53 protein-coding genes and 1 pseudogene (1 of these 54 only partly in view) are annotated in these 56,166 nt (G+C 70.1%); 31 read left to right on the top strand and 23 right to left on the bottom strand.

Features of this window, described 5'->3' with window-relative positions; translation table 11 throughout:
• From FXO23_RS39505 to FXO23_RS39495, 3 genes are all read left to right on the top strand, one after another.
• Positions 1-642: the 3' portion of a sensor histidine kinase gene (locus FXO23_RS39505; protein ID WP_246258294.1), read on the top strand. It extends 630 nt beyond the left edge of the window; the window shows 642 of its 1,272 coding nt (coding positions 631-1,272); the start codon falls outside the window, past its left edge; the stop codon is at positions 640-642.
• Positions 643-651: 9 nt separating this feature from the next.
• Complete coding sequence (locus tag FXO23_RS39500; RefSeq protein WP_158892026.1) at positions 652-1,185, top strand: GNAT family N-acetyltransferase; 534 nt, start codon at positions 652-654, stop codon at positions 1,183-1,185.
• A gap of 103 nt (positions 1,186-1,288) precedes the next feature.
• Positions 1,289-2,797, top strand: a complete 1,509-nt coding sequence (locus FXO23_RS39495; protein WP_179957008.1) for an AMP-binding protein — start codon at positions 1,289-1,291, stop codon at positions 2,795-2,797.
• Between the two features lie 79 nt (positions 2,798-2,876).
• On the opposite strand, the gene FXO23_RS39490 is transcribed toward FXO23_RS39495, so the two are convergent.
• Complete coding sequence (locus FXO23_RS39490; protein ID WP_425484950.1) at positions 2,877-4,661, bottom strand: glycerol-3-phosphate dehydrogenase/oxidase; 1,785 nt, start codon at positions 4,659-4,661, stop codon at positions 2,877-2,879.
• A 207-nt stretch (positions 4,662-4,868) separates the two neighbouring features.
• Here FXO23_RS39490 and FXO23_RS39485 point away from each other — a divergent pair, with 207 nt between their 5' ends.
• Positions 4,869-5,615, top strand: a complete 747-nt coding sequence (locus tag FXO23_RS39485) for an MIP/aquaporin family protein (RefSeq protein ID WP_158892072.1) — start codon at positions 4,869-4,871, stop codon at positions 5,613-5,615.
• A 22-nt stretch (positions 5,616-5,637) separates the two neighbouring features.
• Positions 5,638-7,164, top strand: coding sequence for a glycerol kinase GlpK (glpK, locus tag FXO23_RS39480; protein WP_158892022.1), 1,527 nt, complete (start codon positions 5,638-5,640; stop codon positions 7,162-7,164).
• Between the two features lie 29 nt (positions 7,165-7,193).
• Here the strand turns inward: glpK and FXO23_RS39475 are convergent, their stop codons facing one another.
• The 3 genes from FXO23_RS39475 to FXO23_RS39465 form a co-directional block, all read right to left on the bottom strand.
• The gene (locus FXO23_RS39475) at positions 7,194-7,751 is read right to left on the bottom strand and encodes a hypothetical protein (RefSeq protein ID WP_158892020.1); all 558 of its coding nucleotides are present in this window, start codon (positions 7,749-7,751) and stop codon (positions 7,194-7,196) included.
• Between the two features lie 92 nt (positions 7,752-7,843).
• Positions 7,844-8,452 carry a class F sortase gene (locus FXO23_RS39470; RefSeq protein WP_158892018.1) on the bottom strand — a complete coding sequence of 203 codons (609 nt, stop codon included), beginning with the start codon at positions 8,450-8,452 and terminating at the stop codon, positions 7,844-7,846.
• 105 nt (positions 8,453-8,557) lie between these two features.
• On the bottom strand, positions 8,558-9,961 hold the full coding sequence (locus FXO23_RS39465) for an NAD(P)H-quinone dehydrogenase (RefSeq protein WP_158892017.1): 1,404 nt from the start codon (positions 9,959-9,961) through the stop codon (positions 8,558-8,560).
• A gap of 137 nt (positions 9,962-10,098) precedes the next feature.
• Here FXO23_RS39465 and FXO23_RS39460 point away from each other — a divergent pair, with 137 nt between their 5' ends.
• Positions 10,099-10,551, top strand: a complete 453-nt coding sequence (locus tag FXO23_RS39460) for a gamma-glutamylcyclotransferase family protein (protein WP_179957007.1) — start codon at positions 10,099-10,101, stop codon at positions 10,549-10,551.
• 97 nt (positions 10,552-10,648) lie between these two features.
• Here FXO23_RS39460 and FXO23_RS39455 read toward each other — a convergent pair whose 3' ends face one another.
• The 6 genes from FXO23_RS39455 to FXO23_RS39430 form a co-directional block, all read right to left on the bottom strand.
• The gene (locus FXO23_RS39455; RefSeq protein WP_246258293.1) at positions 10,649-11,548 is read right to left on the bottom strand and encodes a DUF559 domain-containing protein; all 900 of its coding nucleotides are present in this window, start codon (positions 11,546-11,548) and stop codon (positions 10,649-10,651) included.
• A 218-nt stretch (positions 11,549-11,766) separates the two neighbouring features.
• Positions 11,767-13,062: an amidohydrolase gene (locus FXO23_RS39450; protein ID WP_158892016.1), complete on the bottom strand. Its 1,296-nt coding sequence runs from the start codon at positions 13,060-13,062 to the stop codon at positions 11,767-11,769.
• A 201-nt stretch (positions 13,063-13,263) separates the two neighbouring features.
• A complete protein-coding gene (locus tag FXO23_RS39445) occupies positions 13,264-13,581 on the bottom strand; it encodes a hypothetical protein (RefSeq protein WP_158892015.1) in 318 nt (105 codons plus the stop codon).
• A gap of 56 nt (positions 13,582-13,637) precedes the next feature.
• A complete protein-coding gene (gene meaB / locus FXO23_RS39440) occupies positions 13,638-14,645 on the bottom strand; it encodes a methylmalonyl Co-A mutase-associated GTPase MeaB (protein WP_158892014.1) in 1,008 nt (335 codons plus the stop codon).
• Positions 14,646-14,652: 7 nt separating this feature from the next.
• Positions 14,653-16,821, bottom strand: a complete 2,169-nt coding sequence (gene scpA / locus FXO23_RS39435) for a methylmalonyl-CoA mutase (protein ID WP_158892013.1) — start codon at positions 16,819-16,821, stop codon at positions 14,653-14,655.
• Complete coding sequence (locus FXO23_RS39430) at positions 16,822-18,723, bottom strand: methylmalonyl-CoA mutase family protein (protein ID WP_158892012.1); 1,902 nt, start codon at positions 18,721-18,723, stop codon at positions 16,822-16,824.
• A gap of 108 nt (positions 18,724-18,831) precedes the next feature.
• Between FXO23_RS39430 and FXO23_RS39425 the strand changes: the two genes are divergently transcribed.
• A complete protein-coding gene (locus tag FXO23_RS39425; RefSeq protein WP_158892011.1) occupies positions 18,832-20,541 on the top strand; it encodes a serine/threonine-protein kinase in 1,710 nt (569 codons plus the stop codon).
• A 10-nt stretch (positions 20,542-20,551) separates the two neighbouring features.
• Positions 20,552-21,358 (top strand): purine-nucleoside phosphorylase, encoded by an 807-nt coding sequence (locus tag FXO23_RS39420; RefSeq protein WP_158892010.1) that lies wholly within the window; start codon positions 20,552-20,554, stop codon positions 21,356-21,358.
• Between the two features lie 550 nt (positions 21,359-21,908).
• Here FXO23_RS39420 and FXO23_RS39415 read toward each other — a convergent pair.
• The gene (locus FXO23_RS39415) at positions 21,909-23,057 is read right to left on the bottom strand and encodes a glycosyltransferase (RefSeq protein WP_158892009.1); all 1,149 of its coding nucleotides are present in this window, start codon (positions 23,055-23,057) and stop codon (positions 21,909-21,911) included.
• Between the two features lie 62 nt (positions 23,058-23,119).
• Between FXO23_RS39415 and FXO23_RS39410 the strand changes: the two genes are divergently transcribed.
• Positions 23,120-24,766, top strand: coding sequence for a phospho-sugar mutase (locus tag FXO23_RS39410; RefSeq protein ID WP_246258292.1), 1,647 nt, complete (start codon positions 23,120-23,122; stop codon positions 24,764-24,766).
• On the opposite strand, the gene FXO23_RS39405 is transcribed toward FXO23_RS39410, so the two are convergent.
• Positions 24,755-25,672 (bottom strand): oxygenase MpaB family protein, encoded by a 918-nt coding sequence (locus FXO23_RS39405; RefSeq protein ID WP_158892008.1) that lies wholly within the window; start codon positions 25,670-25,672, stop codon positions 24,755-24,757. The genes FXO23_RS39410 and FXO23_RS39405 overlap by 12 nt on opposite strands.
• Before the next feature lie 205 nt (positions 25,673-25,877).
• Between FXO23_RS39405 and FXO23_RS39400 the strand changes: the two genes are divergently transcribed.
• The 6 genes from FXO23_RS39400 (at position 25,878) to hisS (ending at position 30,302) form a co-directional block, all read left to right on the top strand.
• The gene (locus FXO23_RS39400; protein ID WP_158892007.1) at positions 25,878-26,738 is read left to right on the top strand and encodes a hypothetical protein; all 861 of its coding nucleotides are present in this window, start codon (positions 25,878-25,880) and stop codon (positions 26,736-26,738) included.
• A 211-nt stretch (positions 26,739-26,949) separates the two neighbouring features.
• The gene (locus tag FXO23_RS39395; RefSeq protein ID WP_158892006.1) at positions 26,950-27,126 is read left to right on the top strand and encodes a hypothetical protein; all 177 of its coding nucleotides are present in this window, start codon (positions 26,950-26,952) and stop codon (positions 27,124-27,126) included.
• Between the two features lie 94 nt (positions 27,127-27,220).
• Entirely contained in the window at positions 27,221-27,676 is a 456-nt protein-coding gene (locus FXO23_RS39390) for a flavodoxin family protein (protein ID WP_158892005.1), read from the top strand.
• A 92-nt stretch (positions 27,677-27,768) separates the two neighbouring features.
• The gene (locus FXO23_RS39385; RefSeq protein WP_158892004.1) at positions 27,769-28,509 is read left to right on the top strand and encodes a D-Ala-D-Ala carboxypeptidase family metallohydrolase; all 741 of its coding nucleotides are present in this window, start codon (positions 27,769-27,771) and stop codon (positions 28,507-28,509) included.
• Between the two features lie 74 nt (positions 28,510-28,583).
• Complete coding sequence (locus FXO23_RS39380) at positions 28,584-28,982, top strand: hypothetical protein (RefSeq protein ID WP_158892002.1); 399 nt, start codon at positions 28,584-28,586, stop codon at positions 28,980-28,982.
• 24 nt (positions 28,983-29,006) lie between these two features.
• Positions 29,007-30,302 carry a histidine--tRNA ligase gene (hisS, locus tag FXO23_RS39375; protein ID WP_158892000.1) on the top strand — a complete coding sequence of 432 codons (1,296 nt, stop codon included), beginning with the start codon at positions 29,007-29,009 and terminating at the stop codon, positions 30,300-30,302.
• On the opposite strand, the gene FXO23_RS39370 is transcribed toward hisS, so the two are convergent.
• The 5 genes from FXO23_RS39370 to FXO23_RS39350 form a co-directional block, all read right to left on the bottom strand.
• Positions 30,299-30,496: a DUF397 domain-containing protein gene (locus FXO23_RS39370; RefSeq protein WP_158891998.1), complete on the bottom strand. Its 198-nt coding sequence runs from the start codon at positions 30,494-30,496 to the stop codon at positions 30,299-30,301. The two genes, hisS and FXO23_RS39370, sit on opposite strands and share 4 nt — an antisense overlap.
• Before the next feature lie 19 nt (positions 30,497-30,515).
• Positions 30,516-31,397 carry a helix-turn-helix domain-containing protein gene (locus tag FXO23_RS39365; RefSeq protein WP_281356707.1) on the bottom strand — a complete coding sequence of 294 codons (882 nt, stop codon included), beginning with the start codon at positions 31,395-31,397 and terminating at the stop codon, positions 30,516-30,518.
• A gap of 81 nt (positions 31,398-31,478) precedes the next feature.
• Complete coding sequence (locus tag FXO23_RS39360; protein ID WP_158891994.1) at positions 31,479-32,480, bottom strand: aldo/keto reductase; 1,002 nt, start codon at positions 32,478-32,480, stop codon at positions 31,479-31,481.
• A gap of 32 nt (positions 32,481-32,512) precedes the next feature.
• Positions 32,513-33,493: an aldo/keto reductase gene (locus FXO23_RS39355; protein ID WP_179957006.1), complete on the bottom strand. Its 981-nt coding sequence runs from the start codon at positions 33,491-33,493 to the stop codon at positions 32,513-32,515.
• A complete protein-coding gene (locus FXO23_RS39350; RefSeq protein WP_158892063.1) occupies positions 33,490-33,888 on the bottom strand; it encodes a MerR family transcriptional regulator in 399 nt (132 codons plus the stop codon). Before FXO23_RS39350 ends, FXO23_RS39355 begins: the two co-directional genes overlap by 4 nt.
• Positions 33,889-33,983: 95 nt before the next feature.
• Here FXO23_RS39350 and FXO23_RS39345 point away from each other — a divergent pair, with 95 nt between their 5' ends.
• The 3 genes from FXO23_RS39345 to FXO23_RS39335 all read left to right on the top strand — a co-directional run bounded on the left by FXO23_RS39345 (position 33,984) and on the right by FXO23_RS39335 (position 36,635).
• Positions 33,984-34,574: a TetR/AcrR family transcriptional regulator gene (locus tag FXO23_RS39345; protein WP_158891992.1), complete on the top strand. Its 591-nt coding sequence runs from the start codon at positions 33,984-33,986 to the stop codon at positions 34,572-34,574.
• Between the two features lie 22 nt (positions 34,575-34,596).
• Positions 34,597-35,550: a hypothetical protein gene (locus FXO23_RS39340; protein WP_158891990.1), complete on the top strand. Its 954-nt coding sequence runs from the start codon at positions 34,597-34,599 to the stop codon at positions 35,548-35,550.
• Positions 35,551-35,639: 89 nt separating this feature from the next.
• Entirely contained in the window at positions 35,640-36,635 is a 996-nt protein-coding gene (locus tag FXO23_RS39335; RefSeq protein WP_246258290.1) for a hypothetical protein, read from the top strand.
• Positions 36,636-36,701: 66 nt separating this feature from the next.
• Here FXO23_RS39335 and upp read toward each other — a convergent pair whose 3' ends face one another.
• Positions 36,702-37,325, bottom strand: a complete 624-nt coding sequence (gene upp / locus FXO23_RS39330; RefSeq protein WP_158891988.1) for a uracil phosphoribosyltransferase — start codon at positions 37,323-37,325, stop codon at positions 36,702-36,704.
• Positions 37,326-37,403: 78 nt separating this feature from the next.
• Between upp and FXO23_RS39325 the strand changes: the two genes are divergently transcribed.
• From FXO23_RS39325 to FXO23_RS39310, 4 genes are read left to right on the top strand one after another with little or no spacing between them, the layout of a single operon-like run.
• A complete protein-coding gene (locus FXO23_RS39325) occupies positions 37,404-38,012 on the top strand; it encodes a DUF1707 SHOCT-like domain-containing protein (protein WP_158892059.1) in 609 nt (202 codons plus the stop codon).
• 27 nt (positions 38,013-38,039) lie between these two features.
• Entirely contained in the window at positions 38,040-39,017 is a 978-nt protein-coding gene (gene deoC / locus FXO23_RS39320) for a deoxyribose-phosphate aldolase (RefSeq protein WP_158891986.1), read from the top strand.
• On the top strand, positions 39,018-40,451 hold the full coding sequence (locus FXO23_RS39315; RefSeq protein WP_158891984.1) for an aldehyde dehydrogenase family protein: 1,434 nt from the start codon (positions 39,018-39,020) through the stop codon (positions 40,449-40,451).
• The gene (locus FXO23_RS39310) at positions 40,444-41,316 is read left to right on the top strand and encodes an aldehyde dehydrogenase family protein (RefSeq protein ID WP_158891982.1); all 873 of its coding nucleotides are present in this window, start codon (positions 40,444-40,446) and stop codon (positions 41,314-41,316) included. Before FXO23_RS39315 ends, FXO23_RS39310 begins: the two co-directional genes overlap by 8 nt.
• A gap of 70 nt (positions 41,317-41,386) precedes the next feature.
• On the opposite strand, the gene FXO23_RS39305 is transcribed toward FXO23_RS39310, so the two are convergent.
• Positions 41,387-42,055: a TetR/AcrR family transcriptional regulator gene (locus FXO23_RS39305; protein WP_158891980.1), complete on the bottom strand. Its 669-nt coding sequence runs from the start codon at positions 42,053-42,055 to the stop codon at positions 41,387-41,389.
• A gap of 206 nt (positions 42,056-42,261) precedes the next feature.
• Here FXO23_RS39305 and FXO23_RS39300 point away from each other — a divergent pair, with 206 nt between their 5' ends.
• The 3 genes from FXO23_RS39300 to FXO23_RS39290 are packed head-to-tail and all read left to right on the top strand — an operon-like array spanning position 42,262 to position 44,311.
• A complete protein-coding gene (locus FXO23_RS39300) occupies positions 42,262-43,431 on the top strand; it encodes a cytochrome P450 (protein WP_158892057.1) in 1,170 nt (389 codons plus the stop codon).
• Positions 43,432-43,440: 9 nt separating this feature from the next.
• Positions 43,441-43,638 carry a ferredoxin gene (locus FXO23_RS39295; RefSeq protein ID WP_158891978.1) on the top strand — a complete coding sequence of 66 codons (198 nt, stop codon included), beginning with the start codon at positions 43,441-43,443 and terminating at the stop codon, positions 43,636-43,638.
• A 58-nt stretch (positions 43,639-43,696) separates the two neighbouring features.
• Positions 43,697-44,311 carry an RDD family protein gene (locus FXO23_RS39290; protein WP_158891976.1) on the top strand — a complete coding sequence of 205 codons (615 nt, stop codon included), beginning with the start codon at positions 43,697-43,699 and terminating at the stop codon, positions 44,309-44,311.
• A gap of 3 nt (positions 44,312-44,314) precedes the next feature.
• Here FXO23_RS39290 and FXO23_RS39285 read toward each other — a convergent pair whose 3' ends face one another.
• The gene (locus tag FXO23_RS39285; protein WP_158891974.1) at positions 44,315-45,589 is read right to left on the bottom strand and encodes a cytochrome P450; all 1,275 of its coding nucleotides are present in this window, start codon (positions 45,587-45,589) and stop codon (positions 44,315-44,317) included.
• A 285-nt stretch (positions 45,590-45,874) separates the two neighbouring features.
• On the opposite strand from FXO23_RS39285, the pseudogene rho reads away from it, so the two are divergent.
• From rho to FXO23_RS39270, 3 genes and pseudogenes are all read left to right on the top strand, one after another.
• A pseudogene (rho, locus tag FXO23_RS39280) lies at positions 45,875-46,978 on the top strand (transcription termination factor Rho); the annotation flags it as partial.
• A gap of 99 nt (positions 46,979-47,077) precedes the next feature.
• On the top strand, positions 47,078-47,284 hold the full coding sequence (locus FXO23_RS39275) for a hypothetical protein (protein WP_158891970.1): 207 nt from the start codon (positions 47,078-47,080) through the stop codon (positions 47,282-47,284).
• A gap of 2 nt (positions 47,285-47,286) precedes the next feature.
• Positions 47,287-47,706 carry a type II toxin-antitoxin system VapC family toxin gene (locus FXO23_RS39270; protein ID WP_158891968.1) on the top strand — a complete coding sequence of 140 codons (420 nt, stop codon included), beginning with the start codon at positions 47,287-47,289 and terminating at the stop codon, positions 47,704-47,706.
• Between the two features lie 48 nt (positions 47,707-47,754).
• Here the strand turns inward: FXO23_RS39270 and FXO23_RS39265 are convergent, their stop codons facing one another.
• Positions 47,755-50,271 (bottom strand): DEAD/DEAH box helicase, encoded by a 2,517-nt coding sequence (locus FXO23_RS39265; RefSeq protein ID WP_158891966.1) that lies wholly within the window; start codon positions 50,269-50,271, stop codon positions 47,755-47,757.
• Positions 50,272-50,432: 161 nt separating this feature from the next.
• On the opposite strand from FXO23_RS39265, the gene FXO23_RS51180 reads away from it, so the two are divergent.
• A complete protein-coding gene (locus FXO23_RS51180; RefSeq protein WP_218952289.1) occupies positions 50,433-51,701 on the top strand; it encodes a primosomal protein in 1,269 nt (422 codons plus the stop codon).
• A 1-nt stretch (position 51,702) separates the two neighbouring features.
• On the top strand, positions 51,703-52,242 hold the full coding sequence (locus FXO23_RS51175; RefSeq protein WP_218952288.1) for a GNAT family N-acetyltransferase: 540 nt from the start codon (positions 51,703-51,705) through the stop codon (positions 52,240-52,242).
• On the opposite strand, the gene FXO23_RS39255 is transcribed toward FXO23_RS51175, so the two are convergent.
• Complete coding sequence (locus FXO23_RS39255; protein ID WP_425484949.1) at positions 52,208-53,443, bottom strand: MFS transporter; 1,236 nt, start codon at positions 53,441-53,443, stop codon at positions 52,208-52,210. The genes FXO23_RS51175 and FXO23_RS39255 overlap by 35 nt on opposite strands.
• Before the next feature lie 134 nt (positions 53,444-53,577).
• A complete protein-coding gene (locus FXO23_RS39250) occupies positions 53,578-54,669 on the bottom strand; it encodes an adenosine deaminase (protein WP_158891962.1) in 1,092 nt (363 codons plus the stop codon).
• 219 nt (positions 54,670-54,888) lie between these two features.
• On the opposite strand from FXO23_RS39250, the gene FXO23_RS39245 reads away from it, so the two are divergent.
• Positions 54,889-55,965: a coiled-coil domain-containing protein gene (locus FXO23_RS39245; protein ID WP_158891960.1), complete on the top strand. Its 1,077-nt coding sequence runs from the start codon at positions 54,889-54,891 to the stop codon at positions 55,963-55,965.
• Positions 55,966-56,166 lie beyond the last annotated feature (201 nt).

The following is a 56,166-nucleotide window of genomic DNA, read 5'->3' as shown; positions in this document are numbered from 1 at the left end:
GTGCTCGACGAACGGCAGCGGATGGCCCGCGAGATCCACGACACCCTGGCCCAGGGGCTGACCGGGATCGTCACCCAGCTCGAAGCCGCCGGGCAGGTCAGCGGGGATCCGGCGCAGCAGCGCCGCCTGGACCAGGTCCGGACGCTGGCGCGGGACAGCCTGCGCGAGGCCCGGCGATCGGTCGAGGCGCTGCGACCGGAACCGCTCGCCGAGTCCCGGCTCCCGGACGCGCTCGCCGAACTGGGCCGCACCTGGTCGGCGGGATCCGGGGTGCCGGTGCGGGTGCACACCACCGGCGAGGTCCGTCCGCTGCTGCCCGAACTGGAGGTGGCGCTGTTCCGGGTCGCGCAGGAATCCCTGGCCAACGCGGGCAAGCACGCGCGGGCCACCACCATCGACCTCACACTGTCCTATCTGGACGATCTGGTGCTGCTGGACGTCCGGGACGACGGCGTCGGGTTCACCCCGGACGGCCCGGCCGCGCCGCACGAGCACGGCAACGGCTTCGGCCTGCAGGCCATGAAGCAGCGCGTGCACCGCGTCGCGGGCACGCTCACCGTGGAGAGCGCGCCGGGCGACGGGACCGTGATCAGCGCCCGGGTGCCCGCGATTACGGCCGACACCGGAGGGGACCTGGGTTAAGGTCACCCCGTGGAACCGGTGGAGATCAACGCGGGCGAGTTCTACCTGCGGCAACTGCGCGCCGACGACCGGCTGGACGATCGGCCCGCCCTGGTCGAGGGCTTCGCCGACGCCCAGTTCCGGCGCTTCACCCCGACCCTGCGGCTGGACGACCTGGACCAGGCCGCCGCCTACGTCGACCAGCGGGCGATGGAATGGGCGCAGGACCGGCGCTACTCCTGGGCGGTCGCGGAACCGACCACCGGGGCGCTGCTCGGCGAGGTCGGGCTGAAATCGGTCGACCTCGACCGGGGCTACGCGGAGGCGTCGATCTGGGTGCATCCGGCCGCGCGCGGCCGCGGGGTCGCGGTGACCTCGCTGAACGCGGCGCTGCGGTTCGGCTTCGGCGCGCTCGCTCTGGACGAGGTGCACTACGTCCACGCCGAGGAGAACCACGCCTCGCGGGCGGTGGCGCAGCGCTGCGGTTTCCGGTTCGCCGAGTACGTCCCGCTCCACGATCCCCCGGGCCGCGACCTGCGCTGGGTCCGCACCGCGGCCGACTAGCGATCTTCCTGTGCTGCTCGACACAGCGTGAAGTCCTTTGCCCCGCAAGGGTTTTGCGGTTTTCTCAAGGGTGGCACCGAATTCGACGGCGAACGGGGTACCGGTGGGCGAGCCGAGCTTCTTCCTGACCCGCATTCTCGAGGCACTGCGCGGCGAAGGCGAGAAGACCGCTTTCCGCTGGCACGACCGCGTGCTGAGCTACCGCGCCGCGCTCGGGGTGCTCGGCGGGATCCACGACGCGCTGGCCACCGAGGGGATCGGGCGCGGTGAGCTGCTGGCGATCGTCGGCGGCAACCGGCCGGAAACCCTGCTGGCGCAACTGGCCGCGCAGCTGCGCGGCACGCCGGTGCTGCCGGTCACCGCGTCGTCCAGCCTGCCCGACCGGCTCGCGGCGCTGGCCGCGGCGGAGGCCACGACGCTGGTGATCGATCCGGACCGGGAACCGCGCAAGACCCGGGAACTCATCGAGGCCGTGCGGCCGGACCGCGTGCTTTCCCTGGGCCCGACCGAACCGTGGATGCCGCATCGCGCCAAGGATCTGCTGTCGCGGTCCGCGGTGGACCCGAAGTTCGCGGTGCCGCCGTCGGTGCGCATGGTCTTCCCGTCCGGCGGCACCACCGGCACCCCGAAACTGATCGGCCACAGCGGGATCTACGAGGGCATGGCGCGGATCTTCGCCCCGGATCCCGCCGGACCGCAGCGGATCCTGCTGGTCGCGCCGCTTTCGCACCTGACCGGGAACTGCGCGGCGCTCGGCGCGCTGCTGTGCGGGGACACCCTGGTGCTGCACGACGGTTTCGACGCGGGCGCCGTGCTGCGTTCGATCGCCGCGGACCGGATCACCTCGCTCACCCTCACCCCGCCCCGGCTGGCCGCGCTGCTCGACCATCCGGACCTGCCGGGCACCGACGTGTCCAGCGTCCGGTCGCTGTCCCTGGGCGCGAGCCCGTTGCCGCCGGACCTCCTGCGCCGGGCGCTCGAAGTGTTCGGCCCGGTCGTCGGCCAGGGCTACGGGCTCACCGAGGCGCCGATGATCGCGAGCATCGCCGCCCCCGAGTTCGACGGGCACCCGCACCGGCTCGCGTCGGTGGGCCGGATCGTGCCCGGGATGTCGGCGAAGATCGACGGCGACGGCGGGACCGGCGAGGTCCTGGTGCGCGGGCTCGCGCTGATGGACGGTTACCACGGGCAGCCCGAACTCGACGCGGCCGCGTTCACCGGCGACGGCTGGCTGCGCACCGGCGACATCGGCCGGTTCGACGCCGAGGGGTACCTGTACCTGCTGGACCGGGCGAACGACGTGATCGTCACCGGCGAACACGGCACCAAGATCTACTCGAACGTGGTGGAGAGCGCGCTCGCCGCGCATCCGCGGGTCCGCCAGGCGGCGGTGTTCGGCGTGCCCGACCCGCGCGGCGGCGAGGCCGTGCACGCCGTGGTCGTCTCGGCGAACCCCGCCCCCACCGCCGAGGAACTGCGCACCCACCTGCGCGCCCACTTCGACGCCGAACACTTCGTGCCCGCGACCATCGAGTTCGCCGAATCCCTGCCCCTCACCCCGATCGGCAAGGTGGACAAGAAATCCCTGCGCGCCCAGCACCCCCTCCCCTGACCCACCGCTTTCATGAGGGGACCCCTCCAGACAGATTTTGTCCGGAGGGGTCCCCTCATGACACTTCGCGTGTCCGGGGTCAGCCGATGGGTTCGGTGAGCTTCGCGCGGGCCTCCGGGGCGGCGGAGCGGCGTTCGTCGGCGGCCTCGTCGTCCGGCTGGGTCTGGGAGTCCCGTTCCGCGGCGACCCGCGCGTTGTACACCTCGACCTCGCGCGCGGCCACGGCGTCCGGCCAGCCGAGCACCTCGCCCATCAGCTTCGCGACCTGCTCGGCGCAGTCGGTGCCGCGGTGCGGGTACTCGATCGAGATCCGGGTCCGCCGCGCCAGCACGTCCTCCAGGTGCAGCGCGCCCTCGTGCGACACCGCGTAGACGACCTCCACCCCGAGGTAGTCCGGCGCCGATTCCAGCGGGCGCAGCAGTTCCGGCCGCCCGTCGGCCAGCGCGAGCACCTCGTGCACCAGCGAGCCGTACCGGTCGAGCAGGTGCCGGACCCGGTACGGGTGCAGCCCGTGCTCGGCGGCCACGTGATCGGCCTGGTTGACCAGCGCGTGGTACCCGTCCGCGCCGAGCAGCGGCACCTTGTCGGTGATCGACGGCTGCGGCCGGCCGGACAGGTCCACGGCCGCGGCGTCCACCGCGTCGGCGGCCATCACCCGGTACGTCGTGTACTTGCCCCCGGCGATCGCGACGAACCCCGGCGCGACGCGCGCGACGGCGTGCTCCCGCGAAAGCTTCGAGGTTTCCTCGCTCTCCCCCGCCAGCAACGGCCGCAGCCCGGCGTACACGCCTTCGATGTCGTCGTGCGTCAACGGCGTGGCGAGCACGGAATTCACGTGTTCCAGCAGGTAGTCGATGTCGTGTTTGGTGGCCGCCGGATGCGCGAGGTCGAGGTTCCAGTCGGTGTCGGTGGTGCCGACGATCCAGTGGTTGCGCCACGGGATCACGAACAGCACCGATTTCTCGGTGCGCAGGATCAGCCCGGCCTCGGACACGATCCGGTCGCGCGGCACCACGATGTGCACGCCCTTGCTGGCCCGCACCCGGAACCGGCCGCGGCTGCCGGACAGCCGCTGCAGTTCGTCGGTCCACACCCCGGTGCAGTTGACCACGGCGTTCGCGCGGATCTCGGCCTCCCGGCCGTCCTCGACGTCCCGCACCCGCACCCCGGACACCCGGTCCGCTTCGCGCAGGAACTCGACCACCTGCGTCGACGTGCGGATCACCGCGCCGTAGTGCGCCGCGGTGCGGGCCACGGTCAGGGTGTGCCGGGCGTCGTCGGCCTGCGCGTCGAAATACCGGATGCCGCCGATCAGCGCGCCGCGCTTGAGCGCGGGAACCATCCGCAGCGCCCCGGCCTTGGTCAGGTGCTTCTGACCGGGCACCGAGCGGGCGCCGCCCATGGTGTCGTACAGGAACAGCCCGGCCGCGGTGTACGGGCGTTCCCAGACGCGGTGCGTCAGCGGGTACAGGAAGCTCACCGGTTTGACCAGATGCGGCGCCAGCCGGGTGAGCATCAGCTCGCGCTCGCGCAACGCCTCGCGAACCAGCCCGAACTCCAGCTGTTCCAGATAGCGCAACCCGCCGTGGAACAGCTTGCTGGACCGGCTCGAGGTGCCGGACGCGAGATCGCGCGCCTCGACCAGCGCCACGCGCAGGCCGCGGGTCGCGGCGTCCAGGGCGGTGCCGGCGCCCACCACGCCGCCGCCGATGACGACCAGGTCGAAGGTCTCGTTGCCGAGGCGCTCCCACGCCGCCTCCCGCTCCGACGGGCCGAGCTGCGCCGGATTCGCCGTCCTGGCCCGCGGTTCCTGCCGTGACCGAGTCACCTGATCACCCTCCTCGCTACTCGACCTCCCCAGCATCGCACGTCCCGCGCGGTCCGCAGCTCAGGCGGCGGCCAAGAGATGGCAGACCACTCGCCGATCTTGAAAGATTGGGACGCTCGGCGCCTGGAATGATCGCTCCCCACCAAGTAGCGTTCACCCGATCGTGGGTCGGCAATGGCGCCGTTGCACGCCGTGCTCGACCCTGCGCAACAGGTGTGTCCAGTGTGGAGGGCGGTGGCTTCATTGAACGCGGGTTCGATCTTTCTGTGGGAGTTGCTCGGGACGGCGGTGCTGATCCTGCTCGGCAACGGTGTGGTGGCGAACCACGTGCTGCGCAAGAACAACGGGCACGGCGGCGGGCCGCTGTTCGTCAACATGGGCTGGGGTTTCGCGGTCTTCGCCGGGGCCAGCGTCGCCAACCCCAGCGGTGCGCACCTCAATCCGGCGGTGACGCTCGGGCTCGCGATCGCGGGCAAGACCCCGTGGGCGGACGTGCCGATCTACATGCTGGCCCAGATGGTCGGCGCCATCCTCGGCGCCGCGTTGTGCTGGGCGACCTACAAACTGCAGTTCGACGACCACCCGAACCCGGGTGAGACGCTCGGCATCTTCTCCACCGCGCCGCAGATCCCGAACAAGGTGTGGAACCTGGTCACCGAGATCATCGGCACCTTCGTGCTGGTCGGCTGGATCCTGTTCAGCCCGGTCGCGAAGGCGGACGTGGCCGGGGTCCCGCAGCTCGGCAACGGCGCGCTCGGGTACGCCGGGGTCGCGTTCGTCGTGCTGGTCATCGGCACCTCGCTGGGTGGCCCGACCGGGTACGCCATCAACCCGGCCCGCGACCTCGGCCCGCGCATCGCGTACGCGTTCCTGCTGCCGATCCGGCGCAAGACCGATCCGAACTGGGGCTACTCCTGGGTTCCGGTGGTCGGCCCGCTCGTCGGCGGCGCGCTCGCCGCACTGGTATTCCTCGTATATCCGTCCGCCTGACCCGGCCTGAACAGGAGCAGCCATGACCTCGTACGTCGCCGCGATCGATCAGGGCACCACCTCGACCCGGACGATGATCTTCGACCATTCCGGCCGGGTGGTCGCCGTGGACCAGCGCGAGCACGAGCAGATCTTCCCGCGCGCGGGCTGGGTCGAGCACAATGCCGAGGAGATCTGGGCGAACACCCGGACCGTCACCGCGGGTGCGCTCGCGAAGGCGGACCTGGAGGTCGGCGACATCGCCGCGGTCGGCATCACCAACCAGCGGGAGACCACGCTGGTCTGGGACCGCAAGACCGGAAAGCCCGTCTACCACGCGATCGTCTGGCAGGACACCCGCACCGACAAGATCGTCAACGAGCTGGGCGGGTTCAGCGCCGGCGGCGGTCCCAGCGGGCAGGAGCGGTACCGCGCGAAGACCGGCCTGCCGCTGGCCACCTACTTCTCCGGTCCGAAGATCAAGTGGATTCTGGACAATGTGGACGGTGTCCGGAAACGCGCCGAGGCCGGGGACCTGATCTTCGGCAACATGGACACCTGGGTGCTGTGGAACATGACCGGCGGCCCGGACGGCGGCGTGCACGTCACCGATCCGACCAACGCGTCCCGCACCCTGCTGATGGACCTGGACACGCTGTCCTGGGACGCCGACATCGCCGCCGACATGGGCATTCCGCTGTCGATGCTGCCGGAGATCCGGTCCTCCTCGGAGGAATACGGCAAGACCCGGGCGAAGGGCGCGCTCGCCGGGGTCCCGATCGCCGGGATCCTCGGCGACCAGCAGGCGGCGACGTTCGGCCAGGCCTGCCTGTCGCCGGGTGAGGCGAAGAACACCTACGGCACCGGCAACTTCGTGCTGCTCAACACCGGCACGGAGAAGGTGTTGTCGGACAACGGTTTGCTCACCACGGTGTGCTACAAGATCGGTTCGAACGACACGGTGTACGCGCTGGAGGGCTCGATCGCGGTCACCGGTTCGCTCGTCCAGTGGCTGCGCGACAACCTGGGGATGATCGGCTCGGCGGCCGAGATCGAGCAGCACGCGAAAACCGTCGAGGACAACGGGGGCGCCTACTTCGTGCCCGCGTTCTCCGGGCTGTTCGCGCCGTACTGGCGCTCCGACGCGCGCGGCGCGATCGTCGGGCTGACCCGGTTCGTGAACAAGGGCCACCTCTGCCGGGCCGTGCTGGAGGCCACCGCGTTCCAGTCGCGCGAGGTGATCGACGCGATGAACGCCGACTCCGGGGTGCCGCTGAAATCGCTCAAGGTGGACGGCGGCATGGTCGTCAACGAGCTGCTCATGCAGTTCCAGGCGGACATCCTCGGCGTGCCGGTGATCCGGCCGGTGGTGAACGAGACCACCGCGCTGGGCGCGGCCTACGCCGCCGGGCTGGCGGTCGGGTTCTGGGCGAGCGAGGACGACATCCGCGCGAACTGGGCCCAGGACAAGCAGTGGGACCCGTCGATGGACGAGCCCCGCCGCGAAACCGAATACCGCAACTGGAAGAAGGCCGTCACCAAGACCTTCGACTGGGTCGAAACCGACTGACCCCGAGCCGCCGAAGGAGCAAGGGACCTTTACTCCGGCTGAACCGTAGTAAAGGTCCCTCGCTCCGGTTGAACGAGAGCGAAGGTCCCTTCCTGCCGGTCAGGGGACGTCGCGCCGCCGCCGGTCTGCGGGGCGCCCTTCGGTTTCACCGGCACCTGCGCGCCCGGTTTCCGCTCCGGCGGGCGGGGCGGTTCGGCCGCGGTGACGGTGAAATCGGCGGCCAGGGTGGCCGTCCCGCAGAACGCGCGCACCGGGTGCCGCCCGGGTTTGGCGGCCTTGCGCACCTTGGCCACCGCCTCCGACCGCGGCGAGGTCCCCGGATCCGGGACCACCTTGAGCGGCCCGATGTCGAGTGCCGCGGATTCGGTGCCGCGCAACAACTTCGGCGGGCAGCCCACGGAGACCAGGACCTGGTCGCCGGGCTCCCCGCGCTGCGGCGAGAGCCCGAGGAAGGTGTGGTCCGGCGGCTCGGCCGGCGAGCTGCTCGGCGGGACGGGAGTGGACGTGGGCTGCCCGTGGGCGAACACCGGGCTGAGGAGCACGGCCGTGCCGGCGAGCGCTCCGGTGACGACGATCCTGGGCTTCATCTCTACCACCTTGCTCGGCTGGTGCAGGGGTATTGGACTGAATGCGCCTCGCTGCCGCGAAGACGCGCCACGAACGGCGCCGGTTGCCCGCGTCATTCGAGCGAGGCGTAGACGATGATGTTGTCCCGATAGCTGTGCGCGGCCCGGTCGAAGCTCCCGCCACAGGTGATCAGCCGCAGCTCCGGCCCCGCGGTGTCGCCGTACACCGCGTCGGTCGGGAACTGGTTCTTGTCCACCTGGTCCACCTGCCGCACCACGAAGTTCGCCGTCGAACCGTCCTTTCTGGACACCGCGACCCGGTCGCCGGGCGCCAGCTCCTTCAACCGGTAGAAGATTCCCTGCTGCTTGTTGCCGTCGACATGGCCGAGGATCACCGCGGGTCCGACCTCGCCCGGCGCCGGGCCGTAGGTGTACCAACCGGCCTGCATCGGCTGGGTCACCGGCGGCACCTCGACCGTGTGGTCCGGGTTGAGGCCGAGCGGAGCCAGCGTCGAACGCGCGCCGATCTTCGGGATGTCGATCGCGGCGGGCTCCGCACGCGGCATCGGCTGGGTCACGGGCCGGTCCACCGGCACCGGTACCGCGGAACCCGATGCCGCGGGGGCGGCCGCGTCACCGCATCCGGTGAGCACGCACGCCAAGGCCACGGCCGCCAGGAGCCAGGGCCCCCGGCGGTCGCGCGGTGCCTCTCGTGCGGGCATCGGCCTGGTCCTCACTCCCGCCAGGCGCCGACGGCCGGCGCCGTTCCCACCAGTCAGGGTAAGGGCTGCGCGAGCGAAAAGCGTTGCCTCGAAAAGGTCGTTCGGTCAGTCCAGGTCGTCGTGGCGCATGAGCTGGCGGCCCGCCTCGGTGATCGAGCCGGACAGCGACGGGTAGACCGAGAACGTCAGCGCCAGGTGTTCCACGGTGAGCTGGTTCTGCACGGCCAGCGCGATCGGCAGGATCAGTTCGCTCGCGGTGGGCGCGACGACCACCCCGCCGACGACCACCCCGGTGGCGGGGCGGCAGAACAGCTTCACGAAACCGCGCCGCAGGCCCTCCATCTTCGCGCGGGCGTTGGTCGCCAGCGGCAGCATGATCGTGCGGGCGGGCACCTCGCCGGAGTCGATCGCCTGCTGGCTGATGCCGACCGTGGCGATCTCCGGATGGGTGAACACGTTCGCCGCGACGGTCTTCAGCTTGATCGGGGCGACGCCCTCGCCGAGCGCGTGCCACATCGCGATGCGGCCCTGCATGCTGGCGACCGAGGCGAGCATCAGCACCCCGGTGCAGTCGCCCGCCGCGTAGATGCCGGAGACGCTGGTGCGCGACACCCGGTCGACGGTGATGAACCCGCCCGGGCCGGGTTCGATGCCGACCCGGTCCAGGCCGATGTCGGTGGTGTTCGGGACCGAGCCGACGGTCATCAGGGCGTGGCTGGCCTCGATCACCCGGCCGTCGGTCAGGTGCACCGCGACGCCCTTCTCGGTGCGTTCGACCCGGTCGGCGCGGGCGTGCTTGGCGACGGTGGTGCCGCGCTGGGAGAAGACCTCCTCGAGCACGGCGGCAGCGTCGGCGTCCTCGTGCGGCAGTACCCGGTCGCGGCTGGACACCACGGTGACCTTGACGCCCATTTCGGTGTAGGCGGAGGCGAACTCGGCGCCGGTGACGCCGGAACCGATGACCGCGAGGTGCTCGGGCAGTTCGGGCAGGTCGTAGAGCTGGCGCCAGTCGAGGATGCGGTCGCCGTCGGGCACCGCGCCGGGCAGGACCCGCGGGGTGGCGCCGGTGGCGATCAGCACGACGTCGGCGTCGAGCACCTCGTGTTCGCCGGAGGGCTGGGTCACCGAGACCTTGTGCGTGGCGAGGCCGGGTTCCTCGTCGCAGAACCGGGCGACGCCGGTGACCACCCGGACGCCTTCGCGCTGGACGCGGGCGCGGATGTCGGCGGACTGGGCGAGCGCGAGGCCCTTGACCCGGCCGTGGACGGTGCGCAGGTCGATGCTGGTGTCGGCCAGGTCGGTCGCGATGCCGAGCTCGCCGAGGCCGTGCATCCCGGCGCGGGCGCCGGAGGAGGCGATGAAGGTCTTCGAGGGCACGCAGTCGTAGAGGACGCAGGCGCCGCCGAGCCCGTCGCGCTCGACCACCGTCACGTCGGCGCCGTGTTGCGCGGCGACCAGTGCCGCTTCGTAACCCGCCGGGCCGCCGCCCATGATCACGATCCTGGTCACCTGGGTTCCTCCTCCTTGCTTGATCCCGCTGCCGACAACCGTACGCGGGGGAGCTTTCGTCCTTTTGAGTGGCCGCATGCCCTCCGACACGCCTTGTGCCTCCAATAGGGTGATCGATGGGTCGCTAGGCTGTGCCCGTGCCGTTGTATGCCGCGTACGGGTCCAACATGGAGCCCGCTCAGATGATGGAGCGGGCGCCACACTCGCCCATGGCAGGTACCGGCTGGCTGGAAGGCTGGCGGTTGACCTTCGGTGGCGAGGATCTCGGCTGGGAAGGCGCGCTCGCCACGATCGTCGAGGATCCGGGCTCGCGGGTCTTCGTGGTCCTCTACGACGTCACCCCGCTCGACGAAGGTGGCCTCGACCGCTGGGAAGGCGGCGAGCTGGGAATCCACAACAAGATCCGCCTCCGCGTGCAGACCATGGACGGTTCGGTCCTGGCCTGGCTCTACGTCCTCGACGCCTACGAAGGCGGCCTCCCCTCCGCGCGCTACCTGGGCGTCCTCGCCGACGCCGCCGAAGCCGCCGGCGCCCCCGCCGACTACGTCGACGCCCTCCGCACCCGCCCCTGCCAAGGCATCGGCCCCTGACCCGCGAGTTACACACTCAGGCAAGCGAGTTCAACGTTCGCGCACGCGAGTTGCACACTCGGGCACGCGAATTCCACATTCGGTGCATGCCTTTCGGTCACGCGGCCATGCCCCGCGCCCGAAAGGCCGCCTCGACCGCCGCGATCATCCGGCATGGATCCTTGAGATCACGCGCGCCGACCCGGATCACGATCCAGCCCCGGCGCCGCAGGTCGGCATCGCGGGCCTCGTCACGCTCCTGGCGCCCCTCATGAGCCTCGTAACCGTCGTATTCGATGGCGATCCGCAACTCCGGCCAGGCCAAATCGAGGCGATAGATCTCCTCATCCGCCAGGTTGGTGATGCTGAACTGGGGCACGGGGACGGGCAGCCCGGCATCGACCAGGGCCAGCAGGGTCCAGCTTTCCGGCGGCGATTCCGGAAGCCCGGTCGCCAGGTCGAGCAGCGCGAGCGCCTGCTGGCAACCTCGCGGGTCCGTTCGCGCGGCGATTCGCCCCTCGGTCCTGGCCCGAAACTCCGGGCGAGCACGCTCCGGCAACAGGCCGAGTAGCTGATCGGCGCAAGCCAATCCCGCGCGCCTGGCGCCCCGGCAGAGGACTTCGGCCAATGCGAAGTCCGGACGCACCACCCGGAGCCCAGCCAGCTTCAGCACATCCCGCTCGGCGAACTCCCCGTAGTGAACCGTCAGCTCAGGGCGGGACCGGATCCTGCGGTCATACGGCAGCAGGATGTGGATGGGCGCGGTCTCGGCCGCGGAACAGCCGTGCAACGCGAGCGCGCTGTGCCCGGTCAGGGCGGCGTGCGGTCCGGCGAGCAGCAGTCCCGCCGCCGCACGAGTACGGAACTCTCCGGACCGGCGTGGGTCGATCAGCACTCCTCGCCCGAACGACTCCAGCCGGCCGTGCCGCACGACCGCGCGCAGCGCGTTGGCTCCAATGGTTAACACGAGGTCTGCCCGGGAGTAGGCCCCGTGCAGACCTTCCGGTAGTGACTTCATGCCCCCAACATGGCGCACGCCGGAGCCGCATGGGACACACATTCAGGATCTGTGGATAACCGGCTACCCCTGTGGACAGCTTGGGGACCGGGAAGGTATTTCGCCTGGTGAAGGGTTCTCCACGGATCGGGTGACCTATGTGTGTAACTCGGTTACCTGAACGTGTAGTTCGCGTGCCTGAGTGTGCGACTCGCTTGCACGAACGGGGGACTCGCGGGTTAGGCGAGGGAGGTTAGGGCGGTGTGGGTCATGACTCGGACGCCGGCGAGGAGGGCGCGTTCGTCGAGTTCGAAGGTTCCCTGGTGCAGGTCGCGGGTCGGGCCTTCGCCGGACCACACGCCGAGGCGGGCGAAGGCGCCCGGGACGTGTTCCAGGTACCAGCCGAAGTCTTCGCCGCCGGAGGACTGTTCGGTCCCGGCGAGCGCGTCGTCGCCCAGGGCCGCCTCGACGCCGGCGCGCAGCAGGGCCGTGCTGTCCGGTTCGCTCACCACGGGCGGCACGCCGCGCCGGTAGTCCAGCGAGAACCCGACACCCGTCGGCGCGAGCAGCGACTCCACCGACGCGGCCACCAGCGGTTCCAGGGCGGTCCACACCTCGTGGTCGGCGGTCCGCAGGGTCCCCCGCAGCACGCCGTCCTGCGGCACCGCGTTCGGCGCCTCGCCGGCGTGCACGGCGCCCCACACCAGCACGGTCCCCGACCGCGGGTCGACCCGCCGCGACAGCACCGCCGGCAACGACGTGATCACCGTGCCCAGCGCGTGCACCAGGTCGGCGGTCAGGTGCGGCCGCGAGGTGTGCCCGCCCGGCGAGGTCAGCCGCAGCTCGATCAGGTCCGCCGCCGAGGTCACCGGGCCGACCCGGGTGCCCACCCGGCCGACGGCCACCCGCGGGTCGCAGTGCAGCCCGAAGATCCGCTCGACGCCCTCCAGCGCGCCCGCGTTGATGGCGTCCAGCGCGCCGCCGGGCATGACCTCCTCGGCGGGCTGGAAGATCAGCCGGATCCGGCCGGGCAGTTCGGGCGCGGCGGCCAGCGCCAGCGCCGTGCCGAGCAGGATCGCGGTGTGCGCGTCGTGCCCGCAGGCGTGCGCGACGCCGTCGACCGTGGACGAGAACGGCAGCCCGGTCGCCTCGGTGAGCGGCAGCGCGTCCATGTCGGCGCGCAGCGCGACGCAGGTCGGCCCGGTGCCGATGTCGCAGATCAGGCCCGTGCCGCAGGGCAGCACGGAAGGTTTGAGGCCCGCCGAACGCAGCACACCGGCGACGAGTTCGGTGGTCGCGTACTCCCGGCGGGAGAGTTCCGGGTTGGCGTGGATGTGGCGGCGCCAGGCGACGACGTCCGCGGCGTTGGCCTTGAGCCACTGATCCAGCCAGAACGGACCGCGTCCGGCCCCGACATCCTGCACAGGAGCCATGCTGACGCCCCGCTCGGTGATCAGCGCGTCAGAGTCCTCGATCGGGGCACGGTGGCCCTCTCGGTCGCCGGGCGTCTCCGGCCGCGAGTCCAGCACAGTCATGCCGCACCTCCGTCCGCAACGGGGGCGGCAACGCCGTCAGCGCAGCATGCCGTTCGTTGGGTGATGATTGTCTTACGCATTTGCGGCAATCCTGCACCATGCAGACCGCAACCGGCCTCAAGATCAGCTCTATCCGAGACGGCCGGTAGTGGATCTGCGTTGAACGGCTAGGCCAAGTTCGGCCTGGCTGTAAATCCCCCGCTACTTACCTTTCGCTTGTGCATCGGCTTTCTTCTGGTTCTTCCCGCGCACCTTGCGCCCCCAGAGCACGATCAGCAGCAGCACGACGGCCGCCACCCCCACGATGACCTTGTTCTTGACCTTCTCGCTGTTCGCCCGCTGGTTGTCCGCCGGGTCGATCTTCGGCCCCGGTTCCGGCGCTTGCTGTTGCCGGGCGACCGGCCCGGCGACCGCGACCACGACCGAAGTGGACACCGGTTCGGCCACCGCGACCGGCGCCGCGAACGACACCAGCGCACTTGCCAGCAGGGCCAGGAACAGTGCACGTGCTCTCGTCATCGCGATCGCCTCCCTCCACGCGCAGGGGCACAGTCTGCCCGCTGAACCTGGAGAAGTCATCCATGGGACGGTGTGTCGTTATCCCCCTGGAACGCGTCCAGAATGCGCTCTGCCCCCAGTGTGGCCGTCAACTCGCCGTCCCGCACTGCGTTTTCCACCTCAGGTACCAAGGAGCGCACTAAAGAATGCGCGGAAAGGCGGCCGAGTAACTGCTCGCGCACCATCGACCACATCCAGTCAACCTGCTGACGCCGCCGTTTCCCGGTGAGCTCGCCGGAGGCGGACAACGTCTCCCGGTGCCGTTCGATCTGCTGCCACACGGTGTCCATGCCGATGTCGTGCAGCGCGCTGCAGGTGAGCACCGGCGGCGTCCAGGCCGCGTCCACGCCGTAGATCATCCGCAACGCCCCGGACAGCTCGCGCGCGGCCCGGCGCGCCTCCTTCTCGTGGTCCCCGTCGGCCTTGTTCACCGCGATCACGTCGGCGAGCTCGAGGACGCCCTTCTTGATGCCCTGCAACTGATCGCCGGTGCGGGCCAGGGTCAGGAACAGGAAGCAGTCGACCATGTTCGCCACGGTCACCTCGGACTGCCCGACGCCGACGGTCTCGACGAGGACGACGTCGTACCCGGCCGCCTCCATCAGCACGATCGTCTCCCGGGTCGCGCGCGCGACGCCGCCGAGTGTGCCGGACGTCGGCGAGGGCCGGATGAACGCCGCCGGATCCACGGCGAGCCGGGCCATCCGGGTCTTGTCGCCCAGGATGCTGCCGCCGGTGCGGGTCGAGGACGGGTCGACGGCGAGCACGGCCACCCGGTGCCCGGCCTCGGTCAGATCGGTGCCGAGCTGGTCGATGAATGTCGACTTGCCGACTCCGGGCACGCCGGTGATGCCGACCCGCCGCGCGCCGCCGGAATGCGGCAGCAGCTCGACGAGCAGTTCCTGCGCCTGCGCGCGGTGGTCCGCCCGCTGGGACTCGACCAGGGTGATCGCCCGGGACAGGACGCCCCGGTCCCCCGCGAGCACGCCTTTGGCGTAGGCGGCTACGTCGACTGGCCGGGCCATGGGCGGTTCAGGATTCCCGCTTCTCGAGCTGCTCCAGCAGATCGATCGCCGCGTCCGCGATGACCGTGCCCGGGCCGAAGATGGCCGCCGCGCCCGCCCTGCGCAGCTCGTCGTAGTCCTGCGGCGGGATCACCCCGCCGACCACCACCATGATGTCGGACCGGTCCAGTTCGGCGAGTTCGGCCCGCAACGCGGGGACCAGGGACAGGTGCCCCGCCGCGAGCGAGGACACGCCGACCACGTGCACGTCCGCCTCGACCGCCTGCCGGGCGACCTCGGCGGGGGTGGAGAACAGCGGGCCCACGTCGACGTCGAACCCGATGTCCGCGAACGCGGTCGCGATCACCTTCTGCCCGCGGTCGTGCCCGTCCTGCCCCATCTTGGCGACCAGGATGCGCGGCCGCCGCCCTTCGGCCTCGGCGAATTCTTCGACCTTCTCGCGTGCGGACTCCACGTTCTGGGACTTCCCGACCTCGTCGCGGTACACGCCGGAAATGGTACGAATCTGGCCGGAATGGCGGCCCCAGATCCGTTCCAGCGCGTCGGAGATCTCGCCCACGGTCGCCTTGGCCCGCGCCGCGTCGACGGCCAGCGCGAGCAGGTTGCCGTGGCCCTGCGCGCCCGCGGTCAACCGGCGCAACGCGTCCTGGGTGGCCTCCTCGTCGCGTTCGGACCGCAACCGCCGCAGTTTCTCCAGCTGCTGCGCGCGGACCCCGGCGTTGTCCACCTTGAGCACGTCGATCTCTTCGTCCTCGGTGACCTGGTACTTGTTCACCCCGATCACCGGCTGCCGCCCGGAGTCGATCCGCGCCTGGGTGCGCGCGGCGGCCTCCTCGATGCGCAGCTTCGGGATCCCCGCGTCGATCGCGCGCGCCATACCGCCCGCCGATTCGACCTCGGTGATGTGCGCCCACGCCTTGCGCGCCAGGTCGTAGGTGAGCCGCTCGACGAACGCGCTGCCACCCCACGGGTCGATCACCCGCGTGGTGCCGGATTCCTGCTGCAGCATCAGCTGGGTGTTGCGGGCGATCCGGGCGGAGAAGTCGGTGGGCAGCGCGAGCGCCTCGTCCAGGGCGTTGGTGTGCAGCGACTGGGTGTGGCCCTGGGTCGCGGCCATCGCCTCGACGCAGGTCCGGACCACGTTGTTGTAGACGTCCTGCGCGGTGAGCGACCAGCCCGAGGTCTGGCAGTGCGTGCGCAGCGACAGCGATTTCGTCGATTTCGGCTCGAACTGCTTGACCAGTTTGGCCCACAGCAGCCGGGCCGCGCGCATCTTCGCGACCTCCATGAAGAAGTTCATCCCGATCGCCCAGAAGAACGACAGGCGCGGCGCGAACTTGTCGATGTCCAGGCCACCGTCGAGCCCGGCGCGGATGTACTCGACGCCGTCGGCGAGGGTGTAGGCCAGCTCGAGGTCGGCGGTCGCCCCGGCTTCCTGCATGTGGTAGCCGGAGATGGAGATCGAGTTGAACCGCGGCATCCGCTGCGAGGTGAACGCGAAGATGTCGGAGATGATCCGCATCGACGGCTGCGGCGGGTAGATGTAGGTGTTGCGGACCATGAACTCCTTGAGGATGTCGTTCTGGATGGTCCCGGCGAGCTGTTCCGGCTGGACACCTTGTTCTTCGGCCGCCACGACGTAGAGCGCCATCACCGGCAGCACCGCGCCGTTCATGGTCATCGACACGCTCATCTTGTCCAGCGGGATGCCGTCGAAGAGCTGGCGCATGTCGTAGATCGAGTCGATCGCCACGCCCGCCATGCCGACGTCCCCGGCCACGCGCGGGTGGTCGGAGTCGTAGCCGCGGTGGGTGGCCAGGTCGAACGCGACCGAGAGGCCCTTCTGCCCGGCGGCGAGGTTGCGCCGGTAGAAGGCGTTGGACTCCTCGGCGGTGGAGAATCCGGCGTACTGGCGCACGGTCCACGGCTGGTTCACGTACATCGTGGGGTACGGCCCGCGCAGGTAGGGCGCGATCCCCGGGTAGGTGTTCAGGAAGTCCACATCGGACAGATCGTCCGCGGTGTAGACCGGTTTGACGCCGATTCCCTCGGGCGTCTCCCAGACCAGCGCGTCGGCGCCCTTGCCGGTGCTCGCGTGCAGCGCCTCGGCCCAGGCGGAGGAGTCCGCGGGCTCGGGGGCGCCGAGGTCGACGTCGGCGAAGTTCGGGATGCTCATTTACTTGACTCCCAGCGTTTCCAGTGTGCTGGTCAGTACGGCGAGCGCATCGCAGCCGGCGTGCACGAACCCGGTGACGTCCGGGTAGTCCTCGGTCGGCTTCCCGGCGAGCAGGACCGCGCTCGCACCCGCCTCCCGCAACGCCGTCGCCACCTCGGCCGCCCGTTCCGCGTAAGCCTTGTCGGTGCCGCAAATGCAGGCGACCGTGCAGCCGCTTTCCCGGAACGCGGCCACCACGTCGTCGACGGCCCCGGGGTTGACCGGTTCGATCCCGCCCGCCTGGAACAGGTTCGCCGCGAACGTGGCCCGCGCGGTGTGCGCGGCGACCGGGCCGAGCGTGGCCAGGAAGACGCGCGGCCGCTCGCCGTGTTCGGCGAGGTGCGCGTCCGCGCGGTCCCGCAGCGCCTCGTAGGCCTGCGCGTACCGGATCCGGGGCAGCCCGCCACCGTCCACAGTGGAGGGCAAGGGTTCGCGGCGGACGGTTTTCTCGTCCAGCAGGGGGAACTCGCTGACCCCGGTGATGGCGTCCTTGCGGGTGGCCAGCCGCTTCGACCGCGCCTGCCACACCGCGTCCAGCCGCTCGGCGAGCAGGCCGGAGTCCAAAGCGGACTCGATGCCCCCGGCGCGCTCGATCTCGGTGAACTCGCGCCAGGCGGCCCGGGCCAGTTCGTCGGTCAGCTTCTCCACGTACCAGGAGCCGCCCGCCGGGTCGATCACCCCGGCCAGTTTGGACTCCTCCAGCAGGATCACCTGGGTGTTGCGGGCGATCCGGCGGGAGAACGCGTCCGGCAGGCCGATCGCGCCGTCGAAGGGCTGCACGGTGATCGCGTCGGCGCCGCCGATCCCGGCGCCGAAGCAGGCGACCGTCCCGCGCAGCAGGTTCACCCACGGGTCGCGGCGGGTCAGCATGGCCGAGGAGGTCACCGCGTGCTGGCGCATGCCGCGCGCGGCGACGCTCGCGCCGGACACCTCGGTGACCCGCGCCCACAGGCGCCGCGCGGCGCGGAACTTGGCGATGGTGAGGAACTGGTCGGCGGTGGCGGCGAGCCGGAACTCCAGCTGCGCGGTGGCCGCGTCGACGCCGAGGCCCGCGGCGGTGAGCGCCCGCAGGTAGGCGACCCCGGCCGCGATCGCCGCGCCGAGTTCCTGAGCGTCCGAGCCGCCCGCCTCGTGGAACGGCAGCCCGTCCGCGACCAGCGTCCGCAGCTGCGGGTACTTCCCGGAAAGCCGGGCGGCCAGCTCGGCGGCGGGCGCGATGTCGTGCGGGCGGCCGGTGCGGGCGCGCAGGCCGATCGGGTCCGCGCCGACGCTTCCGGCGGCCTCGCTGGCCGGGATATCCCGTTCGGCGAACAGTTCGGTGAGCGCGTCGGCCGCGGCCGGGTACTCCTCGCCCGGGTCCAGGGCGACCGGGGCCAGTTCGAGGTAGACCTCGTTCAGCGCGGCGGCCAGCGCGCCGACCGGCAGCGCGGGGCCGCCGAGGCGCAGCCACACCGAGGTCACCCCGCCCTCGAGGTCGGCGAGCACGGCCTTGTTGGTGACCGCCGGATCGGGATGGGCGTGCTGCGCGCGCACGTCCCAGCCGGTGCGCACCGCGCCCTCCGGCTTCGCGCCGCGCACGAACGGCGGCAGGCCGGGGAAACCGGCCGCGGGGGCGGGATCCTCGGCGGTGTAGAGCGGTTGGATCTCGATGCCGTCGTAGGTCCGGGTGGTCAGCAGGCTCTCCGGGGCGCCCTCGAAGCCCTCCCGGAGCGCACCACTCTTCCGGAGTACCCCGGCGACCAGTTCGGACCACTGCGCGCGGTCGGCCGCGTCGAACTCGCCGGCCAGCGTGAGCTGCTCCGGCTCCGAGGGGACGACCGGTTCCGCGGGTGAGGACGGCGTCGTCCCGGCCACCTTTGTCATAACTGTTCATGGTAGGGGCACCGGCTGGACCTTCAGGTGTGAGGCTAATCGCGGTTCACAAGACCCGGCACCGACCGGGGGACGGAGGCGATCCGACACAATGGGCGGGTGTCCACCGGAAACGAGGAGCAGCACACACGCGTCGTAGCCGGGCGTTACCGGCTGCGTTCGGTGCTGGGCTCCGGCTCGATGGGCACCGTGTGGTCGGCCTACGACGACTTCCTGCAGCGCCCGGTGGCGGTCAAGGAGGTCCGGCTGCCGCACGGCGTGCCCGCCACCCAGGCCGACGAACTCCGCGAACGGACGCTGCGCGAGGCCCGGGCGATCGCGGTCCTCTCCCATCCGAACGTGATCATCCTGCACGACGTGGCCCGGGAGAACGGCGAGCCGTTCGTGGTGATGGAGCTGCTGCCCTCGCACAGCCTGGCCGAACTGCTGCGCCGGCACGGGAAGCTCGGCGTGGAGCAGGCGGCCGCGGTCGGCGACGCGGTGGCCGCCGCCCTCGAGGCCGCGCACGCCGCCGGGATCACCCACCGGGACGTCAAACCGGGGAACGTGCTGGTCGCCCCGGACGGCCGGATCAAGCTCACCGACTTCGGCATCGCGCGGAACGTCTCCGAAGCGACGATGACCAAGACCGGGATGACGCTCGGCTCCCCCGCCTACATCGCGCCCGAGGTCGCCTCCGGCGGCGCGGTCAGCCCGGCCGCGGATCTGTGGGGGCTGGGCGCGACGGTGTTCGCCGCGGTCGAGGGCCATCCGCCCTACGACGCCGACGGCGACCCGCTGGAAACCATGGGCAAGGTCGTGCACGGTGCGGTCCCCAAGCCGAGCCCCGGCCCGCTCGCGCCGCTGATCGAACGGTTGATGGCCAAGGAACCGGGCGACCGGATCACGCTGCGCGAGTTCCGCCAGCGGTTGCGGCCGCTGCTGGTGAAGGCGCCGCACGCGCTCTTCGGCCCGGAGCTGTTCCAGGCGCAGAACGCCGCCGCCGACACCGCGTTCATCACCTCCCCGGCACGGGACGAACCGCCTGGCCCGGCCCCCGAAGCCGCCCCCGCGGCCCCGGCGCTCGCCGCCGATCCGGGCCCGCTGCCGTTCCAGCCCGCGCCCGCCGGGCCGCCGCCCGCCACGCCCGCGCCGCCGAAACCGCGGAGCGCGCTGGTGACCGCCACCCTGACCGTGGTGGCGATCCTGCTCTTCCTGGCCGCCTCGGCCGGGGGATTCGTGGCCGCCCGGTCGCTCGGCGGCCAGCCGATTCTGCCGCCGGAGGCGGAGAAAGCACCCGCCCCGACCGCGCCGCCGCTGAAACCGCTGGCCACGCGCAGCGGCGACGCGACCAACTACAAGGGCGTCAAGGGCGGGCTGTTCTCCATCCAGGTCCCGGAGAACTGGGTCCAGTTCGTCACCCAGCAGGCCCGGCCCGGCATGCCGCCGAGCTCGCTGGTCCAGTTCGTCTCGGTGGACGGCAAGCAGGTGCTCAACGTCGAACGGTTCGCCGGCTCCTGCTCCGAGGACAGCCTCGACGAGTACCGCCAATCGCTGGAGGTGGGCTGGCCGCGCGGCGATTTCGAATCGAGCGAGGCGACCCGGCTGACCAACAAGGTGGGCATCGCGCTCACCTACACCACCGTGGAGCGGGCGAACGGCCGCGGCCCGTCGGCGCCCTCGCTGAGCCGGACCACGTTCGCCCAGGCGTTCTGCAACGGCGGCAGCAGCCTGTGGGCGATCAGCGTGACGGTCCCGACCGAGCAGTCCGACGTGGGCCGCAACGCTCTGTTCGACCGGATCGTGCCCACGTTCACCGCCCCCGACTAACCTCGGCGGCATGAGTGAGTTCGAGGGTGGCCCGGCGGACACGGCCGGTATCGCGGCTTCGGTGATCGCGGAGCGCACCGGCGTCGAGAAGCACGACATCGCGGTGGTCCTGGGCTCGGGCTGGCGGCCCGCGGCGGACGTCATCGGGGCGCCGGAGGCGGAGATCCCGCTGGGCGAGCTGCCCGGTTTCGAAACGCCCAGCGCGGTCGGCCACGGGGGCACCGTGCGGTCGGTGCGGGTGGGCGACAAGCGGGCCCTGGTCCTGCTCGGCCGGACCCACCTGTACGAGGGCAAGGGCGTCACCCGGGTGGTGCACAACGTGCGCACCGCGGCCGCGGCGGGCGCGAAGGCGGTGCTGCTCACCAACGCCGCCGGCGGGCTGCGCGAGGGCTTCCGCGTCGGCCAGCCGGTGCTGATCAGCGACCACCTGAACATGACCGCGACCTCGCCGATCACCGGCGCGAACTTCGTCGACCTGGTGGACCTGTACTCCGACCGGCTGCGCGCGGTGGCCCGGGAGGTCGACCCGACGCTGGCCGAGGGCGTCTACGCCGGGCTGCCCGGACCGCACTTCGAGACCCCGGCCGAGATCCGCATGCTCCGCACGCTCGGCGCCGATCTGGTCGGCATGTCGACCGTGCTGGAGGCGATCGCGGCCCGCGCGGCCGGGCTCGAAGTGTTCGGCCTGTCCCTGGTCACGAACCTGGCCGCCGGGATGACCGGCGAACCGCTCAACCACGAAGAGGTGCTCGAGGCGGGCCGCGCCGCCGCCGAGCGGATGGGCAACCTCTTGCGCGAACTCGTCGCGCGCTCCTAGGACACCGGGGTGCTGGGGTCGTGAGTGTTCCGGCCGGTTCTAACCGGCCGGAACACTCACGACCCTCAGATTTGGTTCCCTTACAGGAGACGGTGACCGGTCTGGGCGTGCAGGCGCGGCCTGGCTGCCACCTCGATGCTTGTCGCGCTTTGTCGGCTAGGAGGGGCCGCAAGGAGGCCGTGCTCGTTGGGGTGCCCGGGGGGGCACCTGCCGAAATGGGGAACTCGGCCTACCGAAACGAGGGACTCGCACGTCCGAAACGGGGACACGCGCGAGCGGGATCCCCGGCCGCCGCGAGTCCCTCGTTCTGGTCGCGTGTGTTCCCCGTTCCGGTAGGCCGAGTTCCCCGTTCCGGTAGGCGAGCCGACGTCAATGCGGCCTTCGGGGCGTTGAAGGTACCGAACGCCGCATTGGGTACCTCCGAGCACCACCACCCGCACGGTTTCACACTTTGTCGGCCAAGTGCGGCTCGTCGAACGGAAACGCCAGGTCACAAGCAGGTGACCAAATGAGAGTCCGCTCTAACCGCCCGGAACACTCACGACCCCATTCAGGTGAAGTCGGCGAGGCGTTCGGCGATCTCTTCGGGCGACGGCATCGCCGCGATCTCCGCGGCGATCCGGCGGGCCGCCGCCGCGAAGGAGTCCTCGGTGAGCAGCCGCTTCGCCTGGGCCGCCACCGCCTCGGCGCTGGCCTCGCCGGGCGTCAGCCGCTCGCCCGAACCGCCGCCGAGCACGGCGTCGGCGTTGGCGAACTGATCGGCGCCCTGGGGCAGGACCAGCTGCGGCACGCCCGCGGCCAGCGCGCCGAGGGTGGTGCCGCTGCCGCCGTGGTGCACCACGAGATCGGTGAGCGGCAGCAACTCGGCCTGCGCCACCCAGGATTCGACGAAGACGTTGTCCGGCACGCCGGCCAGCTCGCCGAGGTCGACGCTCGGCCCGGCCGCCACCACCAGGTCGAGGTCCAGCCCGGCCAGTCCGTCGATCGCGGAACGCAGCACGTCGACCGTGCCGAACGCGGTGCCCAGCGTGAGGTAGGCCAGCGGCCGCGAGCGATCGCGTTCGCGCACCCGCGCGGGCAGCTCACCGGATTCGGCGAAGGCCACCGGGCGCAGTTCGTACCGGTTCGGGGAGGCCACGAATTCCTCGCCTTGCAGCGAAGGCGGGTAGATGTCCAGGTAGGGATCCTCGTCGGCGCGGTGGCCCGGCAGGCCGAACTCGGTGGCCAGCTCGGTGAACGCCGCTTTGATCGTGTCCAGGGTCGGGTCCGCCACCATCCGGCCGATTCCGTGCCGCACCAGCGGGATTCCGGCCCGTTTGGTGGCGATCACCGCGCCCATGCTGGTCGCCGACGCGACGACCAGATCCGGTTCGAACTCCCGCAGCAGCGGGGTCAGGTCGTCGATCACGCGGCGCGGCACGACGGAGCCGAACACTCCGGCGATGAGCTCGCGGCGCCGCTGGGGTTCCAGCTCGTCCGGCGTGGTCACGCCGGGGAAGGACCGGAGGGCCTCGCCCATGGCTTCGCCCATCGGGATCCCGGCGACGCGGTGCTCGACGCCGAGTCCTTTCAGGAGGGAGGCGAAATGGCCGACGGTGGCGAAAACGACTTCGTGCCCGGCGCGGTGGGCGGCCGAGGTCAGCGGGAGCAGGGGGTAGGTGTGGCCGTAGCCGTCAATGCTGGAAAAGAGGATTCGCACATGATCCAGAGTAGGGATTTCCGGGTCGGCCGGCACACCGCTCCGCCGCGTAAGGTGGCCGGGTGACCGAGCGCATACACCTCACGCCCGACCTAAGGGACAAAGCGTTCCGCTGGATCGCCGACGACGTCGAACCGGAAACGCGCACCGAACTGCAGGAGGTGCTCGCCCAGGCGATGGGCGGCGACGCGGACGCGGTCGCCGAACTCGCCGACCGGATGGCCGGGCCACTGGAATTCGGCACCGCGGGCCTGCGCGGACCGGTGCGCGCCGGTCCGAACGGGATGAACACCGCGGTCGTCGTCCGGACCACCGCGGGGGTCGCGTCCTGGCTCGCCGCGCACGGGAAGTCGGGCGGCACGGTCGTGCTCGGCCGGGACGCCCGGCACGGTTCGGACCGGTTCGCCACCGCCGCGGCCGAGGTGCTCACCGCGGCCGGATTCGACGCGCGCGTGCTGCCGCATCCGTTGCCCACACCGGTCCTCGCGTTCGCCGTCGGGCACCTCGGCGCGGTGGCGGGCATCCAGATCACCGCGTCGCACAATCCGCCCGCCGACAACGGTTACAAGCTCTACGACCACACCGGCGCCCAGATCGTCCCGCCCTCGGACGGCGAGATCGAGGCGGCCATCGAGGCGGCGCCCGGCGCGGTGAGCGTGCCGCGGGCCCCGGGGGCGACGGTGCTCGGCGACGACCTGCTCGACGCCTATCTCGATCGGGTGGCCGCGCTGCCGCGGGGCGAGGCGCGCAGGCTGCGGGTGGCGGCGACCGCGCTGCACGGCGTCGGGGCCGGGGTGCTCGGCTCCGCGCTCGAACGCGCCGGTTTCACCGATCTGCACCTGGTCGAGGAACAGTCGGCGCCGGATCCGGACTTCCCGACCGTCTCGTTCCCGAACCCCGAGGAGCCCGGCGCGACCGATCTGCTGCTCGCACTCGCCGAACGCACCGGCGCCGATCTCGCGATCGCACTGGATCCGGACGCGGACCGCTGCGCGCTCGGCGTGCGCCAGCGGGACGGTTCCTGGCGGATGCTGCGCGGCGACGAGACCGGCGTCCTGCTCGGGTACTACATCTTGTCCACTGAGGACACTCTGGATTCGTTGGTGGCCACCACGATCGTCTCCTCGTCCATGCTGGGCAAGATCGCCGAGGCGGAGGACGCGCGGTATCGCGAGACGCTCACCGGGTTCAAATGGCTGGCCCGCGCGGGCGAGGGGCTGGTGTACGCCTACGAGGAGGCGCTCGGCCTGTGCGTGAACCCGGATTTCGTGCGCGACAAGGACGGCATCGCGGCGGCCGTGCTGGCGTGCGATCTCGGGGCCAAGCTCAGGGCGCAGCCGCGGAGCATGCTCGATCTGCTCGACGAGCTGTCCGCGCTGTACGGGGTGCACCTCACCGATCAGGTTTCCTTGCGCGTCACCGATCTGAGCGTGCGCGGGAAGATCATGGCGCGGCTGCGCGCCGACCCGCCCGCGACATTGGCCGGAGTCGAGGTCGTGCTCGAAGACCTGCTGCCGGAGGCGGACGTGCTCCGGCTGCGCGGCGAGAGGATGCGCGTGGTGGTGCGCCCGTCCGGGACCGAGCCGAAGCTCAAGGCGTACCTGGAAGTCGCCGAACCGGTCGGCGATCTGACGCCCGCGCGGGAGTCGGCCCGGCAACGCATGGCCGCCCTCCGCGCGGACGTCGAACGGTTGCTCTCAGACGAATGAGGTGAGCGCCCGGCGCTTGATCGCCGCCACCGACCGGGCGTGCCGCCGCGCGTGCACGGCGAGTGGCAGGTAACGCAGGCGTTCGGGCAGCCGCCGGTGAATCGGCCGGATGATCGCGAACAGCGCGCGCAGCCGGATTTCGTCGGCCCGGCTCCAGGGTTGTTCCAGGATCGCACGGACCTCGGGCGGCATGGTGCCCACCGTGGCGAGCTTCGCGGCCCGCCCGGCCACCCGGCCCACGATCGTCCACAGTGGATGCAGCAGCTTCGGCACGCCGGGTGGCGGGGGCGGGCCGACGATCAGCTCGTTGATCAGGTAGTCGGCGATCGGGTGCTTCTCCAGTTTGGTGGCCACCATTTCGCGGTAGTACGCCCAGTACGCCTCCCGGTTCGGCGGCAGCTGCTTCGGCGGGACCCGCAGGATGCGGCCGAGCTGGAGGGTTTCCTGGTAGAGCCGCTCCTCTTCGTCCTCGGTCAGCTTCCGGCCGAAGAAGAGCGGGTAGGAGGTGACGGCCCAGGCGAACACCGTCCCGTGCACCCAGCCGTAGGCCTCGGGGTTCAACGCGCTGTACCGGCGGCCGTGCTCGTCCACGCCCTTGATCGGTTTGTGCAGTTCCCGCAGGCGGTTTCCCTCTTCGATCGCGGCCGGCCCGCCGTAGACCCAGAGCGCGATCGAGTCCAGCGATCGGATGCCCCGGCCGTACGGATCGGTGCGGAACACCGAGTACCGATCCACCGCGGCACCGATGGCCGGGTGCATCGTCTGCATGATCAGCGCGGCCGCGATGGTGGACACGACCAGCGTGTTCCCCGCGAATTCGGCGGTGATCGAGTCCGGCGCGAGCAGTTCCGGCGCGGGCTGCTCGGCGTGCCGGAAGGACGGCGCGACCTCGGCTTCCGCGGTCATGAGCACCTCCATGCTGATAGAAAGATTTACGTAATCTATCACTCCCTCGCAAGGGAGGGGAAGAGTGCGCGCCAGGTAACGAAAGACTTCACCTCAGGTCACAGAATCGTGTGCTCTCCCCGGCCGCCCGTTAACGCGGTTTCCCGGCATACGACACCAAGCACAGGGTGGTCCACCGACAGACCCCGGCGAGGCTTGGAGCTGCATGGAACTCATCTTTCTCCAGTACCGTGAACAACTGCGGCTCCCCCGGCTCCACCTGCACCGGCTGGCCGCGCTCGGCGGGGTGATCATTCCGGAGTACTCGACCGCGAGCCTGGCCATCCTGCTCGGCAAGATCCGCGCGGATTTCGGCCTGCCCGCCGACGAGGAACTCACCTGGCGCCCGCGGCTCGGTTCGGCCCTGGCCGCGCTGGGACCGGAGCTGTTCGAACTCCGGCGCCGCATGCTCGCCGAAGCCAAGGCGTGCGGCATTCGCTCGGTGGTCGTCATCCGCGACGTCGGCCCCAATCAGTCCAAACAGGACATAGCAGCCGAGTCGCTCAAACTGTTCTACGACCGGGTGATCCTGCACCTGCGCGCCAAGGCCGCGATGAGCCCGGGCGGCTGCCGCGGCCTGATCTGCGCGGGCCGCCCGACGTCCGAAAAGGACGGTCACTGGCTCGCCGCGAGCCTCGACCTGACCCGGTTCGGCCAGGACTACGTGCGACCCGATCTCATCGCGCTCCCCATCGTGACCGCGCCCTCGGCGCAGCTGCCCCAGCTCCAGCTCGCCGATCTGGTGGTTTCGGCGACCACCGCCGCGGTGGCCGGTTACGCCTCCGGCCAGCACCTGGTGCCGTACCTGCACGACCTGATGGTCACCGACGCGTGCGGAAAACGCGCCGGATTCGGCATCGTGCTCCGCCCGCAACGGCTCAACAACCTGTACTTGCGCGTGTTTTCCGAATCGCGGTGCGTCGCGCACGGCGGCCTGGAAGTCCCGTTGCCGTCCCGCGGCCTCAGCACCACCGACCACTGGCCCTACGCCACCGACGACGGCCTCGACCCCCGCCTCCGCCTGTGACACCTACCGAAATGGGCAACTCGGTAGACCGAAACGCGGGACTCGCACGCCCGGAACGGGGAACTCGCGCCACCAACCGCGGGTTCCCCGTTCCGGAACCCAGCCCCCAATCCGGACAAACCTGGTAACCTGAGCCCGTTCTAGGCCCACGGATCTGACTGCACCCCGCGAGGGGGTGGGAGCAGTTGGTCGCGTGACGGAGGTCCGGAACATGCTCAAGTTAATAGAGGCGGCCCCGGTCCTCACGATCGTGGTCGCGGCGGTGTCCATGCTCTTCCGGCTCATCGCGCTGAAGATGGTCCTGAAAGGGGCCCGCCCAGCCGATCGGCCGGAGATCATCCGGGCACTCGCGGAGTTCTTCCGCCTCCTCCCGAGGCGGCGGAAATGACTCCGGCGGCCCCGCGAGCGCAGGTTCCCCCTGCGTTGGCGGGGCCGTTCGCGTTGAGCTTGCGGAACATCACGTGGCCCGGCACAGTCGGCCCGTGGCCACCTTGTTGATCGTGCATCACACGCCCTCGCCGTCCACGCAGGCCATGTTCGAGGCCGTGCTCTCCGGGGCGACCACCGACGAGATCGAAGGCGTCGACGTCCTTCGCCAACCCGCGCTCGCGGCCACCGCCACCGACGTCCTCGAAGCCGACGGCTACCTGCTCGGCACCCCGGCCAACCTCGGCTACATGTCCGGCGCCCTCAAGCACTTCTTCGACCAGATCTACTACCCGTGCCTGGACGCGACGCGGGGGCGGCCGTTCGGGTTCTACGTGCACGGCAACAGCGACGTCTCCGGCACCGTGCGCGGCATCGAATCGATCACCACCGGGCTGGGCTGGGAGCAGGCGGCCGCGCCGGTCACGGTCACCGGCGACCCGGGCAAGGACGACCTTGCCGCGCTCTGGGAACTCGGCGCCACCGTGGCGGCCGGGCTGATGGAAACCTGACGTTTTCCCAAACCGTCCCGGGGGCGTTGCCAAGCCGTCGCACCACCGGTGAGCATCTGGTCGGACATCCACGTTAGCGACGGGAGCTGACCATGCACGGCCGCCGCACTTTCCTCCGCACCGCCGCGATGCTGCCGGTCGCCGCCGGGCTCGGCCTGCTCGGCGCCGGGACCGCGCACGCCTACAACTGGACGCGCCCCCTGCGCAGCGGCGACAGCGGCGACGACGTGCGGGAACTGCAGATCCGGGTCGCCGGATGGGCCGCGGACTCGCCGAGCAAGACCAACGTCGCGGTCGACGGGAAGTTCGGCCCGGGCACCGAGGCCGCGGTGAAGCGGTTCCAGCGCGCCTACGGGCTGACCGCGGACGGCGTGGCGGCCGCGACCACGCACGCGAAGCTCAACGCGCTCGAATCTGCCGACGGATCCACCGCGCACTTCGAGTTCGCCGAATTCCACTCCAAGGACGGTTCCGGGTTCTCCGGCGGGAAGGTCGGCGCGGCGACGGTCAAGGAGAACGTGCGGCGGCTGATGTACAAGCTCGAGGCGGTCCGCGTGAAGATCGGCAACAAGCCGATGAACATCAACTCGGGCTTCCGGTCGATCGCCCACAACTCCAGCGTCGGCGGCGCCCCCAACAGCCAGCACCTCTACGGCATCGCCGCGGACTTCGCTTCCTCCGGGGTGGCCACGCGCACGCTGTACGTGGCCGCCGAATCCTCCGGCTTCTCCGGGCTGGAGCGGTACACCGTCAGCTGGCAGCACGCCGACAGCCGGGTCGAATACCCCTACGGCGCCCAGACCTGGTGGTGGGAGAGCGGCGTCGTGACCTGATCCGCCCCCGGTTTGAAGACACTGTTTTAAAACAGTGTTATGGTTGCGTGGTCACCGCGGAAGGAGATCCCGAAATGACCACGCCACAAGGCCCCGTCCAGCTGTTCGCCGTGATCGCGCTGGTCTCGCTGCCGACCGTCATGTACGGCGGCTACGCGCTGCTCGGCCTGCTGCGCGAGCGGCAGCTCACCGAAGCCCAGCGCGGCCACTTCCGTGCTGGGCACGCGCACGCCGGGGTGCTGCTCGTGCTCGCCCTGGCCGCGCTGCAGTTCCTCGGCTCCGGCGGGCTCGGCGACACCGCGCGCTGGGTCGCCTGCTTCCTGCTGCTGTTCGGCATTCTCGCCCAATCCGGTGGTTTCTTCCTGAACCTGATCCCCGGGAAGGGCCGGATCGGCCACTCGGTCACCACCGGCGGCGCGATCCTGCTGGCCGGGGCGATCCTGATGACCGCCTACGGGGTCGCGATCGCGTAGGCGCCGGTCGTTACAGTTGTCGTCGTGCCTGAGTATCTGCCGACCGCGCCCTACCGGGGGACCCGGGATTTCCTGCCGCCCGAGATGTCCGTCCGGACCCAGGTCTTCGGCACGCTCTACGAGGTCCTCGAACGGCGTGGCTTCCTGCGGTACGACGGGCCGATCCTGGAATCCGCCGAGATCTACGAGGCCAAGTCCGGCGAGGAGATCGCCGACCAGCAGCTCTACACGCTGACCGACCGCGGCGGGCGGCGGCTCGCCCTGCGGCCGGAGATGACCCCGTCGGTGGCCCGGATGATCGCCGGGAACGCGGGCTCCCTGCAGTTCCCGGTGCGCTGGTACAGCCACCCGAACTGCCACCGCTACGAGCGCCCGCAGCGCGGCCGGGTGCGCGAGCACTGGCAGATCAACGCGGACATCTTCGGTTCGGACAGCGTCAACTGCGAGATCGAGATCTTCGAGCTGATCCACGACCTGCTCGGCTCGGTCGGCGCGACCGAGGACATGTTCGTGGTCCGCGCCAACGACCGGAACCTGCTCACCTCCGCCCTCACCGATCTGGTCGGCGTCACCGAGGAGCAGCTGCCGAAGGTCTTCGCGCTGGTCGACCGCTGGGAGAAGTACGACCGCGACAAGCTCGCCGCCGACGCCGAGGAGGCGGGCCTGAGCGAGAAGCAGTTCGGCAAGCTCACCGAGACGCTCGGCGCGGGCCGCGCCCTGCTCGACGAACTGCCCGAGCCGGTCAAGGCCGAGTCGAACCTGGTCAAGGTGCTGGGCAGCAGCGCGGCCGGGCTGGTGCGCTACGACCCGCTGATCGTGCGCGGCCTGGCCTACTACACCTCGACCGTGTTCGAGGTCTTCGACACCTCACCGGAGAACAACCGCGCGCTGTTCGGCGGCGGCACCTACAGCGACCTCGCCGGGCTGTTCACCGCGCAGCGGATCCCGGGCATCGGGTTCGGCATGGGCGACGTGACGCTGTTCGACTTCATGGGCACGCACGGCCTGCTGCCCGCGCCGCGCAGCGAGTACGACGTCGAGGTGATCCCGGTGGTGCCGGAACTGTTCGACGCGGCCCGGTCGGTCGCGAACCGGCTGCGCGCGGCGGGCCTGCGCACCACCACGCCGATCGAGCACCGCAAGCTGGGCAAGGAAATCGCCCGCGCCGACAAGGCGGGCGCGCGGGCCGTGGTCATCGTCGGCCAGGAGGACTGGGACGCCGGGAACGTCACCGTCCGCAGCCTCGCCGACCGGGAACAGCGCCAGGTCACCCTGGGCGAGGCCCCCGCCGCCGTCGCGAACGTACTCGCGGACAGCTAGCGCACTTTTCCGAGAAAGTGCCGCCAGGTGGTGGCCGGGAGGACGAGCGCACCGCCCTCGGGCCGCTTGGAATCCCGCACGGCGACCACGGGCCCGACGAAGGCGACCTCGACGCAGGCTTTCTTGTCGTCGACGGTGCTGGACCGGCTGCTCTTGCGCCATACCGCTGCGGACAGATTGACGGCTGCTGGCATGGCCGCTCCCTTCAGAGCCCTAGAGTTCGGCGATCACCTCCTCGACCGGCCGGATCGACTCCTCCGGCGTCAAGGCCATCGCGCACAGCTGTTCGAACACCACTCTAGCCTTGTTCACCCGATCGGGTTCGTCGATGCGCGCCGAGCCGCCCAAGTAGTCCACGTACTGCACGTCGACCTCGTCCGGTTCGGGGAAGCTCAGGATCGTGAAGGCGCTGTCCATGGAGGCGTGCGCGCCAAGATGCGCCGGAAGCACCTGCAGCGTGACTGTCGGCAGGCTGGCCATCGTGACGAGCCGTCGCAACTGCTCCCGCATCACCTCGCGCCCACCGACCATCCGGCGCAGTGCCGATTCGTCGATCACCGCGTGCAATTGCAGCGGATTCTCCTTGTCGGTCAGGCGCTCCTGGCGAATCTTTCGCACAGTGACCACGTCATCGACTGGTGTCTTGGTCGAAGCCGTCTGCGAGGCGGCGAAGTGGGCGCGGACATACTCCTCGGTTTGCAGCAGCCCGGGAATGGTGACCAGTTCGAAGAAAGCGGCGTGGCTGGCCGCCGCCTCGTCTTCAACGTAGAAGGGTTCGGTGGAGGGGCCGAAGTAGCGGTACCACCAGCCTCTCTTCTTGGCCTCGCGGGACAGGTCGATCAGGCTGTCGTCGCGCTCGTCGTAGATGTCCATCATGCTGCGGATCAGGTGGACATCCGCCCGGGTCAGGCCGACCTCGATGCGGTGCAGGCTGCTGCGGGTCTTGTCCAGGTCGGCGGCGGCCTGGGCCAGGGTCATTCCGGCACGCTCGCGCATCTCGCGGAGCTTGCGCCCCAAGCGGCGCTTGTGCCGATTGGTATTACTCTGTCCGGACAACGCGGGACCTCTCTGTGCAGCGTTGTCCCATTGTTTCACCCGACCCCGACAAAACCGGGATTCCCAACCCGGACCCCAAAACCCGAAAGTGCGTGCACTTTCGGGTTCGGGGTCCGGCGACTAGCGGCCGAGGAGTTTCAGGGCCTCTTCGGGGTAGCGCTCCCCGGCGACCGCGTCCGCGGGGATCGCCGTCTCGATCGCGTCGGTGTCCTCAGTGGACAGTGACAGCGTCGCGGCGGCGACGTTCTCCTCCAGGTACCTGCGCCGCTTGGTGCCCGGGATCGGCACCACGTCCTCGCCCCGGTGCTGCACCCACGCCAGCGCGAGTTGACCAGCCGTCACGCCCCGCTCCGCGGCCAGGGCGCGCAACGCCTCGACGATCGCCAGGTTCCGTTCCAGGTTGCCGTCGGCCATCCGCGGCTGGGCCTGCTGCCGGAAGTCCCCCTCGGCGAAGTCCGCCTTCGAGGTGAACCGCCCGGTGAGGAAACCGCGCCCGAGCGGCGAATACGGCACGATCCCGATGCCCAGTTCGCGGCAGGTCGGCACCACCTCGTCCTCGATGTCCCGGGACCACAGCGACCATTCGGTCTGCACCGCGGCGATCGGGTGCACCGCGTGCGCCCGGCGGATCGTCTCCGCGCCCGCCTCGGACAGGCCCAGGTACCGGACCTTGCCCTGCGCCACCAGTTCGGCCATCGCGCCGACGGTCTCCTCGATCGGCGTGTCCGGGTCGACCCGGTGCTGGTAGTACAGGTCGATGTGGTCCACGCCCAGCCGCCGCAGCGACGCCTCCGCCGAGGACCGCACGTACTCGGCGTCGCCGCGGACACCGCGCTTGGCCGGGTCGTTCTCGTCCCGCACGATGCCGAACTTGGTGGCCAGCACCACCTGGTCGCGCCGGTCGGCGATCGCGCGGCCGACGAGTTCCTCGTTGCGGCCCATGCCGTACATGTCCGCGGTGTCGAGCAGGGTCACGCCGAGTTCGAGCGCGCGGTGGATGGTGGCGATCGACTCGGTGTCGTCGCCCTCGCCGTAGAACTCGCTCATGCCCATGCAGCCGAGGCCCTGCGCGCTGACCCGCAGTCCGCCCAGATTCCGGGCAGGCAGATTCGACTCACTCATATTCAGTTCTCCCCTGCTGTTTCGGTGTTGATTCACTTACCGGCGGCGCGGGCCAGGCCCTCCGGGTAACGTTCCCCGGCGATCGCCTCGGCGGGCGCCGCGTTCTCGATCGCGGCGATGTCCTCAGTGGACAGTGAAAGGTTCGCGGCGGCGACGTTCTCCTCCAGGTACCTGCGCCGCTTGGTGCCCGGGATCGGCACCACGTCCTCGCCCCGGTGCTGCACCCACGCCAGCGCGAGCTGACCAGCGGTCACGCCCTTCTCGTCGGCCAGCGCGCGCAGCGCCTCGACGATCGCCAGGTTGCGCTTCAGGTTCTCCTCGGCGAACCGGGGCAGGCCGCGGCGCATATCGTCCTCGGGCAGTTCCTCGACCGAGGTGATGTTGCCGGTCAGGAAGCCCCGCCCGAGCGGCGAGAACGGCACGATCCCGATGCCCAGCTCCCGGCAGGTGTCGAGGATCTCGCCCTCGATCCCGCGGGTCCACAGCGACCATTCGCTCTGCAGCGCGGAAATCGGGTGCACGGCGTGTGCCCGGCGGATGGTCGCCGCGCTCGCCTCGGAGATGCCGAGGTGCCTTACCTTGCCCTCGGCCACCAGTTCGGCCAGCGCGCCCCAGGTCTCCTCGACCGGGGTGTCCGGGTCGACCCGGTGCTGGTAGTACAGGTCGATGTGGTCCACGCCCAGCCGCTGCAGCGAATCCTCGCAGCACTGCCGCACGTAGGCCGCGTCCCCGCGGGCGCCCATCTGGCCGTCGTTCCACACGATGCCGAACTTCGTGGCCAGCACCACCTGGTCGCGCTTGCCCTTGATCGCCCGGCCGACCAGTTCCTCGTTGACGCCGTCGGCGTACACGTTCGAGGTGTCCAGCAGGGTCACGCCGAGTTCGAGCGCACGGTGAATGGTGGCGACCGACTCGGCGTCGTTGTCCCGGTCGCCGTACGCCGCGCTCATGCCCATGCAGCCGAGCCCCTGCGCGCCGACCTCCAGCCCGCCGAGTCGTCTGGCCTTGATCACGCGGAAACCTCCTGGATCTCGCCCTGCGGGGCCATGCCCCGGCTCAGGCATTCGTAGTTGTTGATCTTGTAGTCGAGTACGTCCATACAGGACTGCAGTTCGGCGATCCGGGCCGCCACCGATCGGCGCTGTTCCAGCAGGATCGCCTTGCGCCGCCCGACACTCGCGTTGCCGTGGTGCCGCAGGGAGGCGTATTCGCGCATCATGCGGATGGGCATACCGGTGGTGCGCAGCTTGGTGAGGAACTCCAGCCACCGCAGGTCGTTGTCGGAGTAGGCCCGTCGGCCCGCACTGTCCCGGGCGGGCGGGTCCAGCAGTTTGATGCGTTCGTAGTACCGGAGGGTGTCGATCGACAGCCCGCTACGTCGCGCGGCTTCCGCTATCGAGTAGCTCATGTCCAAGGACAGTACGACCTGGAGCGCACTCCAGGTCAAATCGTTCATGCGCGCTCCCGGCGGGTTTGATAACAGCGTTGCGTTACACTCCGTGCATGCCACGTCCCAGAACGCACGACGAAGCCCTGCGGCTGCGCCTGCTCGACCGGGCCGGTGAACTCCTGTCCGCGGAGGGGCCGAAGGCGCTGAGCCTGCGCCGGCTCGCGGCCGATGTGGACACTTCCACCACCGCGGTCTACTCGCTGTTCGGCGGGAAACCCGAACTGGTGAGCGCGCTCTACGTGGAGGGTTTCCGGCGGTTCGAGGCCCGGATGGCCGGGGCGGCGCGCACCGGCGAGCCGATCGAGGACCTGATCGCGCTCGGGCTCGCCTACCGGGCGAGCGCGCTGGCCGATCCGCACCTGTACTCGATCATGTTCACCAAGGCGGTGCCCGGATTCGAGCCGAACGAAGACGCCGATCGCCTGGCCCGGGCCACCCTCAAGCCGCTGGAGGAGACCGTGCGCGCCGGGATCGCGGCGGGTGTGTTCGCCGACGTGGCGCCGGACCTGATCACGGTCAGCGCGTGGGGCATCGTGCACGGGCTGGTCTCCCTGGAACTCAACGGCAACCTGCCGGAAGAATTCGACGTCGGCGCCGCCTACGAATCGGCGTTACGCGCCCACGCTCGCGGCTGGCGGCGTTAATCTCCTTCTCGGGAGGGGTTCCATGACACGCTTGCTGCTCGTTCCGCTGCTCGCCGCGCTCCTCGCGGCCGGGGCGCCCGCGTCGGCGACCCCGGCGGCGTCGGCGCCCGGCGGGTCCAACTACAACTTCTACGGCCTGAACGGCTGCGACCGCGAGCCGTTCGGTGTGATCAACCGGTTCGACCGGGGCCGGGACACGATCACCGGGCAGCTCGGCGCGATGCGGCGGGCCGGTCAGCAGCGGTTGCGGATCGGCGTCTTCCACCACCGCGGCCCGGACACCGGCACCGTGATGGACTCGACCGGCGGCGACCTCAGCCCGGCGAACCGGCGCAACCTCGCCGATCTGCTCGCCGCGGTCAAGGCGGCCGGATTCGCCGAGGTCGAGGTCGCCTTCCACCCGATCGGCGACAGCGCCCCGTACAACTGGGCGGCGTTCGACGAGGGCCGGTACCAGGAGAACTGGAACCTGATCCACCACCTGCGCCCGATCATCGCCGGTGCCGGGATCCCGTACCGGATCGACCTGATGAACGAGGGCGCGCCCGCGCCGAACCAGCCCGCGCTGCGCGACTACGCGAAACGGCTGTGGACCGACTACACCCATACGCACGGCAAGGCGGACACCGTCGGCTTCTCGGTGATCGGCGACCCGGCGCGGATCGGCCAGCTCCCCGCGGTGTACGGCGACAACCAGCCGTACGTCTTCGACCTGCACTTCTACGAGGCCGAGTACGCCGCGTTCGTCGCCGCGCACGACGCGATGAACCAGCTCGGGTACCACCAGGGCTGGATCCTCGGCGAGGCCTACTACAACGACGCCGTCGCGGCCGTCGACCTGCGCCGGGCGAGCAACGCGACCGGGCGCCAGGTGCACTACCTCACCCAGTGGCCGCTCACCCGGGCCCGAACCTGCCCGGACGTCGACGTGGCCCCGCCCGCCGACTTCGGCGCCTACACCGCCCAGGGGTTCTGACCGGGGCGTCGCCGGTGCCATGAGGGGACCCCTCCGGACAAATTTCGTCAGGAGGGGTCCCCTCATGACAAGGATCGGGCCATTTTGTCGTGCCCGCAGAACATCATGGCAGCGTGAATATTCCAACACTTACCGCAACCGAACCGTACCTTCGAAGCCATAGCAGGCACGGCGTGATCACCGCCGAACTGCTCGATCAACTCGGCATACCGGAACGCACGACGTACCGAAGATGCCAGCCGGGTGGCCCCTGGACCCACCTACTTCCGGGCATCGTCCTGCTGGAGCGCGCGGCACCGACCGCACGGCAACGTGTGGAAGCAGCACGGCTGCACACCGACCTGCACGGAATCGTGACCGGGTTCGAAGCGGCCCGACGCTACGGACTGCAGGAGATACCGCCGGACAACAGCGTCCACCTCCTGGTACCGCACGAGCACCGGTTCTGCAGCGTGAAGTTCGCCGTGGTCGAACGCACTCGCTTCTTCCCCGAACCGGTGGTCGTCGACGGCGTTCCCATGGCGCCACCGGCCCGGGCGGTGCTGGACGGGCTTCGGCGAATTCGCCTTCTCGATCCGGTGCGCGCGCTTCTCATCGAAGCCGGGCAATCCGGGCTGTGCACCGCCGACGAACTGGCAGCCGAACTCGAAGCGGGTAGCCAGCGCGGCACCGCGCTGCCACGCGCCGTTCTTCGCGAACTGGCCACCGATGTCCGATCCGTCGCCGAAGCGGACAGCCTCGCCATCCTCCGGAAGTCCGGGTTACCACCGGCCGAACACAATGTGCGCCTGTACGACGCACAGGGCCGGTACATCGCGATGCCGGACACCTGGTGGGACGATATCGCGCTGGCCTGGGAAATCGACTCGGTGAGCATTCACCTGAAGAAGCCGAACTACGCCAAAACCCTCGCCCGTAACAGCCGATACGCCGCCGCCGGGATCCTGGTAGTCCAAACACTCCCCTCCCGGCTGCGCACCGACACCCAGCGAGTAATCGATGAGCTGAAAGCCGCCTACAAATCAGCAAAGGAACGTCCACGCCCCAAGATCACCGTCGCCCGGGGCTCCCACCCCGCCGCGTAGCCGAGCACATGTCATGAGGGGACCCCTCCAGACGAAATTTGTCTGGAGGGGTCCCCTCATGACACCTCAGCGGGCGCCGTACTGGCGGTCGCCCGCGTCGCCGAGGCCGGGGACGATGAAGCCCGAATCGTTGAGGCGCTCGTCCACGCTCGCGGTGACCACGCGCAGCGGCAGCCCGGACTCCTCCAGGTGCCGGATTCCCTCCGGCGCCGCGAGTGCGCAGATCGCGGTGACGTCGGTGGCGCCCCGCCCGGTGAGCAGCCGGATCGTGTACTCCATCGAGCCGCCGGTGGCCAGCATCGGATCGAGGACGAACACCGGCCGGTCGGCCAGGCTCTCCGGCAGCGACTCCATGTACGGCACCGGTTCCAGCGACTCCTCGTCGCGGGCCAGCCCGACGAACCCCATCCGCGCGTCCGGGATCAGCTTGTGCGCCTCGTCGGCCATGCCCAGCCCGGCCCGCAGCACCGGCACCAGCAGCGGCGGGTTCGCCAGCCGGTAACCGTCGGTGCGCGCGACCGGGGTGTGGATGCGCTCGACGGCCACCGGCGCCTCCCGGGTGGCCTCGTAGATCAGCATCACGGTCAGCTCGTGCAGCGCCGCCCGGAACGCCGCATTGTCGGTGCGGGCGTCCCGCATGGTGGACAACCTGGCCTTGGCCAGCGGGTGGTCGACGACGAGCACATCCATGAGGCATCACCGTAGCGGCCGCCATCCCGCTAGGCTCACGCCGTGACCGAACAGCCTGCGACCCCCGAGCGCCCGCCGATGCGGGCCTCCGACGCGGACCGCGAGCGGTTCGCGAAGATCCTGCACGACGCCATGGGTGAAGGCCGCATCACCATGGCCGAGCTCGAGGAGCGCCTGGACGCCGTCTACGCGGCGAAAACCCTGCCCGAGCTGGAGCCGATCGTCGCGGACCTGCCGGTCGCCTCGGCCGTGCAGCCCGCCGCGCCGCGGACCGTCGCGGCGCCGGAGAACCGGATCGGCGGCAACCCGGGCTCGACGACCTCGATCGCGGTCATGTCCGGGGCCGTCCGCAAGGGCGACTGGGTGGTGCCGCCGCAGCACAACAGCTTCGCGTTCTGGGGCGGCGTGGACATCGATCTGCGCAAGGCCCGGTTCGCCCAGAAGCGCAGCACGATCACCGCGGTGGCGATCATGGGAGGCATCGAGATCGTGGTGCCGGACGACGTCGTGGTGGACGTGACCGGCATCGGGATCATGGGCGACTTCAGCACCACCGACCGGGGCCCGACCCAGCCGCCCCCGCCGGACGCGCCGGTCGTGAAGATCAACGGCTTCGCGTTCTGGGGCGCGGTCGAAGTCATCCGCAAGCCGAGGAAGAACCCCAAGGAGATCGAACGGCCAAGCTGAGCGAGGCCGCCCTCTAGACTCGGCGGTATGACAGCTTCGTCGACGGCGACGGCCACCCCGTCGCCGCTGCCCGCCGCGTTGGCAGACGCCACCCGCGACGACGCGAGCCTGCGCCGCTTCCTGCACGGGTTGCCCGGCGTGGACCAGGTCGGGGTCGAACAGCGCGCCGCCGGGCTGGCCACCCGCAGCATCAAGAAGGCGGCCAAGCTCTGGGCGATCGACACCGCCATCTCCATGGTCGACCTGACCACCCTGGAGGGCGCCGACACCCACGGCAAGGTCCGCGCGCTGGCCGCCAAGGCGCGCCGCCCGGATCCGGAACGCCCGGACACCCCGCCGGTCGCCGCGGTCTGCGTGTACCCGGACCTGGTCGCCACCGCGGTCGAGGCGCTCACCGGCACCGGGATCGGGGTGGCGAGCGTGGCCACCGCGTTCCCGTCCGGCCGGTCCAGCCGGGAGGTGAAGCTCGCCGACGTCAAACTCGCCGTCGACGCGGGCGCCACCGAGGTGGACATGGTGATCGACCGGGGCGCGTTCCTGGAGGGCCGCTACGGGCGGGTGTTCGAGGAGATCCAGGCGATCAAGGCGGCCTGCGGGCCCGCGCACCTCAAGGTGATCCTGGAGACCGGCGAGCTGGCCACCTACGACAACGTGCGCCGGGCCTCCTGGCTCGCGCTGCTCGCGGGCGGCGACTTCATCAAGACCTCCACCGGCAAGGTGTCGCCCGCCGCGACGCTGCCGGTCACCCACGTGATGCTGCAGGCCGTGCACGACTGGCACGCCGCCACCGGCGAGCTGCGCGGGGTGAAGCCCGCGGGCGGGATCCGCGCCACCAAGGACGCGATCCGCTACCTCGTCGCGGTGCACGAGGTCGCCGGGGAGCAGTGGCTGACGCCGAAGCTGTTCCGCTTCGGCGCCTCCAGCCTGCTCAACGACCTGCTGCTGCAGCGCCGCACCCAGCTCGACGGCCACTACAGCGGCCCCGATTACGTCACGGTGGACTAGATGAGTGTCTGGGAATACGCGCCCGCCCCGGAATCGCGGGACATCGCGAATCTCAAGCCGAGTTACCGGCCGTTCGTGAACGGTGAGTTCACCGACGGCAACGGCGAACCGCTCAAATCGATCAACCCGGCCACCGAGGAGGTGCTGGCCGAGGTCGGCACCGCGTCACCGTCCGATGTGGACACCGCGGTCAAGGCCGCGCGCCGCGCCTACAGCCGCGTGTGGGGACCGATGCCGGGCGCCGAACGCGCCAAGTACCTGTTCCGGATCGCCCGGCTGATCCAGGAGCGCTCGCGCGAGCTGGCCGTGCTGGAGAGCCTGGACAACGGCAAGCCGATCAAGGAATCCCGCGACTCGGACGTGCCCACCGCGGCCGCGCACTTCTTCTACCACGCGGGCTGGGCGGACAAACTGGACTACGCGGGCCTCGGCCCGGATCCGAAACCGCTCGGCGTGGCCGGCCAGATCATCCCGTGGAACTTCCCGCTGCTGATGCTGGCCTGGAAGATCGCGCCCGCGCTGGCCACCGGCAACACCGTGGTGCTCAAACCCGCGGAGACCACCCCGCTGACCGCGCTGGTCTTCGCCGAGATCTGCCAGCAGGCCGAACTTCCCCCGGGGGTGGTGAACATCCTGCCCGGCGCGGGCGACATCGGCCGCGAGATCGTGGAGCACGCCGACATCGACAAGATCGCGTTCACCGGGTCCTCCGAGGTGGGCAAGCTGATCCAGCGGCAGGTGGCCGGGACGCGCAAGCGGCTGACCCTGGAACTGGGCGGCAAGGCGGCGAACGTGGTGTTCTCCGACGCTGCCCTGGACCAGGCCGTCGAAGGCATCGTGAACGGCATCTTCTTCAACCAGGGCCACGTCTGCTGCGCCGGTTCGCGCCTGCTCGCTCAGGAATCCATTGTGGACGAACTCCTGGAGAAGCTGCGGTACCGGGTGTCCACCATGCGGATCGGCGACCCGCTGGACAAGAACACCGACATCGGCGCGATCAACTCCCAGGAGCAGCTCACCAAGATCCGCGAGCTGGTCGAGTCCGGGGACAGCGAGGGCGCCCAGCGCTGGACCAGCCCGTGCCCGGTGCCCGATCGCGGTTTCTTCTTCGCCCCCACGGTGTTCTCGCACGTGGAGCAGTCGATGCGGATCGCCCGGGAGGAGATCTTCGGGCCCGTCCTGTCGGTCCTCACCTTCCGCACCCCGGCCGAGGCGGTGACCAAGGCGAACAACACGCCGTACGGGCTGTCCGCCGGGATCTGGACCGAGAAGGGCTCCCGGATCCTGTGGATGGCGAACCAGCTGCGCGCCGGCGTGGTCTGGGCCAACACCTTCAATCGTTTCGACCCGGCGGCCCCCTTCGGCGGCTACCGCGAATCGGGATTCGGCCGCGAGGGCGGCCGGACCGGGCTGGAGGCCTACCTCGATGCCTGAGAACACAAGGCTTTCGGTCGCCAAGACCTACAAGCTCTACGTCGGCGGCAAGTTCCCGCGTTCGGAATCCGGGCGGGTGTACCCGGTCACCGACGCCAAGGGGAAGTTCCTGGCCAACGCGGCGCACGCCTCCCGCAAGGACGTCCGGGACGCGGTGGTCGCCGCGCGCAAGGCGTTCGGCGGCTGGGCGGGCGCCACCGCGTACAACCGGGGGCAGGTGCTCTACCGGGTCGCCGAGATGCTGGAGGGCCGCCGCGAGCAGTTCGCCGCCGAAGTGGCCGCCTCGGAAGGGGTTCCGGCGAAGAAGGCACAGTCCCTTGTGGACACATCGATCGATCGCTGGGTCTGGTACGCGGGCTGGACCGACAAGCTCGCGAGCGTGCTCGGCGCGGCCAATCCGGTGGCCGGGCCGTACTTCTCGTTCACCGTGCCGGAGCCGACCGGGGTGGTGGCGATCCTCGCGCCGCAGCGGTCCTCGCTGCTCGGGCTGGTGAGCGTGCTCGCCCCGGTGCTGGCCACCGGCAGCACGGCCGTGGTGGTCAGCAGCGCCGATCGGCCGTTGCCCGCGATCACCCTGTCCGAGGTGCTGGCCACCTCCGACGTGCCCGGCGGCGTGGTCAACGTGCTCACCGGGCGGGCCACCGAACTGGGCCCGTGGCTGGCGGCGCACGGCGACGTCGACGCGCTCGACCCGACCGGCGCCGAGCTCGAGGCCCGCGCGGAGCTGGCCCGGGAGGCCGCGAACACGGTGAAACGCGTGCTGGCGGTGCCCGACGACGAACCGGACTGGACCCGGCGCCCGGACCTCTCCCGCCTGCGCCGGCACCTCGAGCCGAAGACCGTCTGGCACCCGCTCGGGGTCTAGCGCTCAGGGCACCGAGTGCCGGGGTCGTGAATGAACAGGCCGGTTAGCACCGGCCCAGCCACTCACGACCTCAGGGCTTCCGGCGCGACTGGAAGAGGTCGTCGCTGGTCAGCGCCCGCCCCGGAAGCGGACTGCCCGGGCGGGCGCGCAGCCCGTCGAGCATGAGCACCAGGCAGCGTTCCGGGGCCAGGCGCACGAACTCCTCGGAGGCGTCCTGCGGTTTGCGCAGCAGCAAGGACGAAGCCAGGATCGCCACGTCCCCGGTGCCCACGTCCTCGCGCATGGAGCCTTCCGCCTGCGCCGCCCGCACCAGCTCGTCCAGGACGTCCAGCAGATCCAGCCGGAGCCGGTTGATCTCCGGATCGTCGCGCAGGATCGCCTGCGCGCGGGCGGACAGCATGGCCAGCTGCACGCTCACCTGCAGCCGTTTGGTCTGCGAGAGCAACCGGACCAGCGCGTCCCAGCCGGACGATTCCTCCCGCTTCGCCAGGTGCGCCGCCTCGTTGAGGAAGCCGAAGGCGTCCTCCGCCACCGCCCGGATCAGCGCTTCGCGGTCGGGGAACCGGCGGTAGAGGGTGCCCACACCCACCCCGGCGGCCTTGGCGATCTCCTCCATCGGCGCCTCGGGACCGCGTTCGCCGAAGAGTTTGCGCGCCGCCTGCAGGATCTGGTCGCGGTTGCGGCGCGCGTCGGCCCGCAGGGGCGGCCTGCCCTCGCGCAACTCCGGATCCGCGGTCATGCGCTCGCCTTCCTCTCCGTGGGGCGGGGAGATTCTCGCACGAATCCCTCAAGCCGCCCTTGATCACTCGATTGCACGTGGACGGAATCCTTCCACTTAAGTACCGTGGTGGCTATAACCGGAACAAAAACCTCCACATACTGTTTGTCCGGATTGGGGATTCAGCCGTGACCACTGTCGTTCCGCACCCTGACGCCACGTTCCCGATGGCCAGGACCTGCCCGTTCGACCCGCCGCCGGAGTACCGGGAGTTGCGGGAAGAGGCGCCGATCTCCCGCGTCACGCTGCCCACCGGCGCGAGCGCCTGGGTGCTCACCCGGCACGAGGACGTGCGCGCGCTGCTCACCGACCCGCGGTTCAGCTCGGACCGGCGCAAGCCCGGATTCCCCCTGCTGGCGCCGCTGCAGCGCCGCAAGGACGACTTCAAGCCGTCGCTGATCGGGATGGATCCGCCGGACCACGGCCCCGCCCGGCGCGCGGTGGTCGGCGAGTTCACCGTCCGCCGGATGCAGGCCCTGCAGCCGCGGATCCAGGAGATCGTCGACGAGCACGTCGACGCCCTGCTGGCCGGGCCCAAACCCGCCGACCTGGTGCGCGCGCTGTCCCTGCCGGTGCCGTCCCTGGTCATCTGCGAACTGCTCGGCGTCCCCTACTCCGATCACGACTTCTTCCAGCAGCGCAGCAAACTGATGCTCACCCGGACCGCCGAACCCGAGGCGCGGCGGACCGCGGTCGACGATCTCCAGTCCTATTTGGACAAACTGGTCACGGCCAAGGAGGCCGATCCGGGCGACGACCTGCTCGGGCGGCAGATTCTCAAGCAGCGCGAAGAGGGCACCACCGATCACGACGGGCTGGTCGGCCTGGCGTTCCTGCTGCTGATCGCCGGGCACGAGACCACCGCGAACATGATCTCGCTGGGCACGGTGGCCCTGCTGGAGAATCCGGACCAGCTCGCCGCGATCAAGGCGGATCCGGGCAAGACGCTGAGCGCGGTCGAGGAGTTGCTGCGGTACTTCACCATCGCCGAGGTCGCCACCTCGCGCGTCGCGGTCGAGGACGTCGAGATCGGCGGGGTGCTCATCCGCGCCGGGGAAGGCGTGCTGGGCCTGGGCAACGCGGCCAACCGCGACCCGTCGGTGTTCGACGACCCGGACACCCTCGACATCGAGCGCGGCGCCCGCCACCACGTGGCGTTCGGCTTCGGCGCGCATCAGTGCCTCGGCCAGAACCTGGCGCGGATGGAACTGCAGATCGTCTTCGACACGCTGTTCCGCCGGATTCCGGGCCTCCGGGTCGCGAAGCCGGTCGCCGAACTGCCGTTCAAGGACGACTCCACCATCTACGGCCTGCACGAACTGCCGGTCACCTGGTAAGGAAGTGTTATGCGAATAGTCACCGATACCGACCGGTGCGTCGGCGCGGGTCAGTGCGTGTTCACCGACTCCGCGATCTTCGATCAGGACGAGGAGGACGGCACGGTCCGCCTGCTCGTCGACCACGTGGAGGGCGAACAACTGGAACGGGCGCGCGAGGCGGTGCACATCTGCCCCGGGCAGGCCCTCTCGCTGACCGAGAAGTAAGCCCGGCGGATTCACGCCTTTTGTGCCATTCTCTCGGCCAACGAACACCGCCGAGAGAATGGCCGAGGCCATGACGCTGCCGAACTACCCCGAGGACCCGAACCAACCGTACGGCCCGCCGCGGCAGTCCTACTTCGGCGGCGGGATGGCCCCGGGCGGGCCGGCCTTCCTGCCGCCGGAGACCCCGCTGAACCAGGCCTACGACGACGGCACGCGGGCGGTCCGGGTGCTCTCCGGCGCCGGGCGACGACTCGGCGCCCGGGTTCTCGACGCCATCATCTTGACCGTCGGGGCGTTCGTCGTGGGCGGGATCGGGTTCGGCCTCGGGTACGCGATCGACGGCGACCGGCACGATCCCGGTCCGGTCGCCATCACGATCATGGTCGTCTTCGGCGTGCTCGCGTTCGCCTGGCTGATCCTCTACGAACCGTTCTTCCTCTGGCAGCGCGGTGCGACCCCGGGCAAGCTCGCGGTCGGGATCCGGGTGGTGCGCACCGCCGACGGGCGGAACTGGCCGTCGTTCGGCATGTCGCTGTGGCGGTACGTGTTCCAGTTCCTGATCGGGCTGGTCCCGTTCGGCGGCCTCGTCGACGTGCTCTGGCTGCTCTGGGACCGGCCGCTGCACCAGTGCCTGCACGACAAGGTCGCCTCGACCGTGGTGATCCGCAAGTAGGGGCTACTTGACGAGCACCGGGAGCGTGTCGACGCCGTAGACGATCGAGACCTTCCGGAAGGACAGCTCCTCCGGCGCGACCGCGAGCCGCATCTCGGGGAACCGCCGCACCAGCGCCGGATAGGCCGCGCGCAGTTCCATCCGGCCCAGTTCCGCGCCGACGCACCGGTGGATGCCCCAGCCGAAGGCCAGGTGCGAAGTGGACTTGCGGTTCCGGTCGAACCGTTCCACGTCCTCGCCGAGGGCCGCGTCGCGGTTCGCCCCGCTCAGTGAGACCAGCACGATGTCGCCCTCGGCTATCTTGACCCCGGCGATCTCGGTGTCCTCCTTGGCGAACCGCGGGAACGCGAGCTGGACCACCGTGAGGTACCGCAGCAGTTCCTCGACGAAGTCGTTGATCGCGTCATCGTCGTCGTGGATGAGCCGGAAACTCTCCGGATCCCGCAGCAGCACGATCGCGCCCAGCGCCAGCATGCTCGCGGTGGTCTCGAAGCCACCGGTGAGCACCCCGTCGGCCAGCCCGGCGAGTTCGCGGTCGCCGATCTCGTCGCCGTGCTCCTTGATGATCATGCCGAGCAGCCCGTCGCCCGGGGACTCGCGTTGCTTCTTCACCACGCCGAGCAGGTACTCCAGCGACTCCGACATCGCGCCGAGCGACGCGCCCGCCCCGGCGAACAGGTCGAACCGCGACGCGGCCAGCCGCTGGAAGTCGGCCCGGTCCTCGTAGGGCACCCCGAGCAGTTCGCAGATCACCAGCGAGGGGATCGGCAGCGCGAACGACTCCATGAGGTCGACCGGACCGTCCACCTTGGCCATATTGTCGAGCTGTTCGGCGACAATTTCGTGAATTCGCGGTGTCAGCCGATTCAGGCGGCGCATGGTGAATTCGGGAGTCAGCAGCTTCCGCAGCCGCGTGTGGTCCGGCGGATCGGCGAAACCGAGGCCCCCGGGATTCTGGTCGGCGGTGACCCCGGCATTGCCGACCAGGTTGGTGAAATCGTTGCTGAACCCCTTCGCCGCACCGAGCACGGCCTTGGCCTCGTCGTAGCCGCTGACCAGCCAGGCGTTCAGCCCGAACGGCAGCGGCAACTTGCTGATCGGTTCGCGTTCCCGGAGGTCGCCGAGTTCACGCACCGGGTCCAACCCGTCACGCTTCAGCGGCATCAGCGCGGCGTCCGGCAGGAACGCCATCTTCGACAGGTCGAAGCCCTTTTTCTGCTTTCTCGCGATGTACTTGCGCCCCAGCCAAGCAGTAATGCGCGAGCGGAGAGTCCTCATATCGCGAAGATTACCTCAGGGTAATGCGGGCCAGCCACGCCTGGAGCAGTGGCGCGTGCCCGGTGGTTGCCGAGTCGCCGCCGGGCCCGGTATACTGACCGTGTCGTCCCCTGAGGATGTCGGCGAGGTCACACCGCCGCCCCGGGGGGAGCATCCCCGCCACACCGCTTCTTCCCAGCGCTTGGCGAGTTTTCGCTCGACGCCCGGCACGACTCCCGTGCCGAATTGGCTATTCCCATACCTGTCAAGGAGAACTGAATGTCCACTGTGGATAACCCTACGCACGTCGAGGGAATCCTCGACATCCGTGACAACCACGCGTTCCTGCGCACCGCCGGGTACCTGCCCGGCCCGGACGACGCGTTCGTCCCGATTTCCCTGGTGCGCAAGCACCGGCTGCGCCCCGGCGACCACCTCGCCGGTCCGCTGGAACCGCGTGACGGCAAGAAGAACCCCGCGCTGAGCCGGGTCGAAACGGTGAACGGCACCGACCCGGCCACCGCGGCGGACCGCCCCGAATTCGCCCGGCTCACCCCGCTGCACCCCCGCGAACGGCTCCGGCTGGAAACCGGCCCGCACGCGCTCACCACCCGCGTGATCGACCTGGTGATGCCGATCGGCAAGGGCCAGCGCGCGCTCGTCGTCTCCCCGCCGAAGGCCGGGAAAACTTCGGTGCTGCAAGCCATCGCGCAGGGTGTCAGCGCGAACCACCCGGAGTGCCACCTGATGGTCGTGCTGGTCGACGAGCGCCCCGAGGAGGTCACCGACATGCGGCGCACGACCTGCGGCGAGGTGATCGCCTCCACCTTCGACCGCCCGCCCGCCGAGCACACCGCGGTGGCCGAACTGGCCGCCGAACGCGCGAAACGGCTGGTGGAAACCGGCCGGGACGTCGTGCTGCTGTTCGATTCGATCACCCGGCTCGGCCGGGCCTACAACCTGGCCGCCAAATCGTCCAGCCGGATCCTGTCCGGCGGGGTCGACGCGGCCGCGCTGCACCCGCTGAAGCGGTTCCTCGGCGCCGCCCGCAACGTCGAGCACGGCGGTTCCCTGACGATCGTCGCGACCGCGATGGTGGAGAACGGTTCGCTCGGCGACACCGTGTTCTTCGAGGAACTCAAGAGCACCGGCAACGCCGAGCTCAAACTGGACCGCCGCCTCGCCGAACGCCGCGTCTTCCCCGCGGTCGACCTCAGCCCGTCGAGCACCCGCAAGGAGGAACTCCTGCTCGCCCCGGAAGAACTCGCCCTGGTGCAACGCCTCCGCCGCGCCCTGTCCACCCGCGACGACCCGACCGACCAGCTCCTCACCAGCCTCCGCCAAACCAAGTCGAACGCCGAATTCCTCACCCGCCTCGCCGCCACCACCCCCAACGCCCAAGCCGCCTAGCACGAGTCAACGGTTGTGACGCATCGGAGGATCCGGTCATGCGGCATGCCGACTTCCATCGGCTCTCGCGGCCTGCCGTTTGGTCGTAGACTGACGAGCATGAGCGCTGAGCGTGACGAGTTGCTGCGCCTGGTCGAAGAGCTTCCGGAAGACCAGGTGCCACAAGTCCTGGCTGACGTGCGCAAGCATCTCCGCCCGGCCGCCGAGCGTCCTTGGCCGCCGACGTGGTTCGGCAGCGCCGAGGGCGACGGCACGGCCTACGGCGCACGCAGTGAAGAACTGCTACAAGAAGGCTTCGGCCGGTAGACGTGATCATCTGCGACACGGGGCCCCTGGTCGCCGCTGCCTTCACCAAGGACCCCGATTACCACCGGTGCATCGAACTGTTCACCGGCCTGCACCTGGCCAATCGGCCGATCCTCGTTCCCGCGCCTATCCTGGGCGAAGTCGGCTTCATGCTCGCCAAGTACGCCGGAGCCCGGACTGAGGCGGGCTTTCTCCGCTCGCTCGCAGCGGGCGACTTCGTGCCAGTCGACTTGACCAACGCGGACTACGATCGCGTTGCCGATCTGGTCGACCAGTACGCCGACTTGCCCCTCGGCACGAGTGACGCGTCGGTGATCGCCGTGGCGGAACGGCTGAACGTCGCCGAAGTGGCCACCCTCGACCTGCGGCACTTCACAGTGGTCCGGCCCCGTCACGTCAAGGCGCTGACGTTACTGCCCTGACCGTTATTCCGCCCGTCGAGGCGAGAATTCAATCCGATGATCGCACGCTCAGAGCTGGTCGACGCGGGTCACCCGGAGCACCGCGGCGCCCGCCTCGTCCGAGGCCGCCAGGTCGACCTCGGCGCTGATGCCCCAGTCGTGGTCGCCCGCCGGATCGTCGAAGATCTGGCGCACCCGCCAGATCGCCGGCTCCTGCTCGATGATCAGCAGCGCCGGGCCGCGGGCGTCCGGGCCGATGCCGATCGAGTCGTGCTGCTCGAAGTACTCCTCCAGCGCGTTCTCCCATTCGACGTCGTCCCAGCCGGACGCCGCGTCCAGCTCGCCGAGTTCGACGTAGGCCCGGCGCGCGGCCAGCTCGACCCGGCGGAAGAGCTGGTTGCGCACCAGGACCCGGAACGCGCGCTCGTTCCGGGTGACCGGGGGCGGGCCCTCCGGCAGGGCCGGGCGCACCTCCCCCTCGTGCTCTTCCGGATGCCGCAACGCTTCCCATTCGTCGAGCAGGCTGGAGTCCACCTGCCGCACCAGTTCGCCGAGCCATTCGATGAGGTCCTGCAACGGTTCGGTCTTCGCCTCGTCCGGCACGGTGTGCCGCAACGCGTCGTAGACGTCGGCCAGGTACCGCAGGACGAGCCCCTCGGACCGCGCGAGCGAGTAGAAACCGATGTACTCCACGAAGTTCATCGCGCGCTCGTACATGTCGCGCACCACGGACTTCGGCGAAAGCTGGTAGTCGGCGACCCACGGATGCCCCTGCCGGTAGGTCGCGTACGCCGCCTGCAGCAGCTCCTCCAGCGGCTTGGGATGGGTGATGTCCTCCAGCAGCTCCATCCGCTCGTCGTACTCGATGCCCTCGGCCTTCATCGCGGAGACCGCTTCCCCGCGGGCCTTGAACTTCTGCTGCGACAGCACCGGCCGCGGATCCTCCACTGTGGATTCTACAATGGACACCACGTCCAGCGGATAGCTCGGCGAACCGGTGTCGAGCAGTTCGATCGCGGCCAGCGCGAACGGCGACAGCGGCTGGTTCAGTGCGAAGTCGAACTGCAGGTCGACGGTCAGCCGGACGATCCGCCCCTGCTCGTCCGGCGCGTCCAGCCGCTCCACCACCCCCGCCGCGAGCAGCGCGCGGTAGATCGCGATCGCGCGCAGGATGTGCTTGCGCTGCGCCGGCCGGTCCTCGTGGTTGTCCTCCAGCAGATGCCGCATGTGCTCGAAGAAGTTCCCCGGCCGGGCCACCACGTTGAGCAGCATCGAATGGCTCACGTGGAAGCTGGAGGTGAGCGGCTCCGGATCGGCGGCCACCAGCCGGTCGAAGGTGGACTCGGTCCAGTTGACGAACCCCTCGGGCGCCTTCTTCCGCACGATCTTGCGCTTCTTCTTCGGGTCGTCGCCCGCCTTCTCCAGCGCCTTGGCGTTCTCGATCACGTGGTCCGGCGCCTCGACCACGACGTACCCGTCGGTGTCGAACCCCGCCCGGCCGGCCCGCCCGGCGATCTGGTGGAACTCGCGCGCCTTGAGGTGCCGCTGGCGCACGCCGTCGTACTTGGTCAGCGCGGAGAAGACCACGGTCCGGATCGGCACGTTGATGCCCACGCCCAGGGTGTCGGTCCCGCAGATCACCTTGAGCAGCCCGGCCTGCGCGAGCTGCTCGACAAGCCGCCGGTACTTCGGCAACATGCCCGCGTGGTGCACACCGATCCCGTGCCGGACGAGTCGCGACAGCGTCCGCCCGAACCCCGCGGCGAACCGGAAGTCGCCGATCATTTCCGCGATCGCGTCCTTCTCCGCGCGGGTGGTGACGTTGATGCTCATCAGCGCCTGCGCCCGTTCCACCGCGGCGGCCTGCGAGAAGTGCACCACGTAGACCGGCGCCTGGCCGCCGTGCAGCAGCTCGCTCATGGTCTCGTGCAGCGGCGTGAGCGCGTAGCGGTAGGTCAGCGGGACCGGCCGCTCGGCCGAGGTGACCACGGCGGTCGGCCGCCCGGTGCGCCGCGTGAGGTCCTTCTCGAAGAAGGACACGTCGCCCAGCGTCGCCGACATCAGCACGAATTGCGCCTGGGGCAGTTCGAGCAACGGAACTTGCCACGCCCAGCCGCGGTCCGGCTCGGAGTAGAAGTGGAACTCGTCGGCCACCACCTGCCCGACCTCGGCCGAGGCGCCGAAGCGCAACGCGATGTTCGCCAGGATCTCCGCGGTGCAGCAGATGATCGGCGCGTCCGCGTTGACGCTGGAGTCGCCGGTCATCATGCCGACGTTGTCCGCGCCGAAGACCTCGATCAGGGCGAAGAACTTCTCCGAGACCAGCGCCTTGATCGGCGCGGTGTAGTAGCTGCGCCGCCCCTGGGCCAGCGCGGTGAAGTGCGCGCCCACCGCGACCAGGCTCTTCCCCGACCCGGTCGGGGTGGACAGGATCACGTTCGCCCCGGAGACGACCTCGATCAGCGCCTCCTCCTGCGCGGGGTACAGCTCGAGCCCGCGACCTGCGGCCCAGCCGGAGAACGCGTCGAACAGCGCATCGGGGTCGGCGGAGTCTGGACCTGCGGGGAGTGCGTCTGGGAGGCTCATCTTGCCCTAGATCGTGCCATCCCGGCTCGAACACCGCTGCAGGTCGCCAGGGCCGATCGCCACATCGAGGGCGAAAACCCGTAGGCTGCGCGGTACCGCGCACCGACAGGGGAACATGTCAGGGTCGGGCGCGTACACAGGTGGTTATCCGGAGGGCTGGAATGGCACAGGACATCATCCCGATCGAGCTCGGGCTGCCACAGGGCGATCTGGTGACCCTGTGGGCGCCGCGCTGGCGCGAGGACGGCGAGGAGTGGGAGGCGTTCCTCGGCGACGAGGAGGACCTCTACGCCTTCCCGGACGCCGCGCACCTGGCGGCGTTCGTCCGCACCGCGGAGCAGCACGACCTCATCGACCACCCGGCGTGGAGCGTGGTGCCCGCGCTGAACGTGCCGGAGCTGATCCCGGACGACGACCACTCCTACGACCTGGTCGGCGTGCCCGAGCTGGTCGCCGAGGAGCCGGACTCCTGGACGATCGGCGAGCTGGCCGAGATCGTCGGCATCGTGCGTTCGCTGGCCGACGTGTGCGAGCTGGACGAGGTGCACGAGGTGCTCGACGCGTGCGAGGGCTTCTCGCTGCTCGAGCAGGGGCGCCTGCCGTTCACCGGCCGCGAGGGCGAGCGGCTGTGGACCGACCTGTCCGAGGCGGTGTCCGAGAAGTGGGACACCGTGCTGGACGCCATCGACGGCCTGGTGACCGTGCCGGACGTGGACGCCGCGGTGCTGGAGCAGACCGCCGAGGAGCTCGCCGCGTTCCACGAGGAGTCCGCGGAGGCCGAGGCGGGCGTCGACGCCGAGGACGACGACCTGGACACCGTCGAGGACGCCGACACCGCGGCCGACTCCGATGCCGAAGAGGAGGACGGCCCGGTCGGTTTCTGGGCCGAGGTCGGCATCGACCCGATCAAGATCATCACCGGGGACAACGAGTACTTCACGTTGCGCTGCTACCTCGACGACGAACCGATCTTCCTCGGTTCCGACGGCGAGATCGACGTGTTCTCCTCGGAGAAGGCGCTCGCCCGGGCGCTGGCCGACGGCAAGGAGTTCGCCGACACCGATCTGGCCGAAGTGTCCACTTGGGACGAGGTGCTGGCGAAGGCCACCGCGGGCGAGCTCGAGATCGACGTCGACACCGAGAACACCTACGTGCTCGCCGGGCTGGACGAGGACCTCGCCGAGGGGATCGATTCGATCGACCCGACCCAGCTGGAGCTGGCCGTCGAACTGGTCACCGACGCGGCCGACTGGGCGGGCGACGACAGCGTGGCGACCGCGCTGTCCACCTCGGAGAGCCTGGGCTGGCTGGTCTCGTTCGTGCTGCGGCCGGACCCGACCCGGCTCGCGCCGAGCGCCCCGTTCGACACCGAACAGGCCGCCTGGCGCAAGCTCGTCGAGTCCTTGGAGAACCGCTTCCGCACGCACTGAGGTGGACCTGGGGTACCGGCGGTTCGCGCCCTCCGAGGCGGAGCCGCTGGCCGACTTCCTCGCCGGTGAGGTGTGGCCGTTCCATTCGGCGCCGGTGGTCGACAAGCGCGCGGTCGCCCGGTGGGTCGCCGACGGGTACTACGACGGCGGCTCGGCGCGGACCTTCTGGATCGTCGCCGACGGCACGCGCGCGGGCGTGGTCCGGATGTTCGATCTGGACGACGGCACGCCGCTGTTCGACCTCCGGATCGGCGCCGCGTGGCGCGGCCGGGGCATCGGCACGCACGCGGTCGGATGGCTGACGCGGTACCTGTTCACCGAGTTCCCCGCGGTCAACCGGATCGAGGGCACGACGCGCCGGGACAACCGCGGTATGCGGCGGGTCTTCCGCCGCTGCGGGTACGCGAAAGAGGCGCACTACCGCCAGGCCTGGCCGGGCGGGGACGGCACGCTGCACGACACGGTCGGCTACGCGATCCTGCGCTCGGACTGGCTGTCCGGCACGGTCACGCCGCCGGATTTCTACGACGAGCACGGCTGAGTTCGGCCCGGACCGGCACCAGTCCGATCGCGCACAGCGGGAACACCGCGGCCACGCAATACGCCAGCGCGTACCGCGAATCGCCGATCACCAGGCCCAGCAGCGGCGGGGTCGCCGCGGCCGCGAGGTTCTGCGCGGTGTTCTGCGTGCCCATCGCCCGGCCCGCCCAGGACAGTCCGGCGAATTCGGCGGACGCGGTGAAGCCCAATCCGTTGTCGCTCACGGTGATCACCGCGGCGAGGACGAGCGCGAGGGCGACCAGCCACGGCCAGCTCGCGTCGCCGAGGGCCACCAGCAGCATCGCCGCGGCGCTGGCGACCGCGAGTTGCCGCATCGGCCGCAGGCGGCTGCCCACCCGATCGGACCAGTAACCGGACGCGAGGCGGCCGAGGGCGCCGAGCGCCTGCACCGCCGCCAGGAACCAGCCCGCGGCCGGGGCGCTCCAGTGCTGCACGGTGACCAGGTAGACCGGCGCGAACGCGGACACCGCGAACTGCGGCACGACCAGCAGCGCGCTCGCGCCGTGCAGCCGCCACAAGGTGGGCCCGCGATACGGGGATGGCGGTTTCTCCGCTTTCCCTGCCATATCGGACTTTTCCGGGCGGGGCGGGTCGACCACCAGCCACGCGACCAGCAGCGCCACCAGCACCGCGAGGCCCGCGGGCAGCAGCAGGGCGCCGCGGAAACCGAAGTGCTCGGCCAGCGGCGGCAGGCCGAGCGCGGCGACCCCGACGCCGAGCGGCTGCGCGGTCTGCCGGATCCCCATGGCGACACCGCGTTCGGACACCGAGAACCAGCCCATCACCACGCGGCCGCTGGCGGCGTTCACGCTCGCCGTGGTCGCCCCGGCGAGGGCGAACAGCGCGAACAGCGAGCCGAGGGAATGCGTGCCGAGGCTCGCGTAGGCCAGCAGCAGCCCGGAGACCCCGAGACCCAGCGCCATGATCAGCCGCTCGCCGTACCGGTCCGCCGCGGCGCCCCAGGCGATCAGGGTGAGCAGCAGGCCGATGCTCGGCGCGGCGACCACGGTGCCCGCCTGCGCCAGGGTCAGCCCTTCGGCATCCCGCATGGCGGGCACCAGGAACGGGATGCCGTACAGGAACGAGCAGCTCGCGGTCTGCGCGGCGAGGCCGAGCGCGAGGATCAGCCACCGGCGCTTGCTCGCCGTGTTCCGCTCCGCGACCTGAACCATGCACGCCATCCCAGTATGTAAGAAGTCCGTCCTACATACTGAACCTTAGTTGCCTACGCTAAGTACCGTCAAGACGGAAAGTGCCGCCACTTTCGGCCTGGTACGAGCCGAAAGTGGCGGCACTTTCCGAGAAGAGCCCAGGATTAGAGAAGCGCGGCGTAGCCGGGTTTGATCACTTTGTTGATCAAGTCGAGTCGCTGGTCGAAATCGATGAACGCGGATTTCATCGCGTTGATCGTGAACCACTGCAGATCCGCCCAGCCGAAGCCGAACGCGTCCACGAGCGCGGCGAACTCGCTGGACATGGTGCAGCCGCTCATCAACCGGTTGTCCGTGTTCACCGTCACCCGGAAGCGCAGTCGCGACAACAACCCGATCGGGTGCTCGGCGATCGAGCGGGCCGCCCCGGTCTGGACGTTCGAGGACGGGCAGATCTCCAGCGGAATCCGGCGGTCCCGGACATACCGCGCGAGGCGGCCCATTTTCACCGCACCGGAGGAGGTGTCGATGTCATCGGTGATCCGCACGCCGTGGCCGAGCCGTTCGGCGCCGCAATGCTGGATGGCTTCCCAGATAGACGCCAATCCGAACGCCTCGCCCGCGTGAATGGTGAAATGCGCGTTATTGGTCCGCATGTATTCGAATGCGTCCAGATTGCGGGTGGGCGGGAATCCGGCCTCCGGTCCGGCGATGTCGAACCCGACCACGCCCTCGTCCCGGTAACGCACGGTGAGCTCGGCGATTTCCTGAGCGCGAGCGTGCTGACGCATCGCACACAGCAAAGTACCCATTCGGATGACATTGCCGTGTTCGGCCGCGCGACGCTCACCCTCCGCAAACCCGGCTTGAACGGCCCGCACGACCGCGTCGAGCGACAGGCCCTGCTCGACGAAAAGCTCCGGAGCGTAACGAACTTCGGCGTAGACAACACCGTCCGCAGCCAGGTCCTCCGCGCATTCGGCGGCGACCCGGACCAGCGCGTCCTCGGTCTGCATGACGCCGCAGGTGTGCGCGAACGTCTCCAGGTACGACTCCAGCGAACCGGAATCGGCGGCGTCGCGGAACCATCGGCCCAGCTCAACCGGGTCGGTGGTGGGCAGATCGCGGTACCCGTGCGCCTCGGCCAACTCGGCGACCGTTCCCGGCCGCAGGCCACCGTCCAGGTGGTCGTGCAGCAGAACCTTCGGCGCACGTCGAATCGTTTCCAGGGTGGGGGCTGCGGCTTCAAACGACATGTACCAACGGTACCGAGCCACTTTCACCTACACGCGGCGCGACAGCCACAACTCTCACGCTTGACTTAACCCTCAGCTTTGACGATCTTGTCATCAATCGGCCATCGGAGTTGACCACGGCATTCCCACCTTGCCGGGGGCCGTACTCACAGCAATTCCGCAAAAGCTAAGCTTCGGTCTCACGTCCCTTCCTTTTCCCCGCCGACGAAGGACACCGCAGTGACCACTGACAACCACATTGCCGCCCCGTCCTTCGACCGGATGCGCAACATGCTGGTGCGCGCGGCCGAAGTCCGAGAGAGCGAGCAGCAGCAGATCTTCGACGCCCTCGACGACATCTACGCGCGCCTGGCGCCGGTCGACTCGCTCGGCGCGGTACGGAAGCGGCTGTCCGAGCTGCCCGATCGCACCGAGGTCGGCGTCCTGGCCGAGCGCCTCGACGAGGCCATGACCCGGCTCGAGGCGCAGGACAACGCCATCGCCGAACTGGCCCGCTCGGTGGAGAGCATCGTCGACAAGCTCGCCAAGCCGTTCGCGCAGCTCGACGGCCGCCTCGACGGCGTCGGCGCGCGGTTCGAGGGCGTCGCCGGCCGGATGGACGGCCTCGAGGACAAGCTGCAGAACATCCACCGGCGCCTCGACGAGCTGAACGGCCACCTGGACAAGCAGGACAGCAAGATCGACGCCCTGCCCGGCCCGGTCCGGGAGCGCATCGAGGCCGCGGAAAGCGCGTTGCGCGAGCGCATCGACTCGACCGACGCCGACGTGAAGGCCCGCGTCGACGCCCTCGAGACGACGACCAAGGACCAGATCAGCGCGAACACCGAGGCGCTGAAGGTCGCGCTGACCGAGACCGGCGAGATGGTGGACGCCTCCGACCGGCTGGACAACCTCGGCGACCGGCTGGAGAAGGTCACCGGCCGCCTGGACGACCTCGCGAGCCGGCTGGACAAGGTGGAGGACGCCTTCACCGCGCAGCTCGGCGACCTGGACGGCTCGCTCAAGAGCGGTCTGTCCAAGGTGGAGGGCACGGTGTCCGCCCGTCCGGACACCGACGCGGTGACCTCGCTGGTGAAGAAGAGCAACGAGGAGTCCGAACGGCGCATCGGCGGCCAGCTGGACGAGGCCATGGCGACCTTCGCGGAGCTGATGCTCGGCGGCGGCCCGGCCCCGCAGCAGATCGCCCCGCCGCCCCCGGCTCCGCGCCAGCCGCGGCGCGCCCGCAACGGCCGGGCCCCGAAGAAGTCCGAGGCCAAGTCGACCGACTCCAGCGACGACAGCAGCTCCGACTCCTGACCCGGCGGTCCGGCCACCCGGACCGCGCAGCGCGATGCCCCTGCCTCCCGCGGGGGCATCGCGCTTTTTCGTGCACCGCAAGACACCGCGGCTCGGCGCCGGGTACGCGCAAGGGAACCGGGTGCTGGGGGTCGTGAGTGTTCCGGCCGGGTAACTAGTCAGGTCCGCTGTCGGGTGGTGGTCGTCGTGCTGCGATGATCG

This window comes from Amycolatopsis anabasis, assembly GCF_009765355.1.
Taxonomy (GTDB): domain Bacteria; phylum Actinomycetota; class Actinomycetes; order Mycobacteriales; family Pseudonocardiaceae; genus Amycolatopsis; species Amycolatopsis anabasis.
This window is presented reverse-complemented; position numbering and strand designations above follow the sequence as displayed.

What these genes read in the sequence shown, in the direction of transcription:
- FXO23_RS39315 (WP_158891984.1), top strand. Translation starts at nt 39,018, where the DNA reads ATGAGTGTCTGGGAATACGCGCCCGCCCCGGAATCGCGGGACATCGCG.
- upp (WP_158891988.1), bottom strand. Translation starts at nt 37,325, where the DNA reads ATGGATGTGCTCGTCGTCGACCACCCGCTGGCCAAGGCCAGGTTGTCC.
- FXO23_RS39475 (WP_158892020.1), bottom strand. Translation starts at nt 7,751, where the DNA reads ATGAAGCCCAGGATCGTCGTCACCGGAGCGCTCGCCGGCACGGCCGTG.
- FXO23_RS39455 (WP_246258293.1), bottom strand. Translation starts at nt 11,548, where the DNA reads ATGAAGTCACTACCGGAAGGTCTGCACGGGGCCTACTCCCGGGCAGAC.
- FXO23_RS39295 (WP_158891978.1), top strand. Translation starts at nt 43,441, where the DNA reads ATGCGAATAGTCACCGATACCGACCGGTGCGTCGGCGCGGGTCAGTGC.
- FXO23_RS39400 (WP_158892007.1), top strand. Translation starts at nt 25,878, where the DNA reads ATGGAACTCATCTTTCTCCAGTACCGTGAACAACTGCGGCTCCCCCGG.
- FXO23_RS39370 (WP_158891998.1), bottom strand. Translation starts at nt 30,496, where the DNA reads ATGCCAGCAGCCGTCAATCTGTCCGCAGCGGTATGGCGCAAGAGCAGC.
- FXO23_RS39470 (WP_158892018.1), bottom strand. Translation starts at nt 8,452, where the DNA reads ATGCCCGCACGAGAGGCACCGCGCGACCGCCGGGGGCCCTGGCTCCTG.
- FXO23_RS39380 (WP_158892002.1), top strand. Translation starts at nt 28,584, where the DNA reads ATGACCACGCCACAAGGCCCCGTCCAGCTGTTCGCCGTGATCGCGCTG.
- deoC (WP_158891986.1), top strand. Translation starts at nt 38,040, where the DNA reads ATGACAGCTTCGTCGACGGCGACGGCCACCCCGTCGCCGCTGCCCGCC.
- FXO23_RS39255 (WP_425484949.1), bottom strand. Translation starts at nt 53,443, where the DNA reads ATGGCGTGCATGGTTCAGGTCGCGGAGCGGAACACGGCGAGCAAGCGC.
- FXO23_RS39420 (WP_158892010.1), top strand. Translation starts at nt 20,552, where the DNA reads ATGAGTGAGTTCGAGGGTGGCCCGGCGGACACGGCCGGTATCGCGGCT.
- FXO23_RS39250 (WP_158891962.1), bottom strand. Translation starts at nt 54,669, where the DNA reads ATGTCGTTTGAAGCCGCAGCCCCCACCCTGGAAACGATTCGACGTGCG.
- FXO23_RS39310 (WP_158891982.1), top strand. Translation starts at nt 40,444, where the DNA reads ATGCCTGAGAACACAAGGCTTTCGGTCGCCAAGACCTACAAGCTCTAC.
- FXO23_RS39395 (WP_158892006.1), top strand. Translation starts at nt 26,950, where the DNA reads ATGCTCAAGTTAATAGAGGCGGCCCCGGTCCTCACGATCGTGGTCGCG.
- FXO23_RS39265 (WP_158891966.1), bottom strand. Translation starts at nt 50,271, where the DNA reads ATGAGCCTCCCAGACGCACTCCCCGCAGGTCCAGACTCCGCCGACCCC.
- FXO23_RS39430 (WP_158892012.1), bottom strand. Translation starts at nt 18,723, where the DNA reads ATGACAAAGGTGGCCGGGACGACGCCGTCCTCACCCGCGGAACCGGTC.
- FXO23_RS39300 (WP_158892057.1), top strand. Translation starts at nt 42,262, where the DNA reads ATGGCCAGGACCTGCCCGTTCGACCCGCCGCCGGAGTACCGGGAGTTG.
- FXO23_RS39360 (WP_158891994.1), bottom strand. Translation starts at nt 32,480, where the DNA reads ATGAGTGAGTCGAATCTGCCTGCCCGGAATCTGGGCGGACTGCGGGTC.
- glpK (WP_158892022.1), top strand. Translation starts at nt 5,638, where the DNA reads ATGACCTCGTACGTCGCCGCGATCGATCAGGGCACCACCTCGACCCGG.
- FXO23_RS39275 (WP_158891970.1), top strand. Translation starts at nt 47,078, where the DNA reads ATGAGCGCTGAGCGTGACGAGTTGCTGCGCCTGGTCGAAGAGCTTCCG.
- FXO23_RS39405 (WP_158892008.1), bottom strand. Translation starts at nt 25,672, where the DNA reads ATGACCGCGGAAGCCGAGGTCGCGCCGTCCTTCCGGCACGCCGAGCAG.
- FXO23_RS39285 (WP_158891974.1), bottom strand. Translation starts at nt 45,589, where the DNA reads ATGAGGACTCTCCGCTCGCGCATTACTGCTTGGCTGGGGCGCAAGTAC.
- FXO23_RS39385 (WP_158892004.1), top strand. Translation starts at nt 27,769, where the DNA reads ATGCACGGCCGCCGCACTTTCCTCCGCACCGCCGCGATGCTGCCGGTC.
- FXO23_RS39340 (WP_158891990.1), top strand. Translation starts at nt 34,597, where the DNA reads ATGACACGCTTGCTGCTCGTTCCGCTGCTCGCCGCGCTCCTCGCGGCC.
- meaB (WP_158892014.1), bottom strand. Translation starts at nt 14,645, where the DNA reads ATGGCCCGGCCAGTCGACGTAGCCGCCTACGCCAAAGGCGTGCTCGCG.
- FXO23_RS39450 (WP_158892016.1), bottom strand. Translation starts at nt 13,062, where the DNA reads ATGACTGTGCTGGACTCGCGGCCGGAGACGCCCGGCGACCGAGAGGGC.
- FXO23_RS39305 (WP_158891980.1), bottom strand. Translation starts at nt 42,055, where the DNA reads ATGACCGCGGATCCGGAGTTGCGCGAGGGCAGGCCGCCCCTGCGGGCC.
- FXO23_RS39350 (WP_158892063.1), bottom strand. Translation starts at nt 33,888, where the DNA reads ATGAGCTACTCGATAGCGGAAGCCGCGCGACGTAGCGGGCTGTCGATC.
- FXO23_RS39490 (WP_425484950.1), bottom strand. Translation starts at nt 4,661, where the DNA reads ATGCTGGGGAGGTCGAGTAGCGAGGAGGGTGATCAGGTGACTCGGTCA.
- scpA (WP_158892013.1), bottom strand. Translation starts at nt 16,821, where the DNA reads ATGAGCATCCCGAACTTCGCCGACGTCGACCTCGGCGCCCCCGAGCCC.
- FXO23_RS39290 (WP_158891976.1), top strand. Translation starts at nt 43,697, where the DNA reads ATGGCCGAGGCCATGACGCTGCCGAACTACCCCGAGGACCCGAACCAA.
- FXO23_RS51180 (WP_218952289.1), top strand. Translation starts at nt 50,433, where the DNA reads ATGGCACAGGACATCATCCCGATCGAGCTCGGGCTGCCACAGGGCGAT.
- FXO23_RS39445 (WP_158892015.1), bottom strand. Translation starts at nt 13,581, where the DNA reads ATGACGAGAGCACGTGCACTGTTCCTGGCCCTGCTGGCAAGTGCGCTG.
- FXO23_RS39345 (WP_158891992.1), top strand. Translation starts at nt 33,984, where the DNA reads ATGCCACGTCCCAGAACGCACGACGAAGCCCTGCGGCTGCGCCTGCTC.
- FXO23_RS39325 (WP_158892059.1), top strand. Translation starts at nt 37,404, where the DNA reads ATGCGGGCCTCCGACGCGGACCGCGAGCGGTTCGCGAAGATCCTGCAC.